General features: G+C 59.4%; 43 protein-coding genes (2 of these 43 cut by a window edge). 31 read left to right on the top strand and 12 right to left on the bottom strand.

Going from position 1 to position 57,671, the window contains the following annotated elements:
- A protein-coding gene (gene metK / locus ACIPY9_RS03265) for a methionine adenosyltransferase (RefSeq protein ID WP_400696979.1) crosses the window boundary here: on the bottom strand, positions 1-1,134 show its 5' portion. The gene continues 57 nt to the left of window position 1, outside the view; the window shows 1,134 of its 1,191 coding nt (coding positions 1-1,134); the start codon lies at positions 1,132-1,134; the stop codon falls past the left edge of the window.
- Positions 1,135-1,154: 20 nt separating this feature from the next.
- Positions 1,155-2,150 (bottom strand): ArsR/SmtB family transcription factor, encoded by a 996-nt coding sequence (locus tag ACIPY9_RS03260; protein WP_400696977.1) that lies wholly within the window; start codon positions 2,148-2,150, stop codon positions 1,155-1,157.
- A gap of 257 nt (positions 2,151-2,407) precedes the next feature.
- Here ACIPY9_RS03260 and tkt point away from each other — a divergent pair, with 257 nt between their 5' ends.
- From tkt to fba, 7 genes are all read left to right on the top strand, one after another.
- Positions 2,408-4,405 (top strand): transketolase, encoded by a 1,998-nt coding sequence (gene tkt, locus ACIPY9_RS03255; RefSeq protein WP_400696976.1) that lies wholly within the window; start codon positions 2,408-2,410, stop codon positions 4,403-4,405.
- A gap of 112 nt (positions 4,406-4,517) precedes the next feature.
- Positions 4,518-5,567 (top strand): erythrose-4-phosphate dehydrogenase, encoded by a 1,050-nt coding sequence (gene epd, locus ACIPY9_RS03250; protein WP_400696974.1) that lies wholly within the window; start codon positions 4,518-4,520, stop codon positions 5,565-5,567.
- A gap of 15 nt (positions 5,568-5,582) precedes the next feature.
- Positions 5,583-6,746, top strand: coding sequence for a phosphoglycerate kinase (locus ACIPY9_RS03245; RefSeq protein ID WP_400696972.1), 1,164 nt, complete (start codon positions 5,583-5,585; stop codon positions 6,744-6,746).
- A 29-nt stretch (positions 6,747-6,775) separates the two neighbouring features.
- Positions 6,776-7,006, top strand: a complete 231-nt coding sequence (locus ACIPY9_RS03240; RefSeq protein WP_400696970.1) for a hypothetical protein — start codon at positions 6,776-6,778, stop codon at positions 7,004-7,006.
- An 81-nt stretch (positions 7,007-7,087) separates the two neighbouring features.
- Positions 7,088-7,285: a hypothetical protein gene (locus ACIPY9_RS03235; RefSeq protein WP_400696969.1), complete on the top strand. Its 198-nt coding sequence runs from the start codon at positions 7,088-7,090 to the stop codon at positions 7,283-7,285.
- 40 nt (positions 7,286-7,325) lie between these two features.
- On the top strand, positions 7,326-7,652 hold the full coding sequence (locus ACIPY9_RS03230; RefSeq protein WP_400696967.1) for an MliC family protein: 327 nt from the start codon (positions 7,326-7,328) through the stop codon (positions 7,650-7,652).
- A gap of 115 nt (positions 7,653-7,767) precedes the next feature.
- Positions 7,768-8,832: a class II fructose-bisphosphate aldolase gene (fba, locus tag ACIPY9_RS03225; protein WP_400696965.1), complete on the top strand. Its 1,065-nt coding sequence runs from the start codon at positions 7,768-7,770 to the stop codon at positions 8,830-8,832.
- Positions 8,833-8,985: 153 nt separating this feature from the next.
- Here the strand turns inward: fba and ACIPY9_RS03220 are convergent, their stop codons facing one another.
- The 3 genes from ACIPY9_RS03220 to ACIPY9_RS03210 form a co-directional block, all read right to left on the bottom strand.
- Positions 8,986-10,191: a hypothetical protein gene (locus ACIPY9_RS03220; protein ID WP_400696964.1), complete on the bottom strand. Its 1,206-nt coding sequence runs from the start codon at positions 10,189-10,191 to the stop codon at positions 8,986-8,988.
- Positions 10,192-10,323: 132 nt separating this feature from the next.
- Positions 10,324-10,737 (bottom strand): DUF3010 family protein, encoded by a 414-nt coding sequence (locus tag ACIPY9_RS03215; RefSeq protein WP_400696963.1) that lies wholly within the window; start codon positions 10,735-10,737, stop codon positions 10,324-10,326.
- 56 nt (positions 10,738-10,793) lie between these two features.
- The gene (locus ACIPY9_RS03210) at positions 10,794-11,204 is read right to left on the bottom strand and encodes a lysozyme inhibitor LprI family protein (protein ID WP_400696961.1); all 411 of its coding nucleotides are present in this window, start codon (positions 11,202-11,204) and stop codon (positions 10,794-10,796) included.
- Positions 11,205-11,431: 227 nt separating this feature from the next.
- Here ACIPY9_RS03210 and ACIPY9_RS03205 point away from each other — a divergent pair, with 227 nt between their 5' ends.
- The 6 genes from ACIPY9_RS03205 (at position 11,432) to ACIPY9_RS03180 (ending at position 19,215) form a co-directional block, all read left to right on the top strand.
- The gene (locus tag ACIPY9_RS03205) at positions 11,432-12,409 is read left to right on the top strand and encodes a dipeptidase (protein WP_400696960.1); all 978 of its coding nucleotides are present in this window, start codon (positions 11,432-11,434) and stop codon (positions 12,407-12,409) included.
- Positions 12,410-12,492: 83 nt separating this feature from the next.
- A complete protein-coding gene (locus ACIPY9_RS03200) occupies positions 12,493-13,023 on the top strand; it encodes a DUF5943 domain-containing protein (RefSeq protein WP_400696958.1) in 531 nt (176 codons plus the stop codon).
- A 15-nt stretch (positions 13,024-13,038) separates the two neighbouring features.
- Positions 13,039-15,099, top strand: a complete 2,061-nt coding sequence (dgcA, locus tag ACIPY9_RS03195) for a dimethylglycine demethylation protein DgcA (RefSeq protein WP_400696956.1) — start codon at positions 13,039-13,041, stop codon at positions 15,097-15,099.
- A 123-nt stretch (positions 15,100-15,222) separates the two neighbouring features.
- Positions 15,223-17,184 (top strand): dimethylglycine demethylation protein DgcB, encoded by a 1,962-nt coding sequence (gene dgcB, locus ACIPY9_RS03190; RefSeq protein WP_400696954.1) that lies wholly within the window; start codon positions 15,223-15,225, stop codon positions 17,182-17,184.
- Complete coding sequence (locus tag ACIPY9_RS03185) at positions 17,184-18,404, top strand: electron transfer flavoprotein subunit alpha/FixB family protein (protein ID WP_400696953.1); 1,221 nt, start codon at positions 17,184-17,186, stop codon at positions 18,402-18,404. The genes dgcB and ACIPY9_RS03185 overlap by 1 nt, the downstream gene beginning before the upstream one ends.
- The gene (locus ACIPY9_RS03180; RefSeq protein ID WP_400696952.1) at positions 18,394-19,215 is read left to right on the top strand and encodes an electron transfer flavoprotein subunit beta; all 822 of its coding nucleotides are present in this window, start codon (positions 18,394-18,396) and stop codon (positions 19,213-19,215) included. Before ACIPY9_RS03185 ends, ACIPY9_RS03180 begins: the two co-directional genes overlap by 11 nt.
- Before the next feature lie 709 nt (positions 19,216-19,924).
- Here ACIPY9_RS03180 and gbcA read toward each other — a convergent pair.
- Positions 19,925-21,214: a glycine-betaine demethylase subunit GbcA gene (gbcA, locus tag ACIPY9_RS03175; RefSeq protein WP_400696951.1), complete on the bottom strand. Its 1,290-nt coding sequence runs from the start codon at positions 21,212-21,214 to the stop codon at positions 19,925-19,927.
- Between the two features lie 325 nt (positions 21,215-21,539).
- Here gbcA and gbcB point away from each other — a divergent pair, with 325 nt between their 5' ends.
- The gene (gene gbcB, locus ACIPY9_RS03170) at positions 21,540-22,640 is read left to right on the top strand and encodes a glycine-betaine demethylase subunit GbcB (protein WP_400696950.1); all 1,101 of its coding nucleotides are present in this window, start codon (positions 21,540-21,542) and stop codon (positions 22,638-22,640) included.
- 44 nt (positions 22,641-22,684) lie between these two features.
- Here gbcB and ACIPY9_RS03165 read toward each other — a convergent pair whose 3' ends face one another.
- A complete protein-coding gene (locus ACIPY9_RS03165) occupies positions 22,685-22,945 on the bottom strand; it encodes a hypothetical protein (protein WP_400696949.1) in 261 nt (86 codons plus the stop codon).
- A 507-nt stretch (positions 22,946-23,452) separates the two neighbouring features.
- Between ACIPY9_RS03165 and ACIPY9_RS03160 the strand changes: the two genes are divergently transcribed.
- Entirely contained in the window at positions 23,453-24,421 is a 969-nt protein-coding gene (locus tag ACIPY9_RS03160; protein WP_400696947.1) for a YncE family protein, read from the top strand.
- 164 nt (positions 24,422-24,585) lie between these two features.
- Positions 24,586-25,422, top strand: coding sequence for a 23S rRNA (adenine(2030)-N(6))-methyltransferase RlmJ (locus tag ACIPY9_RS03155; protein WP_400696946.1), 837 nt, complete (start codon positions 24,586-24,588; stop codon positions 25,420-25,422).
- A gap of 79 nt (positions 25,423-25,501) precedes the next feature.
- On the opposite strand, the gene msrA is transcribed toward ACIPY9_RS03155, so the two are convergent.
- The 4 genes from msrA to aceE form a co-directional block, all read right to left on the bottom strand.
- Positions 25,502-26,149 (bottom strand): peptide-methionine (S)-S-oxide reductase MsrA, encoded by a 648-nt coding sequence (msrA, locus tag ACIPY9_RS03150; protein ID WP_400696944.1) that lies wholly within the window; start codon positions 26,147-26,149, stop codon positions 25,502-25,504.
- 87 nt (positions 26,150-26,236) lie between these two features.
- Positions 26,237-28,930, bottom strand: a complete 2,694-nt coding sequence (locus ACIPY9_RS03145; RefSeq protein ID WP_400696942.1) for an EAL domain-containing protein — start codon at positions 28,928-28,930, stop codon at positions 26,237-26,239.
- A 325-nt stretch (positions 28,931-29,255) separates the two neighbouring features.
- Entirely contained in the window at positions 29,256-30,884 is a 1,629-nt protein-coding gene (aceF, locus tag ACIPY9_RS03140) for a dihydrolipoyllysine-residue acetyltransferase (RefSeq protein WP_400696941.1), read from the bottom strand.
- Positions 30,885-31,036: 152 nt separating this feature from the next.
- Positions 31,037-33,682: a pyruvate dehydrogenase (acetyl-transferring), homodimeric type gene (gene aceE, locus ACIPY9_RS03135; protein ID WP_400696939.1), complete on the bottom strand. Its 2,646-nt coding sequence runs from the start codon at positions 33,680-33,682 to the stop codon at positions 31,037-31,039.
- A gap of 383 nt (positions 33,683-34,065) precedes the next feature.
- Here aceE and glnE point away from each other — a divergent pair, with 383 nt between their 5' ends.
- The 8 genes from glnE to ACIPY9_RS03095 all read left to right on the top strand — a co-directional run bounded on the left by glnE (position 34,066) and on the right by ACIPY9_RS03095 (position 44,133).
- A complete protein-coding gene (glnE, locus tag ACIPY9_RS03130; protein ID WP_400696938.1) occupies positions 34,066-37,023 on the top strand; it encodes a bifunctional [glutamate--ammonia ligase]-adenylyl-L-tyrosine phosphorylase/[glutamate--ammonia-ligase] adenylyltransferase in 2,958 nt (985 codons plus the stop codon).
- A gap of 135 nt (positions 37,024-37,158) precedes the next feature.
- Positions 37,159-38,193, top strand: a complete 1,035-nt coding sequence (gene waaF, locus ACIPY9_RS03125) for a lipopolysaccharide heptosyltransferase II (protein WP_400696936.1) — start codon at positions 37,159-37,161, stop codon at positions 38,191-38,193.
- Between the two features lie 2 nt (positions 38,194-38,195).
- A complete protein-coding gene (waaC, locus tag ACIPY9_RS03120) occupies positions 38,196-39,260 on the top strand; it encodes a lipopolysaccharide heptosyltransferase I (protein WP_400696935.1) in 1,065 nt (354 codons plus the stop codon).
- Positions 39,260-40,384, top strand: a complete 1,125-nt coding sequence (locus tag ACIPY9_RS03115) for a glycosyltransferase family 4 protein (protein WP_400696934.1) — start codon at positions 39,260-39,262, stop codon at positions 40,382-40,384. Before waaC ends, ACIPY9_RS03115 begins: the two co-directional genes overlap by 1 nt.
- A complete protein-coding gene (gene rfaP, locus ACIPY9_RS03110) occupies positions 40,384-41,190 on the top strand; it encodes a lipopolysaccharide core heptose(I) kinase RfaP (protein ID WP_400696932.1) in 807 nt (268 codons plus the stop codon). The genes ACIPY9_RS03115 and rfaP overlap by 1 nt, the downstream gene beginning before the upstream one ends.
- Positions 41,190-41,924, top strand: coding sequence for a lipopolysaccharide kinase InaA family protein (locus ACIPY9_RS03105; protein WP_400696931.1), 735 nt, complete (start codon positions 41,190-41,192; stop codon positions 41,922-41,924). Before rfaP ends, ACIPY9_RS03105 begins: the two co-directional genes overlap by 1 nt.
- On the top strand, positions 41,921-42,697 hold the full coding sequence (locus ACIPY9_RS03100; protein WP_400696929.1) for a lipopolysaccharide kinase InaA family protein: 777 nt from the start codon (positions 41,921-41,923) through the stop codon (positions 42,695-42,697). The genes ACIPY9_RS03105 and ACIPY9_RS03100 overlap by 4 nt, the downstream gene beginning before the upstream one ends.
- Positions 42,697-44,133, top strand: a complete 1,437-nt coding sequence (locus ACIPY9_RS03095) for a lipopolysaccharide kinase InaA family protein (RefSeq protein WP_400696928.1) — start codon at positions 42,697-42,699, stop codon at positions 44,131-44,133. The genes ACIPY9_RS03100 and ACIPY9_RS03095 overlap by 1 nt, the downstream gene beginning before the upstream one ends.
- Positions 44,134-44,193: 60 nt before the next feature.
- Here the strand turns inward: ACIPY9_RS03095 and ACIPY9_RS03090 are convergent, their stop codons facing one another.
- The gene (locus ACIPY9_RS03090) at positions 44,194-50,268 is read right to left on the bottom strand and encodes a dermonecrotic toxin domain-containing protein (RefSeq protein ID WP_400696926.1); all 6,075 of its coding nucleotides are present in this window, start codon (positions 50,266-50,268) and stop codon (positions 44,194-44,196) included.
- Between the two features lie 301 nt (positions 50,269-50,569).
- Between ACIPY9_RS03090 and ACIPY9_RS03085 the strand changes: the two genes are divergently transcribed.
- The 7 genes in view from ACIPY9_RS03085 to ACIPY9_RS03055 are tightly spaced (at most 31 nt apart) and all read left to right on the top strand, a layout consistent with a single transcriptional unit that may run on beyond the window.
- Positions 50,570-52,327, top strand: coding sequence for a carbamoyltransferase (locus ACIPY9_RS03085; RefSeq protein WP_400696924.1), 1,758 nt, complete (start codon positions 50,570-50,572; stop codon positions 52,325-52,327).
- On the top strand, positions 52,311-53,441 hold the full coding sequence (locus ACIPY9_RS03080; protein WP_400696923.1) for a glycosyltransferase: 1,131 nt from the start codon (positions 52,311-52,313) through the stop codon (positions 53,439-53,441). The genes ACIPY9_RS03085 and ACIPY9_RS03080 overlap by 17 nt, the downstream gene beginning before the upstream one ends.
- Positions 53,441-54,337 (top strand): antimicrobial resistance protein Mig-14, encoded by an 897-nt coding sequence (locus ACIPY9_RS03075; RefSeq protein WP_400696921.1) that lies wholly within the window; start codon positions 53,441-53,443, stop codon positions 54,335-54,337. The genes ACIPY9_RS03080 and ACIPY9_RS03075 overlap by 1 nt, the downstream gene beginning before the upstream one ends.
- Positions 54,334-55,746: a PIG-L deacetylase family protein gene (locus tag ACIPY9_RS03070; protein WP_400696920.1), complete on the top strand. Its 1,413-nt coding sequence runs from the start codon at positions 54,334-54,336 to the stop codon at positions 55,744-55,746. Before ACIPY9_RS03075 ends, ACIPY9_RS03070 begins: the two co-directional genes overlap by 4 nt.
- Positions 55,747-55,777: 31 nt before the next feature.
- Positions 55,778-56,743 (top strand): glycosyltransferase, encoded by a 966-nt coding sequence (locus tag ACIPY9_RS03065; protein ID WP_400696918.1) that lies wholly within the window; start codon positions 55,778-55,780, stop codon positions 56,741-56,743.
- Positions 56,744-56,767: 24 nt separating this feature from the next.
- Positions 56,768-57,538: a glycosyltransferase family 2 protein gene (locus tag ACIPY9_RS03060; RefSeq protein WP_400696917.1), complete on the top strand. Its 771-nt coding sequence runs from the start codon at positions 56,768-56,770 to the stop codon at positions 57,536-57,538.
- Positions 57,528-57,671 carry the 5' portion of an O-antigen ligase domain-containing protein gene (locus tag ACIPY9_RS03055; RefSeq protein ID WP_400696915.1) on the top strand. Its footprint extends 1,023 nt past the window's final position, so only the first 144 of its 1,167 coding nucleotides appear in the window; its start codon is at positions 57,528-57,530; its stop codon lies off the right edge, out of view. The genes ACIPY9_RS03060 and ACIPY9_RS03055 overlap by 11 nt, the downstream gene beginning before the upstream one ends.

Raw genomic sequence — 57,671 nt, 5'->3', positions numbered from 1 at the left:
CGTGGAGAAGGTGTCGTTGCCCACGGTCTTGGTTTGCGGCGTACGACCGAAGTGGCCGTAGGCAGCGGTTTCCTGGTACATCGGGTGCAGCAGGTCGAGCATGGTGGTGATCGCGTATGGACGCAGATCGAAGATGTCGCGAACCAGCTTGATGATCTTGTCATCGCTGATCTTGCCGGTGCCGAAGGTGTTCAGCGAGATCGAAGTCGGTTGAGCGACGCCGATGGCGTAGGAAACCTGAATCTCGCAACGCTCGGCCAGACCGGCAGCCACGATGTTCTTGGCGACGTAGCGGCCAGCGTAGGCAGCGGAGCGGTCAACCTTCGATGGATCCTTGCCGGAGAACGCGCCGCCGCCGTGGCGAGCCATGCCGCCGTAGCTGTCGACGATGATCTTGCGACCGGTCAGACCGCAGTCACCCACCGGGCCGCCAATGATGAACTGGCCGGTCGGGTTGATGTGGAACTGGGTGTCCTTGTGCAGCAGATCGGCTGGCAGTACGTGCTTGACGATCAGCTCCATCACGCCTTCGCGCAGGTCGTTGTAGGACACTTCGGGGTTGTGCTGGGTCGACAGAACAACGGCATCGATACCCACGACCTTGCCGTTTTCATAGCGGCAAGTGACCTGGGACTTGGCATCCGGGCGCAGCCAAGGCAGCAGGCCGGATTTGCGTGCTTCGGCCTGGCGCTGTACCAGCTGGTGCGAGAACGCGATAGGCGCAGGCATCAGCTCAGCGGTTTCATTGCTGGCGTAGCCGAACATCAGGCCCTGGTCACCGGCACCCTGATCTTCAGGCTTGGCACGGTCTACACCCTGGTTGATGTCAGGAGACTGCTTGCCGATGATGTTCATCACGCCGCAGGTGGCGCCGTCGAAACCGACGTCGGAGCTGGTGTAGCCAATGTCGCTGATCACGTCACGAACGATCTGCTCCAGGTCAACCCAGGCTGTGGTGGTGACTTCGCCTGCAACGATTGCAACGCCAGTCTTGACCAGTGTTTCCACGGCTACGCGAGCGTGCTTGTCCTGGGTGATGATAGCGTCCAGTACTGCGTCGGAAATCTGGTCGGCGATCTTGTCTGGGTGTCCTTCGGACACGGACTCGGAGGTGAAAAGTGAGTATTCGCTCATCTCTACGGGTTTCCTGAAATTTACCGATGGTGAGTGTTGCCAGCCGGTCGCTGAAAATGGCGAACCTGAATCTGGAAACCATTACGTAAGCCTACATAGAGGCTTTCCCCGGGAACTAGCCCCGCAGCGATGGCCCAACGGGCCAGATCATCCTGTTCGAAACCTAACCAAAGATCGCCACAGGCCTCCCTGGCCCAGCTCTGGTCATGACTACACAACTCTGTTACCAGCAAGCTACCGCCCGGTTGCAAACGCTCGGCCAGTTGCTTCAAGGCTTCGGCCGGTGCCGCGAAATGGTGAAGCACCATGTTCAGAACGACACAGTCGGCACTGACTTTAGTGCCTGTGAGGGCGTCGGCCAGCACCAGTTCGACATTGCCCAACTGTTCGCGCTCACAGACATCACGGGCCAGTTCCAGCATGGCCGGACTGTTATCCATGGCCGTGACATGTGCAAAGCGACGGGCCAGTTCCGGTAGAAAACCGCCGTCTCCGGGGCCGACTTCCAGGGCTGTGGCCCCGGCGGTGAAGCTCAGTTTGTCCAGCAGGCTCAGCAGGCTGTCGCGGTATTGAGCCAGACCGGCAATCAGGTCCTGCTGGGCACGAAACTTTTCCGCGGTTCTGGCAAAGAAGTCCTGGCTGGCCTGGGCGCGCTGGCGATGCACGAGGTCGATGCGACCGCGTACGTCATGGGGCAGGCTCAGTGCGTCCACTTCTTCCAGCAAGGCCGTGTGCAGCCTGCCACCGGTCAGTTCCGTGTGGGGCAGGGCGCGGCGATAGAAGATCGCATTGCCTTCACGGCGCGTTGCCACCAGACCGGCCTGGGCCAGCACTTTCAGATGGTGGCTCATGCCTGACTGGCCAATGGCGAAAATCTGCGCCAGCTCCAGTACGCCGAACGAATCGTTGGCCAGAGCGCGCAAGACATTCAGCCGCAGAGGATCACCGCCGGCCTTGCACAGGGCAGAGAGGTCGTCGTAGTCATCATGGCTGATTGCTGGCGCACACAAGTTCATAGGGAACGCAGTCTAGTTAGCGACCGGTCCGGCTGCAATAGCAATATCAAAAAGTTTTGATATTGGTTGGCAGGGTATCCGGACGTGACAGGTGTCACGTTATCAAGGGAGGGAGCGGGGTTGTCGGAGGGCAAATAGCGCCCCCCGACAGGAAAAACACGCTTCAATGACTATCTGTCATTGCTCCCAGGCAGTCCCTGAGGGAAAATGGACGCCTTTTTTCCGATCCCATTCCTTCATTCTCCAGGAGATCAGCGATGCCTAGCCGTCGTGAGCGTGCCAACGCCATTCGTGCCCTCAGCATGGATGCCGTGCAAAAAGCCAACAGCGGCCACCCCGGTGCCCCTATGGGGATGGCTGATATCGCCGAAGTTCTGTGGCGCGATTATCTGAAGCACAACCCGGCCAACCCGGCGTTCGCCGACCGTGACCGCTTCATTCTGTCCAACGGTCACGGCTCGATGTTGATCTACTCGTTGCTGCATCTGACCGGCTACGACCTGTCCATCGATGACCTGAAGAACTTCCGTCAACTGCACAGCCGCACGCCGGGCCACCCGGAATACGGTTACACCCCGGGCGTTGAAACCACCACTGGCCCGCTGGGGCAGGGTTTTGCCAACGCGGTCGGCTTTGCCGTTGCAGAAAAGACACTGGCAGCCCAGTTCAACCGTCCAGGCCACAACATCGTCGATCACCACACCTACGTATTCATGGGTGATGGCTGCATGATGGAAGGTATTTCCCACGAAGTGGCCTCCCTGGCCGGTACGCTGGGCCTGGGCAAGCTGATTGCCTTCTACGACGACAACGGTATTTCCATCGACGGTGAAGTCGAAGGCTGGTTCACCGACGATACGCCGAAGCGTTTCGAGTCCTACGGCTGGCAGGTCATCCGCAACGTCGACGGTCATGATGCCGACGAGATCAAGACCGCCATCGACACCGCTCGCAAGAGCGAGCAGCCGACCCTGATCTGCTGCAAGACCACCATCGGTTTCGGTTCGCCCAACAAGCAAGGCAAGGAAGAGTGCCACGGTGCTCCACTGGGCGCGGACGAAATCGCCCTGACCCGTGCTGCGCTGAAATGGAACCACGGTCCTTTTGAAATCCCGGCTGACATCTATGCCCAATGGGATGCGAAGGAAAAAGGCCTGGCTGCCGAAGCCGACTGGGACCAGCGTTTCGCGGCCTACTCCGCGGCGTTCCCTGAACTGGCCAACGATTTCATCCGTCGCATGAGCGGTGAGCTGCCTGCCGATTTCGCTGAAAAATCGGCGGCCTACGTTGCTGAAGTCAACGCCAAGGGCGAAACCATTGCCAGCCGCAAGGCCAGCCAGAACGCACTGGGCGCTTTCGGTCCGCTGCTGCCTGAATTCCTCGGCGGTTCGGCTGACCTCGCCGGCTCCAACCTGACCATCTGGAAAGGCTGCAAGAGCATTACCGGCGAAGACGCCAACGGTAACTACCTGCACTACGGCGTGCGCGAGTTCGGTCAGGCCGCGATGATGAACGGTATTGCCCTGCACGGCGGTTTCGTTCCTTACGGCGCGACCTTCCTGATCTTCATGGAATACGCCCGCAACGCCGTGCGCATGGCCGCTCTGATGAAGCAGCGTGTGATTCATGTCTTCACCCACGATTCCATCGGTCTGGGCGAAGACGGCCCGACTCACCAGCCAATCGAGCAACTGACCAGCCTGCGCACCACGCCGAACCTGGACACCTGGCGTCCGGCCGATGCCGTGGAGTCGGCCGTGGCCTGGAAATACGCCATCGAGCGTAACGACGGTCCATCGGCGCTGATCTTCTCGCGTCAGAACCTGCCTCACCAGGCCCGCGATGCCGGTCAACTGGCCGATATCGCCCGTGGTGGTTATGTGCTGCGTGACTGCGCAGGCGAGCCGGAACTGATCCTGATCGCCACCGGTTCGGAAATCGGTCTGGCCGTTCAGGCGTTCGAGGCCCTGAGTGCTCAAGGTCGCAAGGTGCGTGTGGTTTCCATGCCGTGCACCAGCGTCTTCGAGGCCCAGGACCCAGGCTACAAGCAAGCCGTTCTGCCCTTGCAGGTCAGCGCCCGTATCGCCATCGAAGCTGCCCATGCTGACTACTGGTACAAGTACGTCGGTCTGGAAGGTCGCGTGATCGGCATGACCACCTTCGGTGAGTCGGCTCCTGCGCCTGCGCTGTTCGAGGAATTCGGCTTCACGCTGGAGAACGTCCTGAGCACCGCTGAAGAGCTGCTGGAAGACTGATAAAAGTCGCAATGACCATGCAGGAGCGGATTTGTCCGCGAAGATCTTTTCTTCGCGAATGAATTCGCTCCTACCGGTTTATGTGCAGTCTGATTTATCTTGCGAGCACTCTATGCCTCAGCACCGCCCTTACAAAGTTGCTCTGAATGGCTATGGCCGAGTCGGTCGTTGCGTCCTGCGTGCGCTCTGTGAGCGGGGGGCCAAGGCTGGCTTTGAAGTTGTTGCAATCAATGACCTGGCCGATATGGCCAGTCTCGAATACCTCACCCGTTTCGACTCCACCCACGGCCGTTTTCCGGGCGACGTGCGGGTCGATGGGGAATACCTGCACATCAACGATCACCGGATCAAGGTGCTGCGCAGCGCCACGCCCGAAGGTGTCGACTGGGCATCGCTGGGTGCCGATCTGGTACTGGAGTGTTCAGGTGTCTACAACACCCGCGAAGATGGCCAGCGCTTTCTCGATGCGGGTGCGTCACGGGTACTGTTCTCGCAACCGATGGCCAGCGAATCCGATGTGGATGCCACCATCGTGTTCGGTGTCAATCAGCAGACACTGACCGGCACCGAACGCCTGCTTTCCAATGCCTCCTGCACCACCAACTGCAGCGTGCCTCTGTTGCGCCTGCTGGATGATGCGCTGGGGCTTGAATACATTTCGATCACCACTATCCATTCGGCGATGAACGATCAGCCGGTGATCGATGCTTACCATGACGATGATTTGCGCCGTACACGCTCGGCCTTTCAGTCCATCATTCCGGTGTCCACCGGTCTGGCTCGCGGAATTGAAAGGCTCCTGCCGGAACTTGCGGGCCGAATTCAGGCCAAAGCAGTTCGCGTACCGACGGTCAACGTCTCGTGTCTGGATATCACGCTGCAAACGGCACGTGATACCGACACTGTGGAAATCAACCGCATCTTGCGTGAGGCCGCCGCCAGTGGCCCGCTCAAGGGCCTTGTGGCATACACCGAGCTGCCGCATGCCAGTTGTGATTTCAACCATGACCCTCATTCGGCCATTGTCGATGCGAGTCAGACCCGCGTTTCCGGCCCCCGGCTGGTCAACCTGCTGGCCTGGTTCGATAACGAGTGGGGTTTTGCCAACCGAATGCTCGACGTCGCGGACCATTTCTTGCGCGTCGCAGATCAACAACAGTAAAAACAGGAACGCCTCATGACCGTGTTGAAGATGACCGAGCTCGATCTGCAAGGTAAGCGTGTACTGATTCGCGAAGACCTCAACGTCCCGATCAAGGACGGTGCCGTCAGCAGCGATGCCCGAATCCTTGCCTCGTTGCCGACCATCAAGCTGGCGCTGGAAAAAGGTGCTGCGGTAATGGTCTGCTCGCACCTGGGCCGTCCGACCGAAGGTGAGTTCTCTGCCGAGAACAGCCTCAAGCCGGTGGCCGAGTACCTGAGCAAGGCGCTGGGCCGTGAAGTCCCGCTGGTGGCCGATTACCTCGACGGCGTTGACGTCAAGGCTGGCGATGTCGTGCTGTTCGAGAACGTGCGCTTCAACAAGGGCGAGAAAAAGAACGCTGACGAGCTGGCACAGAAATACGCTGCGCTGTGCGACGTGTTCGTGATGGACGCTTTCGGCACCGCACACCGCGCCGAAGGCTCGACTCATGGCGTCGCCAAGTTTGCCAAGGTTGCTGCGGCAGGTCCTCTGCTGGCCGCCGAGCTGGAAGCACTGGGCAAGGCCCTGGGTGCTCCGGCCAAGCCAATGGCCGCCATCGTGGCTGGCTCCAAGGTGTCCACCAAGCTGGACGTACTCAACAGCCTGAGCGCCCTCTGCGACCAGTTGATCGTGGGCGGCGGTATCGCCAACACCTTCCTGGCTGCCGCAGGCCACAAGGTCGGCAAGTCGCTGTACGAGCCGGACCTGCTGGAAACCGCCCGTGGCATCGCCGCCAAGGTCAATGTGCCGCTGCCGGTGGACGTGGTGGTTGCCAAGGAATTCGCTGAGAGCGCTACTGCGACCGTCAAGCTCATCGCCGACGTGGCCGATGACGACATGATTCTGGACATCGGCCCGCAAACGGCCGCTCAGTTTGCCCAATTGCTGAAATCTTCCGGGACTATCCTGTGGAACGGCCCGGTGGGCGTGTTCGAGTTCGATCAGTTCGGTGAAGGCACCAAGACACTGGCCAAGGCCATTGCCGAAAGTGCCGGTTTCTCCATTGCCGGTGGTGGCGATACGCTGGCGGCCATCGACAAATACGGTGTCGCACAGCAGATTTCCTACATTTCCACCGGTGGCGGCGCGTTCCTCGAGTTCGTCGAGGGCAAGGTTCTGCCAGCTGTCGAAGTGCTTGAACAGCGTGCAAAGGCCTGAGTTTCCGATTCGGAAAGGGAGTAGTGCTCATGGTCAGGACGTTACCGTTGCTTTTCATCGCAGGTCTGCTGGCTGGTTGTGCCAGCAAGCCTGAGGTGGACGATGCCGAGCCTGAGCCCCAGGCCCAGTTGCTGCAATTGAGTTGCTATCAGGCGGGTTGGCAGGCTGAAACCGTGCCTGTGATCTACAAGCGTGGCGGCCAGGAAGTCTGGGACCGTTATGAGTTCATGCCGCGCATGGGTAATGTCGGCTGTCTCTGAGCCCGGTTTAAAGCTCGTTGGCAACATCGGCGAGCTTTGGTGGTCACTAGAAGGTGGACTTTTCCGAGAAGGAGTTTCGCCATGAAAGTTGCCACCCTGATTCTTGTGAGTTGCATTGTATTGGCAGGTTGTAGCGGTTCGGGCTCCAGGGCCCGAACCTGCGAAGTATTCAGCCCGGCCTCCGTGAATGTTCCGACGACCGAAAACAGTCAACGGGTCGAGGCGCATGTCACGGGTGAACCGGCCAGTGATCGTAATCGGGAACAGAACTGCCCCTGAATACTGAAGTGAGCGGTCATACCGACTTGCAGGAGACGTGATGAAAGGTTGGGTTGCCCTTGCGGCATTTGCAACGCTTGGCGGTTGTGCGACGGCGAAGGCTCCGACGTCCGGTGACACCTGGAACCATTGGGTCTGCGACAGCAAGGCCGAGGTTCACTGGCGGTATGCCGATTCGGGCAAGAAGGAAGTGGACGTGCGTCTGAACCAGAGCGATCAGGTCTTCAGGCTCAAGGCCGAACCTGGTGCGTCTAGCGGAACACTCTACAGTAACAATGTGTTGGCCTTTGCCAACAAGGGTAGCGACGGCCTGATCTATTGGGACGCCACCAACGATTTGATCGGACGCGGCTGCAAGGCCAGATAAACCGTAGCCGATGTACCACACGCATGGCCCCGTGGCTCATGTGTATAACTTGAATAGCAGTCGCCACTACGGCAGGCTTGCACGATTAACGACCCTACCGGGAGAGAAACAGACAATGGCACTTATCAGCATGCGCCAGATGTTGGACCACGCCGCCGAATTCGGTTACGGCGTTCCGGCTTTTAACGTAAACAACCTGGAACAGATGCGCGCCATTATGGAAGCGGCCGACAAGACCGACTCCCCGGTGATCGTTCAGGCTTCGGCCGGTGCCCGCAAGTACGCCGGTGCTCCGTTCCTGCGTCACCTGATCCTGGCGGCGATCGAAGAATTCCCGCACATTCCGGTGGTCATGCACCAGGACCACGGCACCAGTCCTGATATCTGCCAGCGTTCGATCCAGCTGGGCTTCAGCTCGGTGATGATGGACGGCTCGCTGGGTGAAGACGGCAAGACCCCGACTTCCTACGAGTACAACGTCGACGTCACCCGTCGCGTTGTTGCCTTTGCCCACGCTTGTGGCGTTTCGGTAGAAGGTGAGCTGGGTGTACTGGGCTCGCTGGAAACCGGTATGGCCGGTGAAGAAGACGGCGTCGGTGCCGAAGGCATCCTGGACCACAGCCAGATGCTGACTGACCCTGAAGAAGCCGCTGACTTCGTCAAGAAGACTCAGGTCGACGCCCTGGCCATCGCCATCGGCACCAGCCACGGTGCCTACAAGTTCACCAAGCCGCCTACCGGCGACATCCTGGCGATCGAGCAGATCAAGGCGATCCACAAACGCATCCCCAACACTCACCTGGTGATGCACGGTTCTTCGTCGGTTCCACAAGAGTGGCTGAAGATCATCAACGAGTACGGTGGTGACATCAAGGAAACCTACGGCGTGCCGGTCGAGGAAATCGTCGAAGGCATCAAGCACGGCGTGCGCAAGGTCAACATCGACACCGACCTGCGTCTGGCGTCCACCGGTGCCATCCGTGAATTCATGGCCAAGAACCGCAGCGAGTTCGACCCGCGCAAATACCTGGCCAAGACCGTCGTTGCCATGCGTGACGTGTGTATCGCCCGTTACGAAGCCTTCGGCACTGCCGGTAACGCCTCGAAGATCAAACCGGTCTCCCTGGACCGCATGTTCGAGCGCTACGCCAAGGGCGAGCTGGATGCCAAGATCAACTGAGTGTTGATCCGCTGATGAAAAACCCGCAGAAATGCGGGTTTTTTTATGAGCGGCGCCGCGGGCAAGCACGCGCGATTCTGTAGGAGCGGATTCATCCGCGAATGACACCCTTTTTCGCGAATGAATTCGCTCCTGCTCTTTGCCGTACAGTGATTACTGGGTACCCAGATAGCAAGGGAGATCACCCGTGCTTGGCACGTTGTCTGGATTGCTCAAGGGCAGGACCTCATTTTTCAGGAAGGCTTCGACTCCGCCCTCCCAAGGTGTTTTTGAAAAGGAATACTGAATCAATTTGGCTGAGGCCCAAAGCGGGTTGTTTTTCTTCAGCTTGCCGTTTTCCAGCCACTTGGGATTGATATCGGCATGAGCATGATCGTCGCTGGATTGATGGACGTAATTGCGGAACGAAATGATTTCGCCTTTCTCTCTGGCCAGCGGGTTGCAACTCCCCTTGCGTTCCGTGTGGGCGTCCGAGTAGGAGTCCTGGATCATATGCAGTAATGAGCCCAGAGCCATATGTTTGATGCTGACGGCATCGGATGGGCTGTTGTAGGTGTGCTGTACTCTGGGATTCCCCGAGGCAACGTAGGTCCCGAATTTTCCAGGCCTGAAAGAGCGTTTCCATTCCCCTCCGGGAATGGGGTCGAACAATGCACCCACCGTCCAGCCTGGTTTTCCCAGGTAGTTTGCAATGTCAGAGAATGCAGTGACGGCGGGGCCGTCGATGGGTTCTTTGGCGAACGAGTTGGATGATATTGAAAGGGTGTAGGTGAACTTGGCCCATGCCAGCATTCTTGCCTGGGTGTCACGGGCCGTTTCCTGTTGCGATGAGGCCATTGAGTGAATGAACTGGAAGTCACCGAAATGGCTTCTGTACAACATCATCGGGTTTTCAGTGACCGTGACCTTGGCGCAGGCCGTAGACGCACTGTTTTCCTTGCAGAGTGCCTGTTGTTGAGCATCCTTGAACAATGCATACCATTGGTACGCCTTGGTCACGTTCTGACGTAGCAATGAGTCGGGATCGTCGTTCCACTGGCTGCCCAATACAAGGTCTCTCAATATGCCTCTTTGTTTGAGTGTTTCCGCCGAGGTCTTGGCTCTCCCGCCTTCAGTATTTTCCGGGTCCATGTAATAGTCATAGGCAAGCAGGGTAATGGTTTCATGGACCGGATACTTTAATCCTTCGGTCAGCCTGGCCGCAGGGCAGAAAGCCGATACCCCCCAGCATTCCACATCGATAGGATTCATGTCGTAAGCTGCGACCGGTTTCGTTTCCGTTAACAAAGCCAATGCCAATGGTAAACAGGCATACGAAAGTGCGGAGCGGCTAAGGCGAAGAGGCCGGTCGGGTCGCATGAATAGTTCCTTCTAATTGTGTGTCGGTCGGCGAGGTATAGCTCACGAGATGGCAATTCGCCACAAGTTACCGTTGTCGATGGTTTGCCGACGTCATCAGAGACCGGGCGTTCTTCGCGAATGAATTCGCTCCTACCTCATCAGGCTGGCGCACGCCGTCTTGTAAGCCTCGTGCTGATACTTGTTCAGCGTATCGGGCAAGGCGAAGTCGTGTTTTCGGTGTTGGGCGTTGATGGTCTGTGGTGACACGAGGGTCACGCTGCAGTCGGCCAGGAGCTGGAAAACCGTTTCGATCTTGAAGGTGGTCGGGCCACCGGCGAATTCGCCTTTCTTGCTGCGTTTCTTGATCGCGATATGGCTGATGCCGTTTTCGCGTACGAAGCTGGCAACCTGGGCAGCGAAGGCTTTGACGTTGTCCGATTCGTCATCGTCTTCCAGTGCGATCTTCTTGATCGCCAGCGGCAAGTGCGAGATGCCGCTGTTCTGGCGGGTGGCCAGGGCGAAGAGGGCTTCGCTGCCTTTGATTTCTACACCGCAAATAATCATGAGAATGCCTGGGGCCTTGGGTTCATATAAAGGAACAGGTTATCTCATCGCTGGCGTTATTCCTGAGCAATTGATTCCAGATATTCCGAGCGCTCGTCACTCATGCGGGCAATGCAGTCGTTTTCATTGATGGTGTAAGCCTTGCTGCCAGCGGCGGAAGGGAAGACTTCGACCGCGCAATCGGCGTCGCGCAGTTTTTCCCAGGCTTGCTGAGCGGTCTTGAGCTTGCTGGTGAAGTCGTTGTACTGCGTCTTGTTGGCGACGAATTGCGACTGGACGCGATTGAGCAGGTTCTGAAAGTTTTCCTTGAGCAGCTCTTCGGCGGTGTGCCTGCTGTAGACCGAGCACTCCAGCGTCTGGTTGTCGCTATCGACGCCGTCGCAAGGCGTGCTGTCCGAATCTTGAGCGGCCTGTGCGCCTGTCGCGGCTGTCGCCAGAAGGGCCAAGGTCAGGAAAGTCGTTTTCATCGAGTTGCTCCGAGCCATTGATGCAGTGAATTCTGTCCTAAGCGCGAAGCAAAGAACAGGTTTACGACGCAGGCTGGCAGCGTCCCGTGACCCTTTGTCGCTTCTTGACGCTTTCGGCAAGCCCCCTGTCGTTTTTGCACCCGGCTCGCCTGACCCTCCGGCATATGCTGACCCCAATAGCGCCGACAGCCGATTCGGCGCGCAACGACCTAAAAGGGGACAGCCTGATGAGCCCAGCCGAACTGCACGCCGACAGCATCGTTATTGACGGGCTGATTATCGCCAAATGGAATCGTGAGCTCTTTGAGGATATGCGCAAGGGTGGCCTGACCATGGCCAACTGCACGGTATCGGTGTGGGAAGGTTTCCAGGCCACCATCAACAGCATCTGCACCAGTCAGAAGCTGATGCGCGAGAACAGCGACCTGGTGATGCCGGTCCATACCACCTCCGATATCCGCAAGGCCAAGGAACTGGGCAAGACCGGGATTCTGTTCGGCTTCCAGAATGCGCACGCCTACGAGGATCAGATCGGCTACGTCGAGATCTTCAAGAAGCTGGGCGTTGGCATCGTGCAGATGTGCTACAACACCCAGAATCTGGTGGGCACGGGCTGCTATGAGCGCGACGGTGGTCTGTCTGGCTTCGGGCGTGAAATCGTCGCCGAGATGAACCGTGTGGGCGTCATGTGCGACCTGTCCCATGTAGGCTCCAAGACCTCCGAGGAGGTCATCCTCGAATCGAAGAAACCGGTCTGCTACTCCCACTGCCTGCCGTCCGGCCTCAAGGAACACCCCCGCAACAAGTCCGATGCAGAGCTGAAGTTCATTGCCGATCACGGCGGCTTTGTCGGCGTGACCATGTTCGCGCCGTTCCTGGCCAAGGGCATCGAGTCGACCATCGACGACTACGCCGAAGCCATCGAATACACCATGAACATCGTCGGTGAAGACGCCATCGGTATCGGCACCGACTTCACCCAGGGGCATGGTCAGGACTTCTTCGAGTACCTGACCCACGACAAGGGCTACGCCCGTCGGCTGACCAACTTCGGCAAGATCATCAACCCGCTGGGCATCCGTACCGTGGGCGAATTCCCGAACCTGACCGAAACCCTGCTCAAGCGCGGCCATAGCGAGCGCGTGGTGCGCAAGATCATGGGCGAGAACTGGGTGAGCGTGCTCCGGGACGTCTGGGGCGAATAACTTTCACGCTACCTCAATTGAATTGATAACCCTGCTGCCATTTCGCGCAGTGGGCGTAACCCGACTTTCTGGAGTTTGACCCCATGGCTAAAATCGCCCCGCAATTGCCTATCGAAGTCGACAGCGAAACCGGCGTCTGGACCTCCGATGCATTGCCGATGCTCTACGTGCCTCGCCACTTTTTCGTCAACAACCACATGGGCATCGAAGAGGTGCTGGGTGCCGAGGCCTACGCCGAGATTCTCTACAAGGCCGGTTACAAGTCCGCCTGGCACTGGTGCGAGAAAGAAGCCGAATGCCATGGCCTGGAAGGCGTGGCGGTCTTCGAGCATTACATGAAGCGCCTGTCACAGCGTGGCTGGGGACTGTTCAAGATTCAGGACATCGACCTGGAAAAGGGCACCGCCAGCGTCAAGCTCGAGCATTCGGCGTTCGTGTATGTGTACGGCAAGGTCGGACGCAAGGTCGATTACATGTTCACCGGCTGGTTCGCCGGAGCCATGGACCAGATCCTGGCGGCCCGCGGCAGCTCGATCCGCACCGTGGCCGAGCAGGTCTACGGCGGTTCGGAAGAAGGTCATGACGACGGTCTGTTCGTTGTCAAGCCGTTGTAAGTCGAGGATCGGGTTATGGCTTTCGAAGCGATGTTCCAGCCGATCCAGATCGGCAAACTGACGATCCGCAACCGCGTGCTGAGTACCGCTCACGCCGAGGTCTATGCCACCGATGGCGGGATGACCACCGATCGTTACGTGAAGTACTACGAAGAGAAAGCCAAGGGCGGTATCGGCCTGGCGATCTGCGGCGGTTCTTCCAGCGTGGCCATCGACAGCCCGCAAGGCTGGTGGAAGTCGGTCAACCTGGCCACCGACAAGATCATTCCACACTTCCAGAACCTGGCGGATGCCATGCACAAGCATGGTGCCAAGATCATGATCCAGATTACCCACATGGGCCGCCGCTCCCGCTGGGACGGCGAGCATTGGCCGACCCTGATGTCGCCCTCGGGCATTCGCGAGCCGGTCCACCGTGCGACCTGCAAGACCATCGAGCCGGAAGAAATCTGGCGGGTGATCGGCAATTACGCCAGCGCGGCGGCCCGTGCCAAGGCCGGGGGGCTGGATGGCGTCGAGCTGTCCGCCGTGCACCAACACATGATCGACCAGTTCTGGAGCCCTCGGGTCAACAAGCGCACCGATGAATGGGGCGGCAGTTTCGAGAACCGCATGCGCTTCGGCCTGGAAGTGATCAAGGCCGTGCGCAAGGAAGTCGGGCCTGACTTCTGCGTGGGGTTGCGTATCTGCGGCGACGAATTTCACCCTGATGGCCTGAGCCATGAGGACATGAAAGAGATTGCCAAGTATTACGACGCCACCGGCATGATCGATTTCATCGGCGTGGTGGGCTCGGGGTGCGACACCCACAACACCCTGGCCAACGTTATCCCCAACATGAGTTATCCACCGGAGCCGTTCCTGCATCTGGCGGCCGGTATCAAGGAAGTGGTCAAGGCGCCCGTGCTGCACGCGCAGAACATCAAGGACCCGAATCAGGCCACACGGATTCTGGAAGGCGGCTATGTCGATATGGTCGGCATGACCCGCGCCCACATCGCTGACCCGCACCTGATTGCCAAGATCAAGATGGGGCAGGTCGATCAGATCAAGCAGTGCGTCGGTGCCAACTACTGCATCGACCGCCAGTATCAGGGGCTGGATGTGCTGTGCATCCAGAACGCTGCGACGTCACGCGAATACATGGGTGTGCCGCACATCATCGAGAAATCCACAGGGCCGAAGCGCAAGGTGGTGATTGTCGGTGCCGGCCCGGCGGGCATGGAAGCTGCCCGGGTGTCTGCCGAGCGGGGTCATGACGTGACGCTGTTCGAGAAGAAAGAATTCATCGGCGGGCAGATCACCACCGCCGCCAAGGCTCCGCAACGTGACCAGATTGCGGGGATCACCCGCTGGTATCAACTGGAACTGGCACGCCTGAAGGTCGATCTGCGTCTGGGAACGGCGGCCGATGTGGCGACCATTCTCGACCTGCGTCCGGACATCGTGGTGCTGGCGGTGGGCGGTCATCCGTTCCTGGAGCAGAACGAGCATTGGGGCGCTGCCGAAGGCCTGGTGGTCAGCAGCTGGGACGTGCTGGACGGCAAGGTCGCGCCAGGCAAGAACGTGCTGGTCTACGACACCATCTGTGAGTTCACCGGCATGTCCGTGGCCGACTTCCTGGCCGACAAGGGCGCGCAGGTCGAGATCGTCACCGATGACATCAAGCCCGGCGTCGCGATTGGCGGCACGTCGTTCCCGACCTACTACCGCAGCATGTACCCCAAGGAAGTCATCATGACCGGCGACATGATGCTGGAGAAGGTCTACCGCGAAGGCGACAAGCTGGTCGCCGTGCTGGAGAACGAATACACCGGCGCCAAAGAGGAGCGGGTGGTGGATCAGATCGTCGTCGAAAACGGCGTGCGTCCTGACGAAGCACTCTATTACGGACTCAAGGAAGGCTCGCGCAACAAAGGCCAGATCGACATCGACGCCCTGTTCGCCATCCAGCCGCAACCCTCCCTGAGCCAGCCGGGTGACGGTTACCTGTTGTTCCGCATCGGCGACTGCGTGGCCCAGCGCAATACCCACGCGGCGATCTATGACGGATTGCGGCTCTGTAAGGATTTTTAAGAACCCCTCCCTGTAGGAGCGGACTTGTCCGCGAAGACGTATGCCCAGACGACGCAGAGGATGCGGTTGTTCTGGCCCCTTCGCGGACAAGTCCGCTCCTACGGGAACTGGAGTGCAGCCACCATGTTGAACACCCTTCTTCCCATCCTGCTATTCGCAGCCCTGGCCCTTGCGGTGCTGGGCGCTGTGCGGCGGGTAAAAATGTGGCGCAACGGCCGAGCCTCCAGGGTCGATCTGCTGGGCGGTCTGCTGGCGATGCCCAAGCGCTATATGGTCGATCTGCACCATGTCGTGGCGCGGGACAAATACATTGCCAATACCCACGTCGCTACGGCGGGCGGTGCGGTGGCGTCCATTGTGCTGGCGATTCTGGTACATGGTTTCGGTCTGCATAACCGCTTTCTGGGATACGCCTTGCTGCTGATGTCGGCGGTGATGTTCGTGGGGGCGATCTTTGTCTTCAAGCGTCGCCTCAACCCGCCATCGCGTTTGTCGAAAGGCCCGTGGATGCGTCTGCCGAAAAGCCTGCTGGCGTTTTCCGCGAGCTTCTTTGTGGTGACCTTACCGGTCGCTGGCATTCTTCCCGAAGACTTCGGTGGCTGGCTGCTGGCCGCAATTTTGGCTGTCGGTGTGTTGTGGGGCGTCAGCGAGCTGTTTTTCGGCATGACCTGGGGCGGGCCGATGAAGCACGCCTTTGCCGGTGCATTGCACCTGGCCTGGCATCGCCGTGCCGAGCGTTTCGGTGGCGGTCGCTCGACCGGCCTGAAGCCGCTGGACCTGACCGATCCAAATGCGCCCCTGGGTGTGGAAAAGCCTGAGGACTTCACCTGGAACCAGTTGCTGGGCTTCGATGCCTGCGTGCAGTGCGGCAAGTGCGAAGCGGCCTGTCCGGCGTTTGCGGCCGGGCAGCCATTGAACCCCAAGAAGCTGATTCAGGACATGGTGGTCGGTCTGGCGGGCGGCACCGATGCCAGGTTCGCGGGCAGCCCGTATCCGTCACTCGACGGCAAGGGCAAACCCCTCGGTGAACATGGCGGCAACCCGCATCAACCAATCGTCAACGGGCTGGTGGATGCCGAAACCCTGTGGTCCTGCACCACCTGCCGGGCGTGTGTGGAAGAGTGTCCGATGATGATCGAGCACGTCGATGCCATCGTCGATATGCGTCGCCACCTGACCCTGGAGAAAGGCGCAACGCCGAACAAGGGCGCTGAAGTGCTGGATAACCTGATCGCCACCGATAACCCCGGCGGTTTTGCTCCCGGCGGGCGGATGAACTGGGCGGCGGACCTGAGCCTCGACCTGCTCAGCGAAAAGAAGAGCACCGACGTGTTGTTCTGGGTGGGGGATGGCGCATTCGACATGCGCAACCAGCGCACGCTGCGTGCTTTCGTCAAAGTCCTCAAGGCGGCCAAAGTCGATTTCGCCGTGCTGGGTCTTGAAGAGCGTGACAGTGGCGATGTCGCTCGCCGTCTGGGCGACGAGGCGACCTTCCAGATGCTGGCCCGGCGCAATATCCAGACACTGTCCCGATACAGCTTCAAACGCATCGTCACCTGCGACCCGCACAGCTTCCATGTGTTGAAGAACGAATACGGCGCTTTGGGTGGTGACTACCTGGTGCAGCACCACAGCACTTACATGGCCGAGCTGCTTCAAGGCGGCGCGCTCAAGCTCGGTCAGCACAAGGGTTCCAGCGTGACCTATCACGATCCCTGCTACCTGGGCCGCTACAACGGCGAGTACGAAGCACCGCGTGAAGTGCTGCGTGCGCTGGGTATCGAGGTCAAGGAAATGCAGCGTTCCGGTTTCCGCTCCCGCTGCTGCGGTGGCGGTGGCGGTGCGCCCATCACCGACATTCCCGGTAAACAGCGCATTCCCGACATGCGCATGGAGGATATCCGCGAAACCGGTGCCGAGCTGGTGGCCGTGGGTTGTCCACAGTGCACCGCCATGCTGGAGGGCGTGGTCGAGCCGCGCCCAGTGATCAAGGACATTGCCGAGCTGGTGGCCGAGGCTCTGATTGAAGAGCCGGTGGTCATCAAGCCCGCGCCAGCCAGACGTGAACCCGCGGAGGTGCATTGATGAGCGACATTATTCGCCGCGACCCGCGTGCCGAATGGATTGCACGCAACCGTCTGCATCCCTTGCATGCGGCCATGCAGCCGGCACAGACAAGCTGGATGGGGCCAAACGGCCTGATGCGCAAGAACGTCCATGGTCTGGGGTTCATTGGCCCCAATGGCATCAAGCGCATCGACCGCAGCGGGGCTCAACAGGGCGGAACGGCCAAGCGTTTAGCGGCAACCGAAGTCCGGTTACCGCTGCATCAGGTGCCGGAGCCTGCGTTCTACATCACGGTGGTGCCGGATATGGTCGGTGGTCGCCTGAGCAGTCACGACCGTGATTTGCTGGGGCTGGCTCATCAACTGGCCGGTGTGGATGGCGCTGTGCTGGCGGTGGTGTTCGGTGAGCACAAGGAAAGCACGTTCGAGACAGCAGGTGTCGACAGGCTTCTGGTGCTTGAGGGCGATGAGTTCGACGGTTATTCACCGGAGCAGCGGGTTCAGGGGCTGCGGGCTGTGGATAACCAGTTCAGCCCACGGCACTGGCTGCTGCCGGACAGCCGCAGCGGTGGCGGCGAGCTGGGGCGGCGCTTTGCGGCCAGCCTGGGCGAACGCCCGGCGACACGCGTCTGGCAGGTCAAGGATGAACAATGCGTCGGGCGTGCAGGCGCGGGGCGCGAGGACCTGGCCCGGCCGCTGGCGCGCCTGATTCTGGCGGCGGCCGAATGCGCCGAACCCGTCAGCGAAACCCGTCATGAAGCGTTGCCTGTGGAGTTATCCACACCTGTGGCGCGCAGCCTGACACGTATCGAAGACCTCGGTGCCGTGGCAGTCGATCCTGCTGTTATCCCCATGGCCGAGGCGGAGTTCATCTTTTCCGGCGGTAATGGCGTCAAGGATTGGGATGTGTTCCACCGCACGGCGGCGGCACTGGGTGCGACCGAGGGTGCCTCGCGAGTGGCGGTGGACGACGGTTTCATGAGCCGGGATCGCCAGGTGGGCGCCAGCGGCACCTGGGTCACGGCGCGGGTGTATGTGGCGGTGGGGATCTCTGGCGCTATCCAGCACCTGCAAGGCATCGGTGCCTGCGACAAGGTGGTGGCGATCAATCTGGATGCCGGCTGCGACATGATCAAACGCGCCGACCTGTCGGTGATCGGTGACAGTGCCGAAATCCTCAAGGCCTTGATTGACGCGGTCGAGGTTTATCGCAACGGGGTAAAACGTGATGCGGCCTGAACAAGCGAACTCATCTGTGGATAAGGCCTCCCTGAATGGCAGCCCGCTCCAGATCATGAGCCTGGTGTCCATCGGTGCACATCCGACTTCCGGTCGTGCACGCCGTGCCGAGCAGGATGCTCGGGCCGTTGAACTGGGGCTGCAACTGGCTGGGGATAACTTGCAGGTGCTGCATGCCGGTGATCCTCAGGAACCCGCGCTGCGGGCCTACATGGGCATGGGCCTCGATGAACTGCATGTTCTTGAGCAGCCCGAGGGTGCGGATGTGCTGCCCGTTCTGACGGATTACATCCGCGATACATCGGCGCAGATCGTACTCACCGGCAGTCAGGCGGAAACCGGCGAGGGGTCGGGCATGTTGCCGTTCCTGCTGGCCGAAAGGCTCGGCTGGCCTCTGGTCGTGGGGCTGGCTCAGGTCGAGTCGCTGGATAATGGCGTGGCTTTTGTCTTGCAGGCCTTGCCACGCGGCCAGCGACGTCGCCTGAAGGTTCGCCTGCCGTTTCTGGCCACTGTGGATAATGCTGCGCCCAAACCCCGGCAGAGTGCCTATGGCCCGGCCCAACGCGGCACACTGGGTACGGAACAGGTGGAAGTGCGTGTGGATGAGTTACTCACAGCCCATGCCTTGCAACCGGCCAAACCCCGGCCCAAGCGCCTGAAAGTGATCAAGGCCAAAAGTGGCGCAGACCGTATGAAAGCCGCGACCGCCAAGGCCAGTGGCGGAACCGGGCAAGTGCTCAAGGGGGTCACTCCGCAGGAGGGCGCTGCTGCCATTCTCAAGCTGCTGGTGGAAGAGGGCGTTATCCGTTAGACCGGAGTTACACACATTCCCTGTGTGTCGGGCTGTGGGTAACGTGTTCGCTTGTAGCTGAACATCCCGTAAACCGTGGGTTACAGCGTGTTGGTTGAAAAGTGATCAGCCTAACCTGCGGTTTTTCCTCGCTTTTTCGTGTGGATAAATCATCCACCGAGTTCTCTGTTGCGTACCAATTGCCCACAATCTCTGTTGGCCTCTCTGTGGACAAGTTGTTCGTGTTCTCCTGTAAGCCTTATAAAACATGGCTTTCAAGCTTTCGTATAAAAAATGACCAATCGATCGCTTGCTGGAATAAAAGTCGCCTGAAAGCCTTGTTCGTTCCTGTCCGGAAGGGTTTTCCACAGCCCCGGATCGAAACGGACAAAGTTGCCCCCAAACTCTGTTGGCGCTTCTGTGGATAAGGTGTTTGTCATCCTTTGCAGGCCACGTGATACGCGGCTTTAAAAGACTTGGTCAAAAGATGAACAGTATGAGGGGGTTGTGAATGCTTTGGATAAGTCACGGTTTTTTCTGGTTTTTTGAAAGCGAGGTGCAGGACTTTCCCACAATTGCTGTGGGTTGCTCTGTGGATAAGTTGTTCGCTGACTTCTGAAGCAGGCGGCAGGCCTGGCTTGCAAGGAAGTTGTACGTTTTTTGTACAGTCTGTAGGAGCGAATTCATTCGCGAAATGAGGCCATCGCGAATGAATTCGCCCCTACGGGGGTTATACCGCTACGCCTTTGAGGTAGGGCGCGGGCTCGGCACCCAGGTTTTCCAGCATGCGCGAGCTGTACCAGTCGATGAAGTTGACCACACCGAACTCATACGTCTTGGAATAAGGACCGGGCTGATAGGCGCTGGAGTTGATGCCCTTCTGGTTTTCCTCGGCCAGACGGCGGTCCTGATCGTTGGTGGCGTCCCAGACCTGGCGCATGCGTTCCACGTCGTAATCGACACCTTCCACAGCGTCCTTGTGGACGATCCATTTGGTCGTGACCATGGTTTCCTGAGCGCTGATCGGCCACACCGTGAAGACGATGATGTGGTCGCCCATGCAGTGGTTCCAGGAGTGCGGCAGGTGCAGGATGCGCATGGAGCCCAGATCCGGGTTCTGGATGCGGCCCATCAGTTTTGCACAGCCTTGCTTGCCATCCATGGTCATGGACACGGTGCCCTTGAGCAGCGGCATGCGCACGATACGGTTGCGCAGGCCAAAGCTGGCGTGGGCATAAGGGATTTTCTCGGCCTCCCAGGCGGCAGCAGACGCGGCCACATGATCCTTGAATGACTGGGTGGCACGCGGGTCGGTGACATCGTCCCATTCCAGCAGGGTGTTCAGCAGTTCCGGGTGAGAACCGCCGCAGTGATAGCACTCGCGGTTATTCTCGATCACCAGCTTCCAGTTGGCCTTTTCCATCAAGGTGGTCTGGACCGCCACCTTGGTGTTTTCCATGTCGTAGGGTTCCATGTAGTGCTTGAGGGTCGCCAGGAACTCATCGATGGCGGGCGGGTTTTCCGCCAGGCTGATGAAGATATAGCCTCCAGCCGTTTTCACGTTCACGGGCTTGAGGTTGAATTTTTTCATGTCGAAGTCGTCGCCCATCTCGGTGCCTGCATACAGCAGACGTCCATCCAGCTCGTAAGTCCACTGGTGGTAAGGGCAGACCAGTTTGGCGACCTTGCCCTTTTCGCCAGTGCACAGGCGTGAGCCACGATGGCGGCAGACGTTATGGAAAGCATTCACGCTGCCGTCCGGAGCGCGTACCACCAGGATCGGGTTCTTGCCGATCTGCAGGGTCAGGTAGTTGCCCTTGGCCGGAATCTCGCAGGTCATGCCGGCAATCAACCATTCCTTGTGGAAGATTTCCTGCATGTCGATTTCAAAGAGCCGGTCATCGTTGTAGAAGGGCTGTGGCAGCGAATAGGTGCGCTCGCGGCCTTGCAGCATCTGGGCTGTGGCTTTGCGTGCAGGTTCCAGCGGGTCGCCCAGGCTCAAGGTTGCAGTGATGTCCATTTTTCAAGGTCCTCATGGCCGCATCGATGGCGGCCTGCGAATGTGGCTAATACGGTTCTTTGCTGCGGTGCACGCAATGCACCTGTTATTTCATGCCCATGACCGGCATTTCGTGATGGTGTGTTGGAGGCGAGTGTGGAGCTGGCCGACGACGGAACCTTATCCATGGGCGACATGGCCGAATCCGTTCCCGACGAGGTAACCCCCAGCCTGCGGGGGCTGGTCGCCGTAAGTACGTGAATGTCGTTGATAGGTAAGTGAAGGCTCTGGCCGTTACGCAGAATCCGCACCATAAGAGGCCGACAGTCGGCCGTGGAGAACATGTATGTCCCAAAGCTTTCTCAATCCGGTAACCACCCAGACATGGGCCAATGGCCGCCATCTTGTGCGCGTCGTCAAGGTGATTCAGGAAACCTGGGATGTGCGGACCTTCTGTTTCATGGCCGACCAGCCGATTCTGTTCTTCTTCAAGCCCGGCCAGTTCGTGACGCTTGAGCTGGAAATCGATGGTCAGCCCATCATGCGTTCCTACACCATCTCCAGTTCGCCATCAGTGCCGTACAGCTTTTCGATCACCATCAAACGGGTGCCGGGCGGCAAGGTGTCCAATTACCTGCACGACACGCTGCACGAAGGTCAGGAGCTGGCGGTTCACGGGCCTGTCGGGTTGTTCAATGCCATCGACTTTCCGAACCCCAAGATCCTGTACCTCAGTGGCGGAGTCGGCATTACACCCGTCATGTCCATGGCCCGCTGGTTCTACGACACCAATGCCAACGTCGACATGGTGTTCGTGCACAGCGCCCGCTCGCCCAAGGACATCATTTATCACCGTGAGCTGGAGCACATGGCGTCGCGGATCGATAACTTCAACCTGCACCTGATCTGTGAAAAGCACGGGCTGGGTGAGCCCTGGGCAGGCTATCGCGGTTATCTGAACCAGAAAATGCTGGAGCTGATGGCTCCGGACTTCAGGGACCGTGAAGTGTTCTGCTGCGGGCCGACGCCCTATATGACGGCGGTCAAGCGTCTGCTGCAGGAAAGCGGTTTCAACATGGCGCAGTACCACGAAGAGTCTTTCGGTGCGACGCCGCCCGAAGTGCGTGCCGAAGCCGTGGAGCACGCCGAGATTGCGGCCGATGCGCCGGATGTCGATGCGGCGGATCTGCACCAGGTGGAGTTCACCGATACCGGCAAGAGCATCCGTGTGGCGCCAGGCGAAACCGTCCATGCGGCGGCGTCCAAGCTTGGCCTGATGATTCCTAAGGCCTGTGGCATGGGGATCTGCGGCACATGCAAGGTCATGAAGCTCAGCGGCGAAGTGGAGATGGAGCATAACGGCGGCATCACCGACGAGGATGTGGCAGAGGGTTACATCCTGTCGTGCTGCAGCGTGCCCAAAGGGGATGTGCGGATCGAGTATTGAGTCAGGACGGGCGCCTTTATTGTGCGCCCGGTTTCTTTCAGGGCTTATCCGTGGTTTTGCTTATAGGTCGCCAGCGCCGGCAGCAATTGCTGGTCGATGGCCTGTCGTACGGCCGGAAGTATGGTCGCCTTGCCGGTCAGCAATTGCTCGACCAGACGGCGCAAGGCCGTTGCCCGCTCTTCGTTCAAACCACAGACCGCTTGCATACAGGCTTGCTCGGCCGTTGCCCCGCTGGGCATCTCGAACCCCAGTGAGCGGAGTTGGCCCAGCAAATCCTCTTGATCAATCAAATCCGCATGCATCATGACGTGTATACCTTTGACGGGATGATGCTTCGATTCTGGTAGCGCCCCGCAACCTCGGCAACCCCGCCGTGCCCGGATGGCAGTATTACCTATGACAAGGTCGCTTTCGGCTAATTAACCATCCGGTTCATAAGGCAGACTGGCAGGGCTTGATGTTCCGTCAATGGTTTGGTCGCCCTCTTGATGGTACGGTCTTACGAGCCCCGGTTTGGTAACGGCTTGACCGGGATTTTTTAAATATTCGCCTCCTTCCTTCTCTCTTCATCCCGAAAAGTCGATCAGTGGTCGGTCTTTTCTGCTTTACCTGTCATTTCTGACAGTACCCAACCCTTCTTGATCAGTATTCAATCATTTTCGGTCGCCGGGCGTTAAAGCAAGTTTCAGGCACTCCGGTATCGGCCTGTATCACACTTACAGTCGCTCATTTATCCCAGGCTTTTCAGCTTTTAATGCGGCACCTGTTTTCTCGTTTGATGGTCTGTCCAGGCCAATGGATTGGTGACTTAAATGCAAAGAAAAATATTCTCAAGCACGGATTTCTTGAATCCAGTGACAGATTTTCCTTCCCCGGTATCGTCTTCTCATGGGGCGATGCTTCTCGACAGTATTCCTTTGGCGTTTGCTCCGAAAGACATTGATGTCAGTGTGGAGGGGCATGAGCTTTTCGTTTCACATGAAGATGGCAGTGGGGTAAGTGTTATCAATATCGCTGAGCGCCAGATCGTGTCCACAATTGAAAGATCGGGGGGCGGTGATATTGCTGTCAGCCCCGAAGGAGAAACGTTATATGTAGCCGGAGAACATGAATGTGTGGTCATTGATATTCAACGGTGCGCGATTAAACAGGTCATCGACGCCGAGGGCATCGACAGGGTTGCGGCCAGTCCGGATGGGCGTTTCATCTGCATGACCTTTCGCGATGCGCCGGGCGGGCTCATACGTGTGCTGGAGACCGCAGAATACAAGGCCGAGAGCGATTTCGACCTGGGACGAATGTCCAATGCGACGCTGGTCATGGCCCTCAGCCCGGACAGCCGCTACATCTATGCAGCGGAGATCTCGGATGACCCGGACAGTGCGGTTGCCGTGATTGATACCGTCGACTATTCGCAAGTGGATATCCCCGGTTTCAGAAACCCTTGTTCCATGGCCGTGAGTCGGGAGGGACGGTATTTGTATGTCGGTGGGTTCGATGAGATGTTCATTGCGGATACGACAACGCACAGAATTCACTATGCGCTGGAGTTCGGTTCAAGGGGATATCCCGTCAATGTCATCGGCGTCACGCCCGATGAAAAGTATGTATATGCCATCCACACCTGTAACTTTGACTTGTATAGAATCGATACCCAGGAAAGAACGGCTGAGCGTATTGATGTTTTCGAGTCTGTGGGAGGCGCGGTTCTAAACCGGGAGGGAACACGCCTTTATACGACTCATCCTGACAGGCAATGGGTTTCAATTTATGCCCTGTAAGCGTTATGACCTCTGCCAGCAAGAGACGCATTGAAAAGGAAGGGTGATATAAGCCATTCACCCTTCGGAAAGCCGTTTTCATTTCATTTGCCTGTGAAGCGTGCACGGGACTGTCTTGTTCGCGGCTCAGTTTTGCTAAACTGCGCAGCCTTCCAGGAGCTGCCATGAATTACCGTCACGCCTTTCACGCCGGCAACCACGCCGATGTGCTCAAACACCTGATTCTGACTCGCTTGATCGCCCTTATGGCGCGCAAGGAGCAACCTTTCGCATACCTCGACACCCATGCTGGTCTGGGGCTTTACGACCTCAAGGGCGATCAGGCCACCCGTACCGGCGAATGGCTGGAAGGCGTCGGGCGCTTGTGGGGCGCGTCGGATCTTCCGGCGCTGGCAGCCGATTACCTGCAAGTGCTGCATGACATGAATACCGATGGCGAGCTGCGCTACTACCCCGGCTCGCCTGAGCTGGCCCGTCGCCTGACCCGCCAGCAAGACCGGGTGCTGATCAACGAGAAACACCCCGAAGACGGGCGCCTGCTCAAAGAGAACATGAAGTGGGATCGCCGGGTGGCCGTGCACCTGGGAGAAGGCTGGCATGTGCCGCGAGCCTTGCTGCCCGTTGCCGAAAAACGTGCCGTGATGCTGATCGACCCGCCGTTCGAGCAGTTGGACGAGATGAAACGCTGTGCTGTCGCGCTCAAGGAAACCATCGGGCGCATGCGTCAGACCGTGGCTGCGATCTGGTACCCCATCAAGGATCAGCGCCAGCTCAAGCGTTTCTATCAGGACCTGGCCGAAACCGGCGCGCCGAAGCTATTGCGCGTCGAACTCTATGTTCATCCGCTGGACACACCAGCCAGCCTCAACGGCTCGGGCATGGCGATTGCCAACCCGCCATGGGGGCTGGAAGAAGAGCTGCGGGAACTGATGCCTTACCTGGCCGAGAAACTGGGGCAAACCCAGGGCGGCTGGAAGATGGATTGGTTGATTGCGGAATAGGGGGCTGAGCTGCAAGCTTCAAGCCGCAAGCTTCAAGTCAAAAGCTTGTAGCTTGTAGCTTGTAGCTTGTAGCTGCCAGCTACGCTGGCAAACAAACCCCGGTTCCGCCCAGACCGCAATAACCCTGCGGATTCTTCGCCAGGTATTGCTGGTGGTAGGCTTCGGCGTAGTAGAAGGTCGGTGCCTGATCGATCTCGGTGGTGATGTTGCCCAGCCCGGCCTTGCTCAGTTCGGCCTGGAACGCTTGTTCGCTGGCTTTGGCTGCGGCGAGCTGTTCAGGCGTGGTGCAGTAGATCACCGAGCGGTACTGGGTGCCGATGTCATTGCCCTGACGCATGCCCTGAGTCGGGTTGTGCGCTTCCCAGAAGATCTTGAGCAGCGATTCGTAGCTGATCTGCTCTGGTTCATAGACCACTAGAACCACTTCGCTATGGCCGGTCAGGCCCGAGCAGACTTCTTCATAGGTGGGGTTTGGGGTCAGGCCGCCTGCGTAGCCGACAGCGGTGCTGACCACGCCTTCCTGTTGCCAGAGGCGTCGTTCCGCGCCCCAGAAGCAACCCATGCCGAAGATCGCGAATTCAACCGTGCCCGAGAACGGCCCCAGCAAGGGGTTGCCGTTGACGAAGTGCTGTTCCGGAACCGCAATGGGTGTTTCACGGCCCGGCAGTGCCTGCTGGGCGGTGGGGAGTACGTTTTTGTCCACTAGAATTTCCGAACGCAAAGTCATGAACCCTATCCTCTCGATAAGTGAAAACAGATGGGAGGGATAAACAGTCCGACAGTGTGCCCGAGAGTCCGGTGCGCAGGGAAGGGGTCAGGCCGACGGGCGGCGAGGGTAGCGTTGCAGTTTTTCGATCAGTTCTTCGCCACGGATGGGTTTGTCGAACAGGTAACCCTGGCCCACGTCGCAGCGATGACGGCGCAGGAACGCCAGTTGAGCGGCGGTTTCTATGCCTTCGGCCACGACTTTCAACTTGAGGTTGTGAGCCATGGCGATCACGGCCGAGGTGATTTCCATATCGTCCGGGTCATCCGGAATATCCCGGATAAAGCTGCGGTCGATCTTGATCACGTCGATCGGGAATTTCTTCAGGTAACTGAAGGACGAATAACCGGTCCCGAAGTCATCCATGGCCAGTGACAGGCCGAGCTTTTTCAGCGAGTCGAGCTGTTGGCGAGTGTCTTCAGTGGCTTCCAGCAGCAGGCCTTCGGTCAGTTCCAGCTCCAGAAGGGACGGATTGAGTTCTTCCTCCTCCAGAATCGAGGCGATGGACGATACCAGGTCCGGGTCGGAGAACTGCTTGGGAGAGACGTTGATCGCCACCTGCAGGTTACCGAAGCCGGCAGCGGTCAGGGCCTTGCTCATGCGGCAGGACTGGCGCGCCACCCATTTGCCGATCGGGATGATCAGGCCGGTTTCTTCTGCCACGCTGATGAACTGATCGGGCCGGATCATGCCCTTTTCTGGATGGTTCCAGCGCAGCAGAGCTTCCATGCCCAGCAGGCGACCGGTGAGCAGGCACAGTTTGGGCTGATAGAAGACTTCCAGTTCATTCTGGGTCAGGGCGCGGCGCAGGTTGTTCTCGACGAACAGCTTGTAGCTGGCCTCGGCGTTGAGTGCTTCGGTGAACACCTGAACCTGATGCTTGCCGTTGGCCTTGGCCTTGTGCAGCGCCAGGCCCGCGTTCTTCATCAGGGTCTGCGGGTCCCGGCCATGCAGCGGCGCGCAGGCAAGGCCCACGGACCCCGTCACGCTGATGAGCTGGTTATCGACGAACATCGGTTTGTCCAGCGTTGCCAGCACCTGGCTTGCAACGCTTTGCCCGGCTTCCAGGTCGGTCTGGTCGAGCAGTACGGCAAATTCGTTACTGGCAAAGCGTGCCAGTATGTCGGCCGGGCTGAGGGTGTTGCGCAGTCGGCGTGCCAGGCTGATCAGCAGCTTGTCGCCGGTCTGGTGGCCGAGGCTGTCATTGATGCGCTTGAAGTTATCGATGTCCACCAGCAGCAGACTCATGGGCGTATCGCAGTCGCGTGCGAAGCGCTCATCCAGATTGCGGATGAAGGCCGGCCGGTTGCCCAGGTTGGTCAGGTTGTCGGTATAGGCCAGGCGCTCGATGCGCTGCTGCGCCAACTTGCTCTGGGTGATGTCCTCATAGATACCGATGTAGTGCGTCAGCTCTCGGTTGTCGCCATAGACCTTGGAAATCGACAGCTGACCCCAGTAGGGTTCCAGGTTCTTGCGACGGCTCTTGAATTCACCTTGCCAGCTGTTGCCCTTGGTCAGGCCGGAGTTCGCATCGAGCAGCAAGGCATTGAGGTTTTCCAGCGCCGGCAATTCCGAGAGCTTGTGGCCGTGGACCTCTTCTGAGGTGTACTGGGTGATGGCGGTGAAGCTCGGGTTGACGTACTCGACCACGCCGTCGCAATTGACCAGCAGAAAGGCGTTGGCGCTTTGTTCGACGGCGCGCTGGAACAGGTGCAGCGCGTTGGTTGCCGCACGCCGGCTATGGTTGTTGATGACCTGTGCGAACTGGTCGGCCAGCTCGCCCGCAAAGGTGATTTCGTCGGGTTGCCACTCACGGGGCGAGCCGGTCTGTTTCAGGCTCAACACCCCGACGACCTGGCCATCGATCCGGATGCTGGCATCCAGAACGGCGTTGATGCCGGGCGGCAAGAGTATTTCGGCGATATCGCGTGTGCGCGGGTCGTCCTGCACGTTGCTGACATCGATTGCCCGGCTATTGTGCAAAGCGTCCAGATAGCTGGGGAAATGACCGATGTCGATCGGGGGACGGTTCTGGTAATCGTCGCTCTGGCGATGGTAATCGATGATCGATTCCAGGCTCTGGTCGTGAAGGCTCCAGATACCGACGCAGTCGACATCGTAGATGTCGCAGGCACTCCGGGTGATCAGCTTGGCAGCTTCAAGGACCGAGTTGACGGTGTTGTAGCGGTGGCGTGTCAGGCGCAGGATCAATTCCTGCTGGGCGCGTACACGTTCCAGGTGAGCCAGCTGGTCTTGCTGGGCGCGCTGGTTGAGCTCCAGAGCGATCTGCAGGCGCGAGTTCCGGGTTTCCAGATCCGGGTCGATTTCCGGTGCATCTTCCGCCGTCTGGCCTTCGATCACGAGGAAGTAACCGCGCAGCAGATGACGATTGTGCTGTTTGTAGGCTTCACCGATTTCCAGAAGACCCAGCGGGCCTCTGGGCGTGTGCAGCGTATAGCGGACCAGATAATGGGGAGCGGCTGTCAGTTGCAGCTGGATAGCGTCATGCAGCTGGTAGCGGGCCTCTGGCTCCATCAGGCTGGCGTAGGGCGAACCGATCAGGGCGCAGAGTTCCACGGCAGCCAGGCCGAACTGTTTTTCGCAGTTGGGATCGAGAAACAGCAGCGCCCAATTGGCTTCATTCAGCCGCTCGAAACGCAGCATGCCGAGGCGCGAAGGCACCGGCAATTGCGTTACTACCTCGGCTGCCGTTCTGCCGGCAGCATCGGTCTGGCTTTTCATGAACAAACTCGCTTCCAGAATGCTGATCGCGGGAGGGTATTGGCCCCCGATACTTTCGCGTATGGCAAGGTTGCATCATGCAGCCCGGGCTTACAAGAGAGGTCGGTGGCTTAGTGCTATAAAAGTGTCGACCGGTTCCTCATGTCTTGTTGTGTAACCGGGAACGCGACGCTGAATCAAGGGTATTTGGCAGGCTTGGACCTGACAGATAAAAAAAGCCCCGCCAGATTGGCGGGGTTGAGGTCGAGTGTGGTGGCTCGGGAAACTGTTCGGTTGATGGAAGCAACGAGACATCCGTTTCCTCCATCAACCGACGGCACGTTCCTTACAGCAGGATCGTGCGGATATCTGCCAGCAGTTCACTCAGACGCTTGGTGAAGCGGGCAGCGGCAGCGCCGTTGATCACGCGGTGATCATAGGACAGCGACAGCGGCAGCATCAGGCGCGGCTGGAATGCCTTGCCATCCCAGACCGGCTGCATGCTGGCCTTGGAGACGCCCAGGATCGCCACTTCCGGCGCGTTGACGATCGGCGTGAAGCCGGTGCCGCCAATGTGGCCGAGGCTGGAGATCGTGAAGCAGGCACCTTGCATGTCGTTCGCGGTGAGCTTCTTGTTACGCGCCTTCTCGGCCAGTTGGGCCGCTTCGGCTGCGAGTTGCAGCAGGCTCTTCTGGTCGACGTCGCGAATCACAGGAACCAGCAGGCCGTCCGGCGTGTCCACGGCGAAGCCGATGTGGACGTACTTCTTGCGGATCACGGCCTTGCCGCTTGGTGCCAGCGAAGCGTTGAAGTCCGGCAGTTCCTTGAGCAGATGTGCGATGGACTTGAGCAGCAGCGGCAGAACGGTCAGCTTGACGCCCGCTTTCTCGGCAGCGGCTTTCTGCGCCACACGGAAAGCTTCCAGGTCGGTGATGTCGGCCTGGTCGAATTGCGTCACGTGCGGGATGTTCAGCCAGCTGCGATGCAGACCGGTGGCGCCCAGTTGCATCAGGCGGGTCATCGGCACTTCTTCGATTTCGCCGAAACGGCTGAAATCGACTTCCGGAATCGGCTGGATGCCCATGCCGCCGCTTGCGCCGCCGGCAGGTGCTTCCTTGGCCTTCTGCATCATGGCCTTGACGTAAACCTGTACGTCTTCTTTCAGCACGCGGCCGTGTGGGCCGGTTGCGGTGACCGCGCTCAGCTCTACACCGAATTCACGGGCCAGTTGGCGAACCGCCGGGCCGGCATGAACCTTGGCACCGTTTTGAGCGGGAGCGGCGGGTGCGGGTGCAGCTTCTGCCTTGGGAGCAGGAGCGGCAGCCGGGGCAGCTTCGGCCTTGGCGGGTGCGGCGGCTGGAGCGCTTGCAGCCGGTGCAGCGGCAGGCGCGGCACCTGCGATTTTCAGTTTCAGGATCAGGTCGCCAGTACCGACTTCCTGTTCCAGCTTGACTTCGACGCTCTCGACCACGCCGGCTGCTGGAGACGGGATCTCCATGCTGGCCTTGTCGGACTCCAGAGTGATCAGCGACTGATCGGCCTCGATGCTATCGCCTGGCTTGACCAGAACTTCGATGATCTTGGCCTTGCCCGACGAACCGATATCCGGAACGTGGATGTCCTGAACGGACGCGCTGGCTGCTGGCGCAGGTGCTGCAGCGGGAGCAGCGGCCGGTTCGGCAGCGGCTGGAGCCGGTGCAGGGGCAGCAGCAGGGGCCGCCGCGGCCGGAGCAGCGGCTTCGCCTTCGACTTCCAGCTCGAACAGTTCGTCGCCTTCTTTCAGGCGGTCGCCCAGCTTGACCTTCATGACCTTGATGACGCCGGCTTTCGGAGCAGGGATTTCCATGCTCGCCTTGTCGGACTCAAGCGTCAGGATGCTCTGGTCAGCCTCGATACGATCACCGACCTTGACCATCAACTCAATGACTTCACCTTCACCGTTGCCGATGTCGGGTACGCGAATTAACTCACTCACAATGTCTCTCCTTCGGAGAACCTGTTCACTCTCGATTGCGCCGTATCCAGTTGCAACGAAACAGCGTTGGATGCTCATTTACAGATGTAAATTCCGCATCCTCGGCTGTTTCACGCCTGATCAGCGCACGTTACCGATGTTGAAGCAGACTCTTAACAGTCCAGTGGGTTGCGTTTTTCAGGATCGATACCGAACTTGGCGATGGCCTCGGCCACGACTTTAGGTTCGATGTCGCCACGGTCAGCCAAGGCTTCCAGGGCTGCCAGCACCACGAAGTTACGGTCGACTTCAAAGAAGTGACGCAGCTTGCGGCGGCTGTCGCTACGGCCGAAACCGTCGGTGCCCAGTACTTTGTATTCCTTGGATGGAACCCACTGACGGATCTGGTCGGCAAACAGCTTCATGTAGTCGGTCGATGCGATGACCGGGCCTTTACGGCCGGTCAGGCATTGTTCGACGTAAGTCTGCTGTGGCTTCTGACCAGGGTGCAGGCGGTTGAAACGCTCTACCGCCAGGCCGTCACGACGCAGTTCGTTGAAGCTGGTGACGCTCCAGACGTCGGCGCCGACGTTGAATTCGTCACGCAGGATCTTCGCTGCTTCGCGGACTTCACGCAGGATGGTGCCCGAGCCCAGCAACTGGACGTGGTGCGCCGCGGCCTTGGTGTCTTCCTCGAGCAGGTACATGCCCTTGATGATGCCTTCCTCGGCACCGGCCGGAATGGCTGGCTGAGTGTAGGCTTCGTTCATCACGGTGATGTAGTAGAAGATGTCCTGTTGTTCTTCGGTCATCTTCTTCATGCCGTCCTGGATGATCACCGCCAGCTCGTAGCCGTAGGTTGGATCATAGGTGCGGCAGTTAGGCACGGTGGCGGCCAGGATGTGGCTGTGACCGTCTTCGTGCTGCAGGCCTTCGCCGTTGAGCGTGGTACGACCGGCGGTGCCGCCGATCAGGAAGCCACGGGTGCGGCTGTCGCCGGCAGCCCAGGCCAGGTCACCGATACGCTGGAAGCCGAACATCGAATAGAAGATGTAGAACGGCAGCATCGGCTGGTTGTGGTTGCTGTACGAAGTACCGGCCGCGATGAACGACGACATGGCGCCGGCTTCGTTGATGCCCTCTTCGAGGATCTGGCCTTTCTTGTCTTCGCGGTAGAACATCACCTGGTCTTTATCGACTGGCTCGTAGAGCTGGCCGACGGACGAGTAGATGCCCAACTGACGGAACATGCCTTCCATACCGAAGGTACGGGCTTCGTCCGGGATGATCGGTACGATGCGCTGACCGATTTCCTTGTCCTTGACCAGTTGCGCCAGGATGCGCACGAAGGCCATGGTGGTGGAAATTTCGCGGTCGCCCGAACCGTCCAGGATCGCTTTCAGCGTTTCCAGTGGAGGTGTCGGGATGCTGATGCTCTTGGCGCGACGCTGTGGTACGAAACCGCCCAGTGCGCTGCGGCGCTCGGACAGGTACTTGGCCTCGGCGCTGCCTTCTTCCGGACGGAAGAACGGCAGGTTTTCCAGGTCGGCGTCCTTGATCGGCACGTCGAAACGGTCACGGAAGTGACGCAGGCTGTCGACATCGACCTTCTTGGTGTTGTGCGCGGTGTTCTTGGCTTCGCCTGCACCGGTACCGTAACCCTTGATGGTCTTGGCCAGGATGACAGTCGGCTGTTCCTTGTGGTTGACCGCCTGATGGTAGGCCGCGTAGACCTTGTACGGGTCGTGACCACCACGGTTGAGCTTCCAGATCTCGTCGTCGGACAGGTCTTCGACCATGGCCTTGAGTTCAGGCGTGTTGAAGAAGTGCTCGCGAACGAACGCTCCGTCCTTGGCCTTGTAGTTCTGGTACTCGCCGTCGATGACTTCGTCCATGCGGCGTTGCAGGGCACCGTTGGTGTCCTTGGCGAACAGTGGGTCCCAGAAACGGCCCCAGACCACCTTGTTGACGTTCCACTGGGCACCACGGAACACGCCTTCGAGTTCCTGGATGATCTTGGCGTTGCCGCGAACCGGGCCGTCGAGGCGCTGCAGGTTGCAGTTGATGACGAAGATCAGGTTGTCGAGTTTCTCGCGGCCAGCCAGAGCGATGGCACCCAGGGATTCCGGCTCGTCGCACTCGCCGTCGCCCATGAAGCACCAGACTTTCTGCTTGCCTGCAGGGATGTAGCCGCGGCTTTCCAGGTACTTCATGAAGCGCGCCTGGTAGATCGCCTGAATCGGGCCCAGACCCATGGATACGGTCGGGAACTGCCAGAAGTCAGGCATCAGCCATGGGTGCGGGTACGAAGACAGACCGTTGCCGTCGACTTCCTGACGGAAGTTGTTCATCTGGTCTTCGCTGATGCGGCCTTCGAGGAACGCACGGGCATAGACGCCTGGAGAGGCGTGGCCCTGGAAGTAGATCAGGTCGCCGCCGTGCTCTTCGGTCGGAGCCTGGAAGAAGTAGTTGAAGCCGATGTCATACAGCGTCGCGCTGGAAGCGAAGCTGGAAATGTGACCGCCCAGGTCCGGGTCGTTCAGGTTGGTTTTGACAACCATGGCCAATGCGTTCCAGCGTACCAGCGAGCGAATGCGGCGTTCCATGAACAGGTCGCCAGGCATGCGTGCTTCGTGGGTGACTGGAATGGTGTTGCGGTATGGCGTGGTGATGGCGTACGGCAGTTGCGAACCACTTCTAGTGGCCAGCTCGCCCATACGGGTCATCAGGTAATGAGCACGGTCTTCGCCTTCTTTGTCGAGAACCGATTCCAGGGCGTCCAGCCATTCCTGGGTTTCGACGGGATCGAGGTCTTGCATGGCTTGCTCCAGGGCGGAAAGGCTTCCAGAATCGGTTGCCTGAGTTTGCGACTGGCCTTGTGGGCAGACGACATAAAATTCTTGGATTACCGGAGGTTGTTCCGGCGGCGTGTAGTTTTACTACATATCGACGACCATTTCAGCCTTTCGAGTTACACACCCAGTAGTAAAACTACAGAGAAGCGACCAAATCGCTCCTGTTGTGTTGTGAGATAAAACGTTACCGTTGATTGAAAATTAATCTGTTCAGGTGAAAAATTGGTGTTTGTATCCATTGAAACCGATTTTTCAGCAATTTATAACCTTTGTTCGACAGTCGGTGGTTGCGCGTGGATCTTGCGGACATGGCAGGTAGCCCTTTGCACGCCGATCAAGGATAGACCATGAGCCTACCTTCGCTGGCCGATTTTCCGGCCATCCTGCTGCCTTTAGTTACCCGTGCGCAACAGACATTTTGCTCTGCGCTCGCTGCCCTGTCGGACGACGCATTGGCGTCTTTCGAGGCCTGGCCCGAGTCACGCCGGGCTGCGTTCGACCGGGTCTGTGCCTCCAGCGATTTCGTTACCGAACAAGTCTGTCGCGACCCCGGCATGCTGCTGGCGCTGGCTGATTCGGGCGAGCTTGAACGCAGTTTCGGTGCAGGAGAGCTGCGCGGACAGATCGCAACCGCCGTACTCGTTGCCGCTACCGACGATGAATTGGGGCGTAATCTACGTCGGCAGCGTGTGCGCCAGCAAGTGCGGATTATCTGGCGCGACCTGACGCGTCAGGCCGACCTGATCGAAACCTGTCGTGACCTGTCCGAAATGGCTGATGGCTCCATCGATCTGGCGTATCAATGGTTGTACGAACGCCATTGCCAGCTGCTCGGTACGCCGACCGGGCGCCGTACCGGCCAGCCCCAGCAGATGGTGATTCTCGGCATGGGCAAGCTGGGGGCCGTGGAGCTGAACCTGTCTTCGGATATCGACCTGATCTTTGCCTACCCCGAAGGCGGCGAGACGGTCGGGGCGAAGCGTCCGCTGGATAACCAGGAGTTTTTCATCCGGCTGGGGCAGCGGCTCATCAAGGCGCTGGACCCGGTGACGGTTGACGGTTTTGTGTTCCGGGTCGACATGCGCCTGCGCCCTTATGGTTCCGCCGGAGCGCTGGTGCTGAGCTTCAATGCGCTGGAGCAGTATTACCAGGATCAGGGGCGTGACTGGGAGCGTTACGCCATGATCAAGGCCCGTGTGGTGGGCGGTGATCAGGCCGCGGGTGAATTGTTGCTGCAGATGCTGCGTCCGTTCGTATACCGCCGTTACCTGGATTTTTCCGCGATCGAAGCACTGCGCACCATGAAGCAGTTGATCCAGCAGGAAGTCCGGCGCAAAGGCATGGCCGATAACATCAAGCTGGGGGCCGGCGGTATTCGCGAAGTGGAGTTCATCGCTCAGGCTTTCCAGTTGATCCACGGTGGCCGCGACCTGAGCCTGCAACAGCGTCCGCTGTTCAAGGTGTTGAAGACCCTGGAAGGCCAGGGATATCTGCCGTCCGCCGTGACCGACGAACTGCGCGAAGGCTACGAATTCCTGCGTTACACCGAGCACGCGATCCAGGCCATTGCCGACCGACAGACACAAATGCTGCCTGACAATGAGCAGGATCAGGCGCGTATCGCGCTGATCATGGGCTTTGCCGACTGGCCGACTTTCCATGAACGATTGATGCACTGGCGCAATCGGGTTTCATGGCATTTCCGCCAGGTCATTGCCGATCCGGACTCTGATCCCGATGACGAGCAGCAGGATGAAGGCGAGGTGGTCGTCGGTGGCGAATGGCTGCCGCTGTGGCAGGAGTCCCAGGATGAAGAGGCGGCCTGTCGCCAGCTCTCGCAGGCCGGGTTCGTCGATGCCGAAAAGGCCATCAGGCACTTGGCCAACCTGCGTGGCAGCCCTCAACTGCGCTCGATGCAGCGTCTGGGGCGCGAGCGTCTGGATGCGTTCATTCCCCGATTGCTGGCCCAGGCCGTAGAGCATGAAAGCCCCGACCTGGTGCTGGAGCGGGTGTTGCCGCTGGTCGAGGCGGTGGCCCGGCGCTCTGCCTATCTGGTACTGCTCACGGAAAACCCCGACGCCCTGCGCAGGCTGTTGACCCTGTGTGCCGCCAGCCCCTGGATTGCGGAGCAGATTGCCCGCTTCCCGTTGCTGCTCGACGAGTTGCTCAATGAGGGGCGTCTGTTCAATCCGCCGTTGGCACCCGAACTGGCCGCCGAGCTGCGCGAGCGCCTGATTCGTATTCCCGAGGACGACCTTGAGCAGCAGATGGAAGCCTTGCGGCATTTCAAGCTGGCGCATCGCTTGCGGGTGGCGGCTTCCGAGATTTCCGGCAGTCTGCCGCTGATGAAAGTCAGCGATTACCTGACCTGGCTGGCCGAAGCGATTCTGGAACAGGTGCTGGCATTGGCCTGGCGGCACACCGTCGCCCGGCACGGCACGCCTTCGCGGCCTGATGGCAGTCTGTGCGACCCGAGTTTCGTGATTGTCGGCTACGGCAAGGTGGGCGGCATCGAGCTGGGGCATGGCTCCGATCTGGACCTGGTCTTCATCCATGATGGCGATCCTCAGGCCGAAACCGACGGTGCCAAACCCATCGACGGCGCGCAGTTCTTCACTCGCCTCGGGCAACGGATCATCCACCTGCTGACGACCCAGACCAACTCCGGCCAGCTTTATGAGGTCGATATGCGCTTGCGGCCATCGGGGGCGTCAGGTCTGCTGGTCAGTTCGCTGGGGGCTTTTGCCCGCTATCAGGAGAACGAAGCCTGGACCTGGGAGCATCAGGCACTGGTGCGTGCCCGGGTCCTGGTGGGCAGTCCCGATGTCGGGGGCGAATTCGTCAAAGTCCGGGCAACGGTGCTGGGGCGCGAGCGTGATCTGGACAAACTGCGCGGAGAAGTCAGCGAGATGCGCGCCAAGATGCGCGATAACCTGGGAACCCGGCTGACCACGGCGGGACGGGGCGAGAATGCTTTCGATGCCGGGATGTCGTTCGACCTCAAGCAGGATGCCGGTGGTATCGTCGATATCGAATTTATGGTGCAATACGCGGCCTTGGCGTGGTCCAGAGAGCATCCCGGACTGCTGCGCTACACCGATAACATTCGTATTCTCGAAGGCCTTGAAGAGGCCGGGCTGCTGCCTGATGCCGATGCCAGCCTGTTGCGCGAAGCCTATAAGGCCTACCGCGCGGCGGCGCACCGCCAGGCCTTGCAGAACCAGGCGGGTACAGTGGCGGGTGACCAGTTCGTGGTCGAGCGGCGGGAAGTGATGCGGATCTGGAATGAGTTGGGCCTGACCTGACCTCAGGTTGCAGAAGCGAATTCATTCGCGAATACGGTTTATCGAACGCTATATATAGCTATGACAGGGAGGCGTCAGGTTGTGTGGGAAGGTCACGCAGCCTGACAAGCCTCCCTGGCTGTTTTTGGATTGAGCATGAAAATTTTGATCGTTGGACCTAGCTGGGTCGGTGACATGGTGATGGCGCAAACGCTGTTCCAGTGTCTGAAACAGCGTCATCCTGAGTGCGAAATCGATGTGCTGGCCCCGGAGTGGAGCCGTCCGCTGCTGGAGCGCATGCCTGAAGTGCGTGCGGCCCTGAGCTTTCCGCTGGGGCACGGTGCGCTGGAGCTGGCGACCCGACGCCGGATCGGCAAATCCCTGGCAGGCCAGTACGATCAGGCGATTCTGCTGCCCAACTCGCTCAAGTCCGCGCTGGTGCCTTTTTTCGCAGGCATTCCCAGGCGTACCGGCTGGCGCGGCGAATTCCGCTATGGCTTGCTCAACGATGTGCGTGTGCTGGACAAGCAACGCTATCCGCTGATGATCGAGCGTTTCATGGCCATGGCATTCGACAAGGATGCCGAACTGCCGCGTCCCTATCCGAAGCCGAGCTTGCAGATCGACATGGCTGTGCGCGATGCGGCGCTGGCCAAGTTCGGTCTGGCCCTGGACCGTCCGGTGCTGGCGCTATGCCCTGGTGCCGAGTTTGGCGAGTCCAAGCGCTGGCCGGCCGAGCATTACGCGCAGGTGGCCGAGTCGCGTATTCGTGAGGGCTGGCAAGTCTGGCTGTTCGGTTCAAAGAAGGATCATCCGGTCGGCGAGAGCATCCGCGAGTACCTGATTCCCGGTCTGCGGGAAGAGGCGATCAATCTCAGTGGCGAGACTTCGCTGGCCGAGGCCATTGATCTGCTGTCCTGTGCCGACGCCGTGGTGTCCAACGATTCCGGTCTGATGCACGTGGCCGCGGCACTCAATCGCCCGCTGGTCGCGGTCTACGGTTCGACCTCGCCGGGCTTTACACCGCCCTTGGCCGATGAGGTCGAAATCGTGCAGTTGGGCATCGAGTGCAGCCCCTGTTTCGAGCGGACATGCCGTTTCGGCCATTACAACTGCATGCGCCTGCTGGAGCCGGATTCCGTCGTCCAGGCCTTGGCGCGTCTGGGCGGCACCCCGGTGGAGGTTGCCTGACCTTGCGGGTATTGCTGATAAAGACTTCTTCGCTGGGGGACGTGATTCACGCCCTGCCGGCGCTGACCGATGCGGCGAACGCGCTGCCGGGCATTCAATTCGACTGGGTCGTGGAAGAGGGCTTTGCCGAGATTCCGACCTGGCATCCGGCCGTGGACAAGGTGATTCCGGTGGCGATTCGCCGCTGGCGCAAGAACCTCTGGCAGACCTTCAAGACCGGTGAATGGCAGCGCTTCAAGCAACGTCTGCGCGAGACGCACTATGACGTGGTCATCGATGCCCAGGGCCTGTTCAAGAGTGCCTGGCTGACCCGTTACGTCAATGCGCCAGTGGCGGGGCTGGACAAGGACTCGGCACGCGAACCCATCGCCAGTCGCTTCTATGACCGGCCATATCCGGTGGCCCGCGGGCAGCATGCCGTCGAGCGGCTGCGGCAATTGTTCGCTCAGGCACTGGGTTACGAGTTGCCTGCGGGGCTTGGCAATTACGGTCTCAAGCGTCTGGCGGCACTGGATGAGGCGCTTGAAGCGCCCTTCGTACTGTTTCTGCATGGCACCACCTGGGCCACCAAACACTGGCCCGAGCATTATTGGCGGCAACTGGCCGAACTGATGGCGACGCGCGGTCTGAATGTACGCCTGCCCTGGGGTAACCCGGCAGAAAAAGCCCGTGCCGAACGTATCGCCGAGGGGCTGGACAATGCACAGGTCTTGCCGAAGCTGAACCTGGCCGGTGTTGCCCGTGTATTGGCCAGCGCTCAGGCCTGCGTGGCGGTGGACACGGGCATCGGCCATCTGGCCGCGGCGCTGGATGTACCGACCATTTCCCTGTTCGGCCCGACCAATCCGGGGCTAACCGGCGCGTATGGCAAGTCCCAGGTGCATCTGGCCGGCGATTACCCGGCGTGTGCCCCTTGCCTGCAAAAGAAATGCACCTATCAACCGACAGCTGACGATCAGCAGCGGTTTGACCTGAAACGCGAGTGGCCGATGTGCTTCACTCGCCTGAATCCCGAGCGGGTAGCGAGCCAGTTGGGCGCGCTGTTGCTGGCAAAGGAACACAACTGATGCAACTGGCTTTCGTACTCTACAAATACTTTCCGTTCGGCGGTCTGCAACGCGATTTCATGCGCATTGCACTGGAGTGCCAGCAGCGCGGACACCAGATCCGTGTCTACACCCTGATCTGGGAAGGCGATGTGCCTCCAGGTTTTGAGGTGCTGGTGGCACCGGTCAAGGCGTTCTTCAACCATCGCCGTAACGAAAAACTCAGTGCCTGGATGGAGGCCGATCTGGCCAAGCGCCCGGTGGATCGTCTGATCGGCTTCAACAAGATGCCGGGCCTGGATGTGTATTACGCCGCCGATGGCTGTTTCGAGGACAAGGCGCAGACGCTGCGCAACTCGCTGTATCGCAAGTGGGGCCGTTATCGCCACTTTGCCGAGTACGAGCGGGCGGTGTTCGCCAAGGATGCGAAAACCCAGGTGCTGATGATTTCCGAAGTGCAGCAACCGCTGTTCATCAAACATTACGACACGCCGCTGTCGCGCTTTCATCTGCTGCCGCCGGGTATTTCCCAGGACCGGCGTGCGCCGCCTGACGCACCTCAGATTCGTGCCGGGGTCCGCCAGGAGTTCGGGCTGGCCGATGATGACCTGCTGCTGGTCCAGATTGGCTCCGGCTTCAAGACCAAGGGCGTGGATCGCAGCCTCAAGGCGCTGGCCGCCTTGCCTGCCGAACTTAAAAAACGCACGCGCCTGTTTGTAATCGGCCAGGACGACCCCAAAGTATTCCAGCTGCAAAGTGCGGCTCTGGGGTTGGGCGACCAAGTGACCTTCATGAAAGGGCGCAGCGATATTCCGCGTTTCCTGATGGGCGCGGATGTGCTGATTCATCCGGCCTATAACGAGAACACCGGCACCGTGCTGCTGGAAGCGCTGGTTGCCGGGCTGCCGGTGCTGGTCAGTGCGGTTTGTGGCTATGCCCATTACATTGCCGAGGCCGACAGCGGCCTGGTGCTGGATGAGCCATTCGATCAGGCGCAGCTCAACCGATATCTGGTGAACATGCTCGAAGACGAGGCTGCACGCAGTGCCTGGGGCCGGAATGGCCTGGCCTTCGCCGATACGGCGGACCTTTACAGCATGCCGCAGCATGCTGCCGATGTGATTCTGGCGGAGCACGATCAATAATGAAGTTGTTCCTCGCTGAACCCTTCAAGAGCCTGTGGGCCGGTCGCGATGCATTCGAGGCCGTCGAAGGCCTGGAAGGGCAGGTTTACCGAGAACTCGAAGGTCGTCGTACGTTGCGTACGGAAGTTGATGGGCGAGGCTATTTCGTCAAGATTCACCGTGGCATCGGCTGGGGTGAGATTGCCAAGAATCTGGTGACCGCCAAGCTGCCGGTGCTGGGTGCGGGCAAGGAATGGGACGCGATAGAGCGTTTGCATGAAGTCGGTGTGCCGACCATGACCGCCGTGGCCTATGGCGAGCGTGGCAACAATCCGGCCGCGCAGCATTCGTTCATCATTACCGAAGAGCTGGCACCGACCGAAAGCCTGGAAGACGTCAGCCTCAACTGGCGCAACGAGCCGCCCGAGCCACGCTTGAAGCGGGCATACATTGCAGAAGTCGCGCGTATGGTCGGGATGATGCACCGTGCCGGGGTCAATCACCGGGACTGTTACATCTGCCATTTCCTGTTGCACACCGACAAACCGGTGAGTGCCGATGATTTCAAGCTGTCGGTCATCGACCTGCATCGCGCCCAGACGCGCCGGGCCATCACGCCACGCTGGCGTAACAAGGACCTGGCAGCGTTGTATTTCTCGGCCCTGGACATCGGCCTGACCCGACGCGACAAACTGCGTTTTCTCAAAGGGTATTTCCAGAAGCCATTGCGCGAAGTGCTGGCTCGGGAAGCCACATTGCTGCGCTGGCTGGAAAAGAAGGCGGACAAGTTGTATCAGCGTAAATTGCGTTACGGAGATGCACTCTGATGGCGGGCTGGACTCTGGAGCCGGAGTACGCCTTTCTGGCTGACGACTTCGGTAGCCTGGACGCCGTATTTGCCTTGCAGGGCGAGCGCCTGACCCGTGACCTGCTCTCCGAAGTGATTCGGGTCGAGCGCGACGGGATCAATTATTACGTCAAGCGTTACACCGGCGCGGGCAAAGGCTTGCGCCGCTATCTGGGGCGTCCACGGGTCAAGTCCGAGTGGCAGAACCTCAAGCGCTTTGCCAAGTGGGGCATTCCGACCGCCGATGTGGTGGCCTGGGGGCTTGAGCGTAAGGGCGCTGCCTATGACCGTGGCGCGCTGATCACTCGTGAGCTGCCCGACACCGAGGACTTGTCCGCGCTGGCGCGGCGCAAGGACCCGCTGTTGGCGGATCGTGCCTGGGTCGATGGCATTAGCCGTCAATTGGCCCGCTGTACGCGGATCATGCATGACCAGCATTTCACCCATAACGACCTGAAGTGGCGCAATCTGTTGGTCGACAGTCAGGCCCGACTGTTTTTCATCGATTGCCCCAACGGTGCGTTCTGGTGGAGCTTCATGCTGCGCTACCGGATCACCAAGGACCTGGCCTGTCTGGACAAGGTCGCCAAGTATCACTTGTCTGCCACGCAGCGCCTGCGTTTCTACCTGCAATACCGTCAGCGGGACCGTCTGAATGCCTCCGACAAGAAGCGTATTCGCCATATCGTCAGTTTTTTCGAGGGGCGTGAATGAGTGTTTTCATTGCCAGTGCCGAGCAGGCCTTGCTTGAGCGCCATGGTCTGGCCGATTTTCAGTCGTTGTGGAACAGGCAGCTCGATGCCGTCGATGAGCCCAATACCGGGCGTGGCGGATGGAGCAGCGTGTTTCGTCTGGAACTGGAAGGTCAGGGCTTCTATCTGAAGCGTCAGAGCAATTACCTGACCTACACACTGCACCACCCGTTCGGTGAGCCATCGTTCTCGCGGGAATTTCGCAACATCATCCGCTACCAGAAACTGGGCATTCCGGCGTTGCAAGCCGTGTTCTATGGTGAAAGCCGTGCCGGTGGCGAGCGACGTGCCATTCTGATGACACGGGCGCTGGATGAGTGGACCGATCTTGAAGCGCTGCTTCAGCAGTGGCCTGAACTGGGCACCAATGCCCGTTCCGCGATTCTTCAGTCCTGCGGCCAACTGGCCCGCACGTTGCACGAAGCGGGGCAGGTTCATGGCTGCTTCTATCCCAAACATATCTTTTTGCAGCCTCGCGGCGGTGCCTATCTGGCACAGCTGATCGATCTGGAGAAAACACGTCCGGCGTTCTTTGGCAGGCGTGACCGGGTCAAGGACCTGGAGCCTCTCTTGCGCCGTGCGCCGATGTGGGGGGAGGCCGAGCATCGTGAGTTGCTGGCCGCCTATCTGCAGGCTGCCCCTGACAGTGCCTTGGTCGATGCCTGGTATTTGCGTCTGGGCAAGCGCGGCAAGCACAAGCGCGATCTTCAACACCGCGATCAAGAGGCTCGTTGATGCGCTTGTCTGAACTCAAGAATGCCGGGCGCACCCCGGAGTTGCCGTTGAGCATCACCCTGGCGGATACGGCCGGTCCGGCCGAGCTGCAACTGTTGACCCTTCTGCGGGTATTGCCGGGGCAACGCTATGTCGGTGCCGGTGTCTGGCGGGGGCGTCCGGTGTTGGCCAAGCTGTTGGTCGGCAGCAAGGCTGCCCGGCATTTCCAGCGAGAGCTGACGGGCGTCCGGTTGCTGGCCGAGCAAGGCCTGACGACTCCCTTGTTGCTGGCCGATGGCTTGCAGGACGGTGAAGGCGGCTGGTTGCTGTTCGAGTTTCTGGATGAGGCCGAAAGCCTGGGCAGCGCCTGGGGTCAGGTCGAGAGTCTTCCGCCCCTGGCCGATGAGCAGCAACAGGTACTGGGCGAAGCGTTATCCGCCGTCGCCCGGTTACACGCCAAGGGCTTGTGGCAGGAGGATCTGCACCTGGACAACCTGCTGCGTCACAACGGGCAGTTGTACCTGATCGATGGTGCCGGTATTGGCGTCGAAGAAGCTGGCAAGCCGCTCTCCCGGCAAAAGGCCCTGGAAAACCTGGGCGTCTTTTTCGCTCAGCTCCCCAAGGCGTTCGAGCCCTTCACCGAAGAGTTGCTGGTGCATTATCTCTTGAGCAACGCCGAGCACGCCTTGCCGATGGAGGCCCTGCAAAAGCAGATCGACAAGGTTCGCCAATGGCGGCTCGGGGATTTTCTGGACAAGACCGGTCGCGATTGCAGTCTGTTCAGCGTGCAGAACTCCGCTTCCGGATTCCGTGCGGCTCGTCGCGAAGAAGAGGCGGCCATGCTGCCGATTCTGGACCGGGCCGATGCGTTGCTTGATCAGGGGCATCTGTACAAGACCGGCGGTGCAGCCAGTGTCGGACGGGTCGAGGTGGACGGGCGCCTGCTGGTCATCAAGCGTTACAACATCAAGAACTTCAGTCACTGGCTCAAGCGTTTCTGGCGCCCGAGCCGGGCCTGGCACTCATGGCGCGAGGGCAACCGCCTGGCTTTTCTGGGTATTTCCACGCCCAAACCACTGGCCATGCTGGAGCAGCGGGTATTGGGATTGCGCCGCAAGGCATACCTGGTGACCGAGTTTCTGGACGGACCGGATATCATCGAGCGTTTTGCGCCCCATGTCGCCACGGGCGATGTCCCGGAAAACGAGCTGCAGGCATTGGACGACCTTTTTGGGAAGCTGCTGCGCGAGCGCATCAGCCATGGCGACCTGAAAGGCCACAACGTGTTCTGGAGTGAGGGGCGCTGGGCTTTGATCGATCTCGATGCCGTGTGTCAGCACCGTTCCCAGGCATCGTTTGCCAAGGCGTTTGCGCGTGACCGTGCGCGCTTCATGCGCAACTGGCCGGTCGACAGCGCGCTGTATCAATTGCTGGATCAGCGCCTGCCGAGAGTGTGAGTAGCGGGCTCCGGGACTTGATGACCAGGGCATCGGTCCCGGAGCGGTTGTGCTACGGCATTACGTCCATTGGCGCATGTTCATGCTTTCCAGGGACTGAATCAGGGCTTCCATGTCGTCGTGGGGGCGTTGATGGAGGGGCCAGGTGGGGCGATCTACATAAAGTTTTCCGTTGGGGTCGGTCATGACCGGCGTGCGATAGAGGGCGCCGTCTCTGGAGCGATGCACGATGATCTGTTGCCCGTCCCGACCTTGCTCGATCAGGAACATGCCGGGTCTTCTCAGGCGCCCGGCCGTCAGGAGTTCCACTTCCACGGACATGGCCGGAATGGTGGGGAGTTCCATTTCCACCAGATAGTCGCCCTTGAGGAAGTATTCCTCCCTGCCTATCTGGGCCCGAACGTGTCCACCCGTATCGAATCCCAGCGGTCTGGCCTGTCCAGGGGGCACTTCGACCACACGCAGCCCGATTCCCCCTTGCAGTTCGGCAATGCCGGGCACCACGTTCTCGAATGTATTGGAGTGGCTGTTGCCCACCAGGGCAATCCACTTGTGTGTCCCGATCACCTCCTGATGCCTGTTGATCGTGCGTGAGGCAAAGAAATTCATCATTTCCTGCCGGGTTGTCGAGGTCTCGAGGTGAAGGCCGTCGAGGCGGTAACTGGTCGAACAGTCGATGGCGCGAACTTCTATCCCGTGTTCACGGGCGCGAATCACCAGCTTCTCGAAGTTGTAGGTCAGGTTCGGGTCAGTACGATGGCCGCTGTCCATCACTCTCAAGTCATGCAGCAGGGATTTGCTCATCTGTCCGGTCTCGAAGAAACGGTCCAGGTCTGCCTGATGCATGTCTGTCATCAGGTGTTCCATATAGAGCGTCTTGACGTCGTTGCGCTTGAGCAGAGGCAGGTTGTCGATGATCAGTTTCTTGCTGACGATGGCCGCATGCGATTCGCCGATCACCACGCCATCGGTGTGCCGGTAGAGCAGTTCAAGGAGCTCGGAAGGGCTGCTGGCGTCCGGAATGACAGGGAGGGTCGGACGGGGAGGGAGTGTCCTGGATATGACGTCATGGGCATCGGTCTGCAATTGTCGACGGCGTCTGAAAAAGTTCTGCCTGACGACATTATGTTCGGGGTTATGCAGGTAATAGTACTCATTGACGCCCTTGTGCTCGAAGTTAATCAGGTCATGCATTGTCCGTCGCGTGGCGGCCGGCATTTCATAGGTCGTGTCCATCAGCGACTGTTGAATGGCCGTGAGGGGTGGTTCGACTGCCCAGCTCTCTGAATCGGCCCGTTTCCAGCCGCTGGCATTGTCCCAATGAAAGCCGTGCTCACCGGCGTAATAGCTGACGTCCGTGGCTTCGGTTTCATATTTCAGTTGCTTGAACAGTCTGTAATCGATCTCTCTGGCGGGCACCACCGGGATGGGGGAATGCGCAATAAGCGGGTTGCCCGACTCCAGCACGAAATCGCTTTTCAGCATTTGACCGTCCACCTTGTAGGTGCCCGGGTCGGCTTTGATCCGAGGCAGGCGGTTGGCGGCAGCGTCCTGGATGCGAACGCTGATGACGCCTTCCAGCTCGGCTATGCCGGGGACATTCTGGTAAGTGTTGGCCAGTTTCTGGTCCAGCAAGGCGATCCAGCGTCGGGAAGCGTTTCTTTCGATATCGTCACTGATGACCTTGTGCCCGAAAAACTTGCTCATCTTCTGGGTGGCCGTGCTGTCACCGGCCGCGCTTGCAACGGCATGTCCGGTAACCGGGTAACTGATCGAAGAACTGAAGGGACGGACTTCAATGTTGTGCTGATGGGCCGCCTTGATCAGATGATAGTAGTCATATTCAGTGGTCTGATTGTTCAGTGCGCCTTCGTTCAGCCATTCAAGGTGCTCCTTGAGTTCATGGGAGCCGGACCGTGTCTGTTTCCCCAGATCGCGGTACTTGGCCAGTTTCTGCACATGTTTGTCGGTGAAGAGGTGTTCGATATAGAGCACCTCGACCTTCTGTTCGACCAGCAAGGGCATGTTGAGAATCAGCAGGCGTTTACTGGCAACCGACCTGGGCGCTTCACTCAGGACCAGCCCGTTGTTTTTGGCAAAGACGTCGGCGAAGAACGTCTCCACATCCGTCAACAGGCCAACCTGGGGGAGTGCTGGTCGGGCGGGCAGAGCGGTTTTGTTGAAAAAGACCTTGGCATCGCGATAGAGGTTTTCCCGCAGCGTGGTGTAGGTCTTGCGCATCGTTGCGTAATAGGCGTTGAAAAAGTCCTCGATCCCCATCCAGTCCGATCCGACGGGTTTCGGGTCGAGGATGTGGAAGAGATGGGGCTGCATGCTTTGCGGCAACTCATAATCACTTGTGTTCACCGACGGTGTGTTTGCGCTGGCGGCTTCTTCCTGCAAGGGCCTGAAACGGCCTTGTCCGTCCAGGCCGCCACCCGACAGTCGCAGGCGGTCTATCCGTTGCCATTGCCCCTGTTCGTCCAGGCGAACCGGTTGCTTGCCGAAGAAGGCAAAAGGCTTGTCCGGATCGACGATGTTCCAGCAGTGCATGCGGGCATCGTATTGCACTTGGTAAGCCCGGCCTTGCAGTTCGATGTATGACTCGCCCTTGACGACCCTGATCCCCTTGGCGTGGCCGCTTTCAATGACGGGAACGCCTTGCAGCGAGATATTCACGGCCCGGTCTTGTCCTGGTTGCTCCAGAGGGTGCCAGACGCCTGCATGGTTCTTCGTGGCGTACTGGCCGGTGATCTGCACGTCATGGGGAGCGGCGTTGTTGCGGCTGAAGACAGGGGCATGGCCGTTGGCGTTTGGCTTGCCGATCCAGAAGGTCTCATTCTGCAGGTCGACCGGAAACAGCTCATCGTAGGACGGGGGGCGAGACGTTTTGTTCAGAAGTGGCGTGGGCCCGTCCCTGGGCGTCAGCTTGCGCATGAAGCCACCGAACCCCTTGAGACCCGAGTGCAGGTCTCCCGCTGCCCCCAGGCTGTTGAGCAGGGAGGCGAGGAGGTGGGCACTGGCGCTTTCCGGGGTTTCGCCCGTCAGTGCCTGGATAGCCAGCATGCTGTCGCGCATGGACAGCACGGCGCCGACTGCGAAACTGGCGGGTGGAAAAGGCAGTGTAAGAACGATGGCAACGATTTCGATGCTGTTCCAGATCATTTTGGACAGCATGTCGTTGCGTCCTGTTGTCGTTTCCTTCACGTCCCTCAGCTTTCGCTCCAGGGGGCGGTTGAAGCAGGTCTGGGCAAAGTCGGAAATGGCTTCCCTGGGTATGAACGGTGCCTTGTTGGCATTGCCTTCCTTCATGTCCCGGAGAAAGAACGACAAGGTTCTGCGGGCCACGACCCGGCAGCGGTTCTTGTAGTAATCGATCATGCCTGGGCTTTCGAGTGAATCGATGAAGCTGCTGAACAGGCGAAACTCGATACCGTCAGGTGCCTGAGGGGTGTACAGCAGGGACGCGTGCCTGATTTCCGTCGGCAGTATGACGATGCACCCCTGTACGGTCTCCACGTTGATCAGTGCGGTGCCAGGAATGACCAGCTGATCTATCTGCTTCAGGCGCGAGGCGATAAAGGGTTTATCCACATGAATCTGCAAGGGATAGAGCGGATAACGTTTGCGTGTCTCGGCATCGCTCAGGTGAGCATGGTCGAGGGATGACCTGAGCCATTGATATTGTCGGTCGGTGATATGCCCTTTCAGAAGGCTGCGCAGAGCGGCGGCTTTCATCTGCAACTGGGTCATGAGCAGGCTGGCCGTGCGTCTGTACGCGTAACCGCTGGAGAGCGGATCGAGCAGTGTGCTCCTGACGTGCGCGATGTAGTCGTCGGCCAGCCACTGCCCCCGCACCGAAGCAGCCACCGTGGCCGGGGAGAGCCTTTTCAGGTCGATGCCTCCAGGGCCGCTGAATGATGTCTCGGTATCGGCGCTTGTGTTGATGAAATCGATGCCATCGTCGTAGCCCTTGAGCAGCATCTGGGTGTAGCTCTGGGTTTCGCGCTGGGAGGTCACGATGATGTGATCCGGGTCTACCGAGCCAGCGGGAACCCCGAGCAGCCGGGCTATCTGTTGGCTGGCCCGTTTGTGGGTATAGGCCTCGAATGACTCGACGTGGGTGTGGGAGTGGGCCTCGTAGTTGCGAAGTGCGCCCGTCAGGCTGTCCTCCAGGGCCAGGAGTTCCTGGCGTTGCCCGGCGCTGGCCTCCCGGTACCAGGACGGCGTGTGCTGTGCCTGTTCGGCGAGCGCGATGCGGACATGCTCGCTGACGAATGCTTCCAGGCCGGCGGCATAATCCTGCAGGGTTACCCACTGGATGAAGTCCGACTCGGGATAAGGCAGCCGCGCCAGCTCCTCCAGTTTCTGCCGGAATGCCGGGCGGTAAGGCGCTTCGACCTGCTGCACGAGGTAGTCGCGCATTCCGGGAGGTGCGCTCCAGGACAACAGTTCGTTATGCAACTGGGTTTCATTGTAAAAACTCTGGAAATGCTCCTTGCGCGGGACGTCCGAGGCGAACATGACCAGTCGTTCGGGCTGGCCGTTCGGGGCCTCCTTTCGGAAAACCAGAATCTTGCCCAGGGTGCCGCAGCCCTTGAGCCTGATCTGTTGCACTTTCAGCGTCGAGCCGGAGCGGGCGGGCATCGGTTCTGCCGCGGTCTCGACGAGGGTAAAGTCCTCGGGTGAAATATGCCCCTGCATCTTTGCGGCATAACCTTCCGAGGTGATTTGCCTGCGTATCATCTCGCCCATCAACTGACGGGTATGCTCCCCGGCGAGTATCCTGCGCTGGTACTCGGCAAAGTTCAGACGCAGGTCCGCTTCATCGACCAGTCGGGCCATGTAGGCGGGGGTAAGCTGTGCGTGGGTGTGTTCCAGGCGCGTCTTGCCAGCATGCAGGGCGGTCTGGGTCATGAAGGCCGATCCCTCTTCCCGGTCCCCGTTGTGCAAGCCGTAGAGCGCCAGTTGTTGCAGGGAGCGTGTGATCTTGTAGGTCTCGCCTGTCAGCGGCAGGGGGCGGAATGTCGTGACCATCACTTCGTCAGGGTTGAGGTCGTAGCCGAGATCGGAAGCGAGCCTCGCCTTGAGGTACTCCCAGGCAAAGTGCTCGGGCGACTGGGCGCCGCCCAGGGTGCTGAGCAGGGCAGCACGGGCTTCATCGTAACGATTGACCCGTTCGACATAGTCCGTGACATCTTCGGCGGACGCTATCTTGATCCAGTACGGCAAGCGGGCGCGATGGCTGCTTTCCAGTCGGGCCTGCTCACGACGCTCCAGCATGGCGGCCGGGCCAAACAGGTCAGGCATGTCTATCGCTTTCTGGATCTTTTGCGCTCGGTCCTGTGAGGCGTTTTCAAGGGGGGCCTCGCTCGCATACCGCACATCCTGACGCTGCTTGTCGAGCTGACGGTTCAAGGCGTAGAGAAACGGATTGCCGGGGACCGGTCTTAGTTGCACGTCCGTGACATTGAAGGGGGCCAGAAACAGATCGGGATCATTGATGACCTCAAGTACCTTGTCCCTGTAGCGCTGATCGGCATTGTTGAACAGGGCATTGCGCAGCAGCGGATCGTTGAGCCACCGGGTCATGGTTTCAAACAGCGCGCCCCGGCTGGCGAAGCTCGCAAGCCCGGCACCTGGCAGGTGCAGGAGCGTGAGCCCGTCGTCGATGCTCATGGCCAGGGCTCCCTTGATTTCGACGAGGGTCTGTTCATTGAGCTCAACGTGCAGCGACGAGGTCATGACTCCCTGAAGCGATGGTCGGGCCGCTGGCGAGGGCATATTGCCCAGCGGCAGGCACGCCGAGTATTCCGGGGCTATATCGCGTTCATAGACCTTGAGTGTCAGCTCATCGTGCATGGCTTGTTGCAGGCTGTGGACAAACAGGTCGTACCTGCTTTGACCGTGAGCGCTGGGGGCGGCCCAGTAACGATCTATCCGCTGGAGCAGGTCCTGGATTTCCGGCTCTGACAGGCCCCTGCCCGCCTCTCTGTCAGGGGGGATCTCTACCTTGGGCAAGGCGTCGAGTTCCAGGGAAAGTGTCATTCTCGACTGATCGAGTCGATTCAGTGCCGCAGCAGCGGCGGGCTGGCGATGGTCGCCGCTGGCGGGGACGGGGGTAAGTGTCTGCATGAAGCGTATTTCCTGATGTGCCTCTGAGAGAGGAGCGTTTGGGGCGCGGGCAGGGCCCGTGTCATTCATGTGCTCAATCAATCAGCGACAGGCAGGACAGTGGGGGTAGATATGTCTGTGGGTGTTTTTGAGGTGGATAAAGGCAAAGGGACAGGTTTTCGTCACCCTCCGACCATATCCTGCACCAGTACGCTATAATCGCGCGCTTTAGCTGCCCCTCGGTCCGCAGTGCGGAGACAGGGAGCACACATTTTTCTCGGGCGCTGTGCGCCTGCATGCAGACTGAAGAGGCTAGACCCTAGTGGCATTGACGATCCTTGGCCTGTCCGGCGCCCTTAGCCATGATCCTTCCGCAGCGCTTTATATCGACGGCAAGCTGATTGCTGCGGCTGAAGAAGAGCGTTTCGTTCGCGACAAGCATGCAAAGAACCGCATGCCCTACGAATCGGCGAAGTTCTGTCTGGAACAGGCCGGTATCAAGCCGTCGGACGTCGATGTGGTCGCGATTCCGTTCGCGCCGATCAGCCTGTTCGGCAAGGCCCGCTGGCACTATGCCAAGCGCTACTGGTATGCCCCGGACCGCGCGCTCGATGCGCTGCTGATGGGCAACCGCCGCTACAAGCGCTATCGCAACAAGATCGTCTGGTGCCTCGAGCAACTGGGCTTCGATCCGAAAAAGATCAAGATCGAGCCGGTCGAACACCACCTGGCCCACGCTTCCAGCGCCTACCATTGCTCCGGTTTCAAGGAAAAGACCGCGATCATGGGCATCGATGGCAAGGGTGAGTACGCCACGACCTTCTTCGGCTATGGCGAAAACGGCAAGATCCACAAGATCAAGGAGTTCTTCGACCCGGACTCCCTGGGTGGCCTTTACGGTGCTATCACCGAGTTCCTCGGCTTCGAGATGCTCGACGGCGAGTTCAAGGTCATGGGCATGGCGCCGTATGGCGACGCCAGCAAATATGACTTCTCGCGTCTGGCGAGCTTTGAAAACGGCGAGTTGATCATCAACACCGAACTGGCCAACGTCATTGGCCTGCGTCGTTACAAAGAGAACGGCAAGGGTTTCTACTTCTCGCCGAAGCTGATCGAGTGGCTGGGTCCGAAACGTGTGGGTGACGTGGCCGATGAGCCTTACATCCACTACGCCGCCAGCATGCAGGCCCTGTTCGAGAAGCTGGCTCTGCAGATGATGGACCATTATCTGGGCGACATCCTCAAGGAAACCGGCAAGATCGCCTTCGCAGGCGGCTGTGCGCTGAACGTGAAGCTGAACCAGCGCATCATTGCCCGTCCCGAGGTCAAGGAACTGTTCGTCCAGCCTGCGTCCGGCGACGCCGGTACGGCGGTCGGTGCGGCTGCCTATGTATCCCACGCCCGTGGCGTACCGGTCGAGAAGATGGAACACGTCTACCTCGGCCCGGCCTACAGCAACGAAGACGTGATCGCGGCCTGTGCCCGTCACCCGAGCAAGCCGGTCTGGCGTCAGATCGAGAACATGCCCGAGCGCATCGCCAGGATCATGGTTGCCGGCAATCCGGTGGCCTGGTTCCAGGGCCGCATGGAGTTCGGTCCGCGTGCGCTGGGTGGTCGTTCGATCATTGGTTGCCCGAGCGTTCCGGGCGTGGCCAACCGTATCAACGAACAGATCAAGTTCCGTGAGCGCTGGAGGCCTTTCTGCCCGTCGATGCTCGACACCGTGGCACCACAGATGATCACCATCGATCATCCGGCTCCGTTCATGACCTTCACCTTTGAAGTGGCTGAAGAGTGGAAGACCCGCGTGCCGGAAGTCGTTCACGAAGACGGTACATCCCGTGCCCAGGTGCTCAAGCGCGAATACAACCCGCGCTACTACGACATGATGAAGGCGCTGGAAAACCTGACCGGTAATGGCGTGTCGCTCAATACATCGCTCAACCGTCGTGGCGAGCCGATGATCTGCTCGCCGACCGATGCCTTGAACATGTTCTTCGGGTCTGACCTTCAGTACCTGATCATGGAAGACATTCTGGTGGTCAAAGACGGCGTGGACACGTATGACACGCTCGGCTGAACGCCATGTGTTGCAGTTCTGCCACGGCTATGACGGGCCGTTCCTGGACTGCGCACGGCAATACGCCAGCCTGTTCGCGGGCAGGGGATACCGGGTTACCACGGTATTCCTGACCGGCGCGGCTGATGCCGATGTGGCCGCAGGCTGTGCGTCCGATGAAGTGCTATTCATGGATTACAGCTCCAGGGCCATTCGTGGCCTGAAACTGGGGGCGATACGTGATCTGCGCAAGATTGCCGCGTCACGCAGCTTCAGTTTCTGCATCGCCCATCGCTTCAAGCCGATCTATATCGCATTGCTGGCGACCTCTTTGCCGGTGATTGGCGTGCATCATGCGTTCAGTGATTACCAGCGCGGCAGCCGCAGGCTTTTTGCGAACCTGTTCCGCAAACGCCTGAGCCTGCTGGGGGTGTCCGATGCGGTGCGGGATGACATGCGCAAGTGCCTGCCTGCATGGCCGGCCGAGCGTATCGAAACGCTCTACAACCGGATCGATATCGAACAGTTGCAAGGCAGCCAGCTTGACGCCGCCGAGGCGCGCAAGGAACTGGGGCTGTCACCGTCGGCGTGGATCGTCGGTAATGTCGGCCGTCTGCATCCGGACAAGGATCAGGCCTCGCTGTTACGCGGTTTTGCTCAGGCGTTGCCAAACCTGCCCGACAACAGCCAGTTGGTGATTCTTGGTCAGGGGCGTCTTGAGAAGCCGCTCAAGGATCTGGCGCTGGAGCTGGGCATCGGCTCGCATGTCCTGTTTCTGGGGCAGGTTCCCGATGCGCGCCGCTTCTTCAAGGCGTTCGATGTCTTTGCTCTGAGTTCGGATCATGAGCCTTTTGGCATGGTCCTGCTGGAAGCCATGGTAGCGGGCGTTCCCTTGCTGGCAACAGCCTGTGGTGGCGCCAGGGAAGTGGTCGAAGGCCTGGGTGTACTGTTCCCGCTGGGAGATGTCGAGCGTCTTTCCCATGGGCTCATCCACCTAGGCTCTCTGGATGCCGGGCAACGTCAGGCGTGCGCCGAACTTATGCTGCTGCGTCTGCGCGAGCGTTTTTCGGATCATGCCGTGCGCAACGTCTTCTGGCATCTGCCGCAAGTCACTCGCCTGATTGCGGAGTCCTGATGCTCAATCGATTTCAACGCTGGCGTGAGCGTGGCTGGACGCCTGTCGATGCGGACACTTATGAGCAGGTCTGGCACCGGTTTGGTGGCAGCGTGGCGACTCATCCCCTGGTCGTGGCGCGTCTGTCCGAGTTCGCGAAGATCCCGGTACGCTACCTGGCCTGGGAGCAGGACGGCGTCATTCAGGCTGCGATTGCGACCTGGGGACGTTCGCTGGCGCTGTCCAAGGATGAGCTCAAGCGCCATGGCAAGAAAGGTCTCTTCGACCTGGGCAATGCCGAGCTGATTCTGCCGGTGGCGGAAGGTGCTCAGGTTCCCGTTCGTCATCGTGCCCGTTATCTGTCGGCGCTCAACGAAGGGCGTATCAGTACCCTCAAGCCGCAGGTCGAGTCTCTGGCGATGGCCCGCACGCCTGAGGAACTGTCCAAGAAGTTTCGTTACAACCAGCGTCGTGAGCTTCGTTTGCTCGAGGAGGCCGGAGGGACGGTTCGTCCGGTAAGCGACTTCGACAGCCGCGAGCTGGCAAGCATGTACTGCGACCTGTTTCAGCGCCGTTGGGGGTTTGCCGCCACGGGGGCCGAACATATGGCCGAAGTGGTCGGTCTGCTGCGTGAGCTGCTGATCGGCTCGGTGGTGTTTCTCAACGACGCACCCATTGCGATCCAGCTGGTGTACCGCGTCGAGGCACCGGAGTGGATCAGCGTCGAGTATGTCAACGGCGGTGTCGACCCGCAGACCCGTGATTTCAGCCCTGGCAGTGTGTTGAGCTTTCTCAATACCCAGAGCGCCTGGGAGCAGGCCCGTGCCCTTGGCAAACCGCTGCGATTTTCTTTCGGGCGCGCCGATCGTGAGTACAAGGATCGTTGGTGCAACCCTGTGCCGGTGTTTCAGGTTTGAGCCGCAAACAGCAATTGCTCAAGCGCCATCGCCGTAACAAGCGCATGGCGTTGCTGGCCGGGCTCGTCCTGCTGATTGCGCTTGGCGTACTGGTGGCCTGGTGGCTGGTGCCGCTGCTGGCGGTTATGGCCTGGGTGGCTCATGAGGCCTGGTTTGCAGACCATTTGTTCTATTCGCCGGCGGACGATTACCAGTACAACTTTCCTGCGGCCAATGAGTGGGCGGGTGTGCGTCTTGAGGGCGGCACGCTGCTGCTCGATTCGCCTCCGGAACTGGCAGGCGATGAAACGCTGGTTCTGGCACTGAAGATAAAAAGCTCATGGCTGGGGCGCTTTTTCGATCCGGGTGTCGAGCTTCACGGTCCGGACATGCACGACAGCCAGGTGTTCGAGCGCGGTGTGGATGGCGTGCGCTACCTCAACCTGACCGGGCTCGGGCTGCCCCTGGCACAAGGCGTTTTAAACGTGCGAGGGCGTTTCTGTCGTGTTCTGGGAACGCCTCGATTGTGGCTGTTTCGTCAGCCCGATGCACGGCGTCAGCGGGTGATGGTCATCGCGCCCCATGCCGATGACGCCGAGCTGGCAGCCTTCGGGCTTTACAGTCAGGCCGACGATGCTTGGATCGTCACCCTCACGGCCGGTGAAATCGAAGCAGAACATTATCGGCACATGGGCCTGGAGCGTGCCGAAGCTGCACGCATGAAAGGGCGGCTGCGTGCCTGGGACAGTATCGCTGTGCCTCGTTGGGGTGGGGTACCTGAGTCCCAGTGTGTGCAACTGGGGTATTTTTGCCTTCAACTGCCTGCCATGCAGGCGGCGCCTGATCAGCCGGTTGCATCCCGTGAGGCCGATTTGAGCGATACGCGGCTGTTCCGTCAGTTCAACCCGATGAAATTGCCGGGCGACAGTGACGGGGCGCCGACCTGGAACAACCTGCTGGCCGACCTGCGAGCACTGCTTTTGCTGGCCCGTCCAGAGGTTCTGGTCATGCCGCATCCGGCCATTGACCCTCATCCTGACCATATCTGTGCGCAGGCTGCTGTGCGAGAAGCCCTCAAAGGGCTGGAGTGGCAACCGGAAACGGTGCTCGGATATGCCAACCATCTGCATGACAATGATCGCTGGCCGATGGGGAATGCCTATGATGGCATGAGCCTGCCGCCGGTGTTCGATCCGGCATTGCCGCTGGTTCCTTATAGCCTTGAGTTGTCGGTTGCCCAACAGCGCGACAAGGCCATGGCACTGGGCATGATGCACGATCTGCAACCTCCGATGCCTTTCAAGCGGCGTATCCGGCGCGGGTTGCAACGCCTTCTGGCCGGTCGTCGCTGGCCTGCCGAGGGTGAGAATGAATTCTTCCGCAAAGCTGTCCGCCGCCACGAGTTGTTCTGGCGCAGCAGCGATATCTGATTCAGCAGGCTCAGTGAGTGCCAGGAAAACAATGAAAGTTCTACTTCTTGTCCAGAAAGAGCAACGTGCGATTCTGGATCGGCTCTACGACGGTATCGCTGCGCACTGCGAGTGTGACCTGCGCTGGCTGACGTCTGACGATCAGCGAAACCTGCGTGGTTATTTTCAGCGTGAAGTGGATGTCACCCGGTACGACCGGATCGTGTTTTTCCTGCGTTTCAAACAGGAAGTCCGGCAGGTCGGCTTTATTCGCACGATTCCCAATCTGGTCATCCTTGAGCACGATGCCTACCAGAACTACATCGAATGCAAATACACGGGCAAGTTCAGCGCTCATTACCGGAAACTGCCATGGGCGCGTGTGATCTGCTCCGGTTTCGTGGTGGGCGAGCGGCTGCGTGAAGAGGGCTTCGATGCGGTGTTCGTGCCCAAGGGATACGACCAGAGCCTGTTGCAAGGGCAGGGGCGCGAGCGTGATATCGAGCTGGCCTTTGTGGGCAGCACCAAGAGCGTGGCCTACAGCGGTCGCAAGGCATTGCTCGATGAGTTGGGACGAGTGGAGCCCTTGCTGGTGACACGCACCAAGTCCGGTGAGGAATATTGCGACACCTTGAACCGTATTCGCTTTTTCGTCAGTGCCGATGTCGGCATGGGCGAATACATGATCAAGAACTTCGAGGCCATGGCCTGTGGCTGTGTACTGTTTGCTTTCGATCAGGGTGCCGAGGAAAACCGTGCCCTGGGCTTTGTGGACATGCACAACATTGTGTTGTATCGCGACATCCCCGAGTTGCGTGAAAAGCTTCAGCGCCTGCGTGAACAACCGCAGTTGGCAGATGAAATATCGCGCAACGGGCAGACGCTGGTCGAGGAACGCTTTACATTCCATTCCCTCGGTAAAGCGATTGTGGATGCCATGCAGCCTCCTCTCCGGGAGAGACCGGCGATGGGCTGGTTTGAGCGTTTGCAGTCCTGGTGGGGCACTGTTCGCCCCTGAACATTCAATAACAGAGAGTCAAAGATGGTATTCAGCGAAAACAGCGATATCACACTGGTTGTCACCAGTTGTGGCCGTTTCGACCTGTTGAAGCGAACTCTGGAAACATTCGACCGTTTCAACACAGCGCCTGTGCGCCATGTGCTGATTACCGAAGACTCCGGCGACTCCCAGGTCAAGGATTGCATTCCTGAACACTGGCGTGAGCATACCCGCTTCATTATCAATAACCCCAAATTGGGGCAGATGGCTTCGATCGATGCGGCCTATGCGTTGATCGAAACGTCCTGGGTATTCCACTGTGAAGATGACTGGGCTTTCTACCGCCCGGGTTTCATCGAAGAGTCGAGGGTGTTGCTGGAAAACGACCCTCAGGCACTGCAGGTGTGGCTGCGCAGCTTCAACCACGACCTTCAGGTTCACAGTCCTTATGTGTACCTCAACGAGCGTGAGGTTCTGCAGGGCATTGCGTTCTACAAGCTGGGGTCACACAAGGCCGAGTGGCAGGGTTTTTCCCTGAATCCCGGGTTGCGTCGTCTTGTGGACTACAAGCTGCACGCACCTTATGCCGAGCATGTCGGCGAGAAAAAACTGTCTCGGCTGTACGCGGAGCAAGACCGCTACGCCTTGATTCTGGAAAACGATGCTGTGTTGCACACGGGGTTCGACAATCACCTCGAGTTGCCTCAGGAGCGGTTGAGCAAACAGCGGCGTAAGCGACGCGATCGCGTCAAACTGATTGCCGCTGTGCTTATTGGACTTATAACAGGATGGTTGCTGAATAATGTTTTCTGAACGCATCAGTGCTGGAAGCACAAAGACGCAGGTTTACTTTGGTGCAGCGCTTGTCGTATTCATTCTGAGTTTCATGCTGGGAGCCTCTTCCAAGCTCAGCAATAACCTGTTTTATGCATTCATTGCATTGCCG

Source organism: Pseudomonas sp. NPDC089734 (assembly GCF_044748865.1).
GTDB lineage: Bacteria > Pseudomonadota > Gammaproteobacteria > Pseudomonadales > Pseudomonadaceae > Aquipseudomonas.
The sequence above is the reverse complement of the archived record's forward strand: the minus strand, read 5'-3'. Positions and strand labels throughout refer to the sequence as shown.

Excerpts from the sequence above, each read along its gene's own strand:
- ACIPY9_RS03185 (WP_400696953.1), top strand. The coding sequence starts at position 17,184 with ATGAGCGACATTATTCGCCGCGACCCGCGTGCCGAATGGATTGCACGC.
- dgcB (WP_400696954.1), top strand. The coding sequence starts at position 15,223 with ATGTTGAACACCCTTCTTCCCATCCTGCTATTCGCAGCCCTGGCCCTT.
- gbcA (WP_400696951.1), bottom strand. The coding sequence starts at position 21,214 with ATGGACATCACTGCAACCTTGAGCCTGGGCGACCCGCTGGAACCTGCA.
- glnE (WP_400696938.1), top strand. The coding sequence starts at position 34,066 with ATGAGCCTACCTTCGCTGGCCGATTTTCCGGCCATCCTGCTGCCTTTA.
- waaF (WP_400696936.1), top strand. The coding sequence starts at position 37,159 with ATGAAAATTTTGATCGTTGGACCTAGCTGGGTCGGTGACATGGTGATG.
- ACIPY9_RS03100 (WP_400696929.1), top strand. The coding sequence starts at position 41,921 with ATGAGTGTTTTCATTGCCAGTGCCGAGCAGGCCTTGCTTGAGCGCCAT.
- ACIPY9_RS03075 (WP_400696921.1), top strand. The coding sequence starts at position 53,441 with ATGCTCAATCGATTTCAACGCTGGCGTGAGCGTGGCTGGACGCCTGTC.
- ACIPY9_RS03060 (WP_400696917.1), top strand. The coding sequence starts at position 56,768 with ATGGTATTCAGCGAAAACAGCGATATCACACTGGTTGTCACCAGTTGT.
- ACIPY9_RS03105 (WP_400696931.1), top strand. The coding sequence starts at position 41,190 with ATGGCGGGCTGGACTCTGGAGCCGGAGTACGCCTTTCTGGCTGACGAC.
- ACIPY9_RS03160 (WP_400696947.1), top strand. The coding sequence starts at position 23,453 with ATGCAAAGAAAAATATTCTCAAGCACGGATTTCTTGAATCCAGTGACA.
- ACIPY9_RS03260 (WP_400696977.1), bottom strand. The coding sequence starts at position 2,150 with ATGAACTTGTGTGCGCCAGCAATCAGCCATGATGACTACGACGACCTC.
- ACIPY9_RS03235 (WP_400696969.1), top strand. The coding sequence starts at position 7,088 with ATGAAAGTTGCCACCCTGATTCTTGTGAGTTGCATTGTATTGGCAGGT.
- ACIPY9_RS03200 (WP_400696958.1), top strand. The coding sequence starts at position 12,493 with ATGGCTAAAATCGCCCCGCAATTGCCTATCGAAGTCGACAGCGAAACC.
- ACIPY9_RS03145 (WP_400696942.1), bottom strand. The coding sequence starts at position 28,930 with ATGAAAAGCCAGACCGATGCTGCCGGCAGAACGGCAGCCGAGGTAGTA.
- tkt (WP_400696976.1), top strand. The coding sequence starts at position 2,408 with ATGCCTAGCCGTCGTGAGCGTGCCAACGCCATTCGTGCCCTCAGCATG.
- ACIPY9_RS03210 (WP_400696961.1), bottom strand. The coding sequence starts at position 11,204 with ATGAAAACGACTTTCCTGACCTTGGCCCTTCTGGCGACAGCCGCGACA.
- ACIPY9_RS03230 (WP_400696967.1), top strand. The coding sequence starts at position 7,326 with ATGAAAGGTTGGGTTGCCCTTGCGGCATTTGCAACGCTTGGCGGTTGT.
- msrA (WP_400696944.1), bottom strand. The coding sequence starts at position 26,149 with ATGACTTTGCGTTCGGAAATTCTAGTGGACAAAAACGTACTCCCCACC.
- ACIPY9_RS03205 (WP_400696960.1), top strand. The coding sequence starts at position 11,432 with ATGAGCCCAGCCGAACTGCACGCCGACAGCATCGTTATTGACGGGCTG.
- ACIPY9_RS03240 (WP_400696970.1), top strand. The coding sequence starts at position 6,776 with ATGGTCAGGACGTTACCGTTGCTTTTCATCGCAGGTCTGCTGGCTGGT.
- ACIPY9_RS03155 (WP_400696946.1), top strand. The coding sequence starts at position 24,586 with ATGAATTACCGTCACGCCTTTCACGCCGGCAACCACGCCGATGTGCTC.
- fba (WP_400696965.1), top strand. The coding sequence starts at position 7,768 with ATGGCACTTATCAGCATGCGCCAGATGTTGGACCACGCCGCCGAATTC.
- ACIPY9_RS03065 (WP_400696918.1), top strand. The coding sequence starts at position 55,778 with ATGAAAGTTCTACTTCTTGTCCAGAAAGAGCAACGTGCGATTCTGGAT.
- ACIPY9_RS03180 (WP_400696952.1), top strand. The coding sequence starts at position 18,394 with ATGCGGCCTGAACAAGCGAACTCATCTGTGGATAAGGCCTCCCTGAAT.
- ACIPY9_RS03090 (WP_400696926.1), bottom strand. The coding sequence starts at position 50,268 with ATGCAGACACTTACCCCCGTCCCCGCCAGCGGCGACCATCGCCAGCCC.
- ACIPY9_RS03215 (WP_400696963.1), bottom strand. The coding sequence starts at position 10,737 with ATGATTATTTGCGGTGTAGAAATCAAAGGCAGCGAAGCCCTCTTCGCC.
- rfaP (WP_400696932.1), top strand. The coding sequence starts at position 40,384 with ATGAAGTTGTTCCTCGCTGAACCCTTCAAGAGCCTGTGGGCCGGTCGC.
- dgcA (WP_400696956.1), top strand. The coding sequence starts at position 13,039 with ATGGCTTTCGAAGCGATGTTCCAGCCGATCCAGATCGGCAAACTGACG.
- ACIPY9_RS03165 (WP_400696949.1), bottom strand. The coding sequence starts at position 22,945 with ATGATGCATGCGGATTTGATTGATCAAGAGGATTTGCTGGGCCAACTC.
- ACIPY9_RS03245 (WP_400696972.1), top strand. The coding sequence starts at position 5,583 with ATGACCGTGTTGAAGATGACCGAGCTCGATCTGCAAGGTAAGCGTGTA.
- gbcB (WP_400696950.1), top strand. The coding sequence starts at position 21,540 with ATGTCCCAAAGCTTTCTCAATCCGGTAACCACCCAGACATGGGCCAAT.
- ACIPY9_RS03095 (WP_400696928.1), top strand. The coding sequence starts at position 42,697 with ATGCGCTTGTCTGAACTCAAGAATGCCGGGCGCACCCCGGAGTTGCCG.
- ACIPY9_RS03220 (WP_400696964.1), bottom strand. The coding sequence starts at position 10,191 with ATGCGACCCGACCGGCCTCTTCGCCTTAGCCGCTCCGCACTTTCGTAT.
- ACIPY9_RS03115 (WP_400696934.1), top strand. The coding sequence starts at position 39,260 with ATGCAACTGGCTTTCGTACTCTACAAATACTTTCCGTTCGGCGGTCTG.
- epd (WP_400696974.1), top strand. The coding sequence starts at position 4,518 with ATGCCTCAGCACCGCCCTTACAAAGTTGCTCTGAATGGCTATGGCCGA.
- aceE (WP_400696939.1), bottom strand. The coding sequence starts at position 33,682 with ATGCAAGACCTCGATCCCGTCGAAACCCAGGAATGGCTGGACGCCCTG.
- ACIPY9_RS03080 (WP_400696923.1), top strand. The coding sequence starts at position 52,311 with ATGACACGCTCGGCTGAACGCCATGTGTTGCAGTTCTGCCACGGCTAT.